General features: G+C 62.8%; 52 protein-coding genes, 1 pseudogene and 1 riboswitch (2 of these 54 only partly in view). Of the genes and pseudogenes, 34 read left to right on the top strand and 19 right to left on the bottom strand.

Features of this window, described 5'->3' with window-relative positions; translation table 11 throughout:
• Positions 1–694, bottom strand: the 5' portion of a protein-coding gene (locus tag RBB18_RS12985; RefSeq protein WP_306111252.1) for a quinoprotein relay system zinc metallohydrolase 2. Its footprint begins 338 nt before the window's first position; only the first 694 of its 1032 coding nucleotides appear in the window; it begins with the start codon at positions 692–694; the stop codon falls past the left edge of the window.
• Between the two features lie 107 nt (positions 695–801).
• On the opposite strand from RBB18_RS12985, the gene RBB18_RS12990 reads away from it, so the two are divergent.
• On the top strand, positions 802–1611 hold the full coding sequence (locus RBB18_RS12990) for a quinoprotein dehydrogenase-associated SoxYZ-like carrier (RefSeq protein ID WP_306111253.1): 810 nt from the start codon (positions 802–804) through the stop codon (positions 1609–1611).
• Positions 1612–1695: 84 nt separating this feature from the next.
• Here the strand turns inward: RBB18_RS12990 and RBB18_RS12995 are convergent, their stop codons facing one another.
• The 4 genes from RBB18_RS12995 to ectA are packed head-to-tail and all read right to left on the bottom strand — an operon-like array spanning position 1696 to position 5409.
• Positions 1696–3129, bottom strand: a complete 1434-nt coding sequence (locus tag RBB18_RS12995; RefSeq protein WP_103764941.1) for an aspartate kinase — start codon at positions 3127–3129, stop codon at positions 1696–1698.
• Positions 3130–3133: 4 nt separating this feature from the next.
• Positions 3134–3535, bottom strand: coding sequence for an ectoine synthase (locus RBB18_RS13000; RefSeq protein ID WP_103764942.1), 402 nt, complete (start codon positions 3533–3535; stop codon positions 3134–3136).
• A gap of 5 nt (positions 3536–3540) precedes the next feature.
• Positions 3541–4830 carry a diaminobutyrate--2-oxoglutarate transaminase gene (ectB, locus tag RBB18_RS13005; protein WP_103764943.1) on the bottom strand — a complete coding sequence of 430 codons (1290 nt, stop codon included), beginning with the start codon at positions 4828–4830 and terminating at the stop codon, positions 3541–3543.
• Between the two features lie 54 nt (positions 4831–4884).
• Positions 4885–5409 carry a diaminobutyrate acetyltransferase gene (gene ectA / locus RBB18_RS13010; RefSeq protein ID WP_103764944.1) on the bottom strand — a complete coding sequence of 175 codons (525 nt, stop codon included), beginning with the start codon at positions 5407–5409 and terminating at the stop codon, positions 4885–4887.
• Positions 5410–5654: 245 nt separating this feature from the next.
• On the opposite strand from ectA, the gene RBB18_RS13015 reads away from it, so the two are divergent.
• Positions 5655–6137, top strand: coding sequence for a MarR family winged helix-turn-helix transcriptional regulator (locus RBB18_RS13015; protein WP_103764945.1), 483 nt, complete (start codon positions 5655–5657; stop codon positions 6135–6137).
• Positions 6138–6177: 40 nt separating this feature from the next.
• On the opposite strand, the gene RBB18_RS13020 is transcribed toward RBB18_RS13015, so the two are convergent.
• The 10 genes from RBB18_RS13020 to RBB18_RS13065 all read right to left on the bottom strand — a co-directional run bounded on the left by RBB18_RS13020 (position 6178) and on the right by RBB18_RS13065 (position 15045).
• Positions 6178–6621 (bottom strand): response regulator, encoded by a 444-nt coding sequence (locus RBB18_RS13020; protein ID WP_306111254.1) that lies wholly within the window; start codon positions 6619–6621, stop codon positions 6178–6180.
• Positions 6622–6623: 2 nt separating this feature from the next.
• The gene (locus tag RBB18_RS13025; protein ID WP_306111255.1) at positions 6624–7790 is read right to left on the bottom strand and encodes a PAS domain-containing sensor histidine kinase; all 1167 of its coding nucleotides are present in this window, start codon (positions 7788–7790) and stop codon (positions 6624–6626) included.
• Positions 7791–7914: 124 nt separating this feature from the next.
• On the bottom strand, positions 7915–9981 hold the full coding sequence (locus tag RBB18_RS13030; protein WP_306111256.1) for an ATP-binding protein: 2067 nt from the start codon (positions 9979–9981) through the stop codon (positions 7915–7917).
• A gap of 66 nt (positions 9982–10047) precedes the next feature.
• Positions 10048–10419: an Hpt domain-containing protein gene (locus tag RBB18_RS13035; protein ID WP_306111257.1), complete on the bottom strand. Its 372-nt coding sequence runs from the start codon at positions 10417–10419 to the stop codon at positions 10048–10050.
• On the bottom strand, positions 10416–11372 hold the full coding sequence (locus RBB18_RS13040; RefSeq protein WP_103764949.1) for a response regulator transcription factor: 957 nt from the start codon (positions 11370–11372) through the stop codon (positions 10416–10418). The genes RBB18_RS13035 and RBB18_RS13040 overlap by 4 nt, the downstream gene beginning before the upstream one ends.
• A gap of 146 nt (positions 11373–11518) precedes the next feature.
• Positions 11519–12520, bottom strand: coding sequence for a HesA/MoeB/ThiF family protein (locus RBB18_RS13045; protein ID WP_306111258.1), 1002 nt, complete (start codon positions 12518–12520; stop codon positions 11519–11521).
• Positions 12499–13095 carry a thiamine phosphate synthase gene (locus RBB18_RS13050; RefSeq protein ID WP_306111259.1) on the bottom strand — a complete coding sequence of 199 codons (597 nt, stop codon included), beginning with the start codon at positions 13093–13095 and terminating at the stop codon, positions 12499–12501. The genes RBB18_RS13045 and RBB18_RS13050 overlap by 22 nt, the downstream gene beginning before the upstream one ends.
• Complete coding sequence (locus tag RBB18_RS13055; RefSeq protein ID WP_306111260.1) at positions 13092–13865, bottom strand: thiazole synthase; 774 nt, start codon at positions 13863–13865, stop codon at positions 13092–13094. Before RBB18_RS13055 ends, RBB18_RS13050 begins: the two co-directional genes overlap by 4 nt.
• A 3-nt stretch (positions 13866–13868) precedes the next feature.
• Entirely contained in the window at positions 13869–14066 is a 198-nt protein-coding gene (gene thiS / locus RBB18_RS13060) for a sulfur carrier protein ThiS (RefSeq protein ID WP_103764953.1), read from the bottom strand.
• Complete coding sequence (locus RBB18_RS13065) at positions 14050–15045, bottom strand: FAD-dependent oxidoreductase (RefSeq protein ID WP_306111261.1); 996 nt, start codon at positions 15043–15045, stop codon at positions 14050–14052. The genes thiS and RBB18_RS13065 overlap by 17 nt, the downstream gene beginning before the upstream one ends.
• A gap of 96 nt (positions 15046–15141) precedes the next feature.
• A riboswitch (TPP riboswitch) is annotated at positions 15142–15242 on the bottom strand.
• A 240-nt stretch (positions 15243–15482) separates the two neighbouring features.
• Here RBB18_RS13065 and RBB18_RS13070 point away from each other — a divergent pair.
• The 21 genes from RBB18_RS13070 (at position 15483) to RBB18_RS13170 (ending at position 38472) form a co-directional block, all read left to right on the top strand.
• Positions 15483–16535, top strand: coding sequence for a peptidoglycan-binding protein (locus tag RBB18_RS13070; RefSeq protein WP_306121251.1), 1053 nt, complete (start codon positions 15483–15485; stop codon positions 16533–16535).
• Between the two features lie 256 nt (positions 16536–16791).
• Positions 16792–17388 carry an exopolysaccharide biosynthesis protein gene (locus RBB18_RS13075; protein ID WP_306111263.1) on the top strand — a complete coding sequence of 199 codons (597 nt, stop codon included), beginning with the start codon at positions 16792–16794 and terminating at the stop codon, positions 17386–17388.
• A gap of 509 nt (positions 17389–17897) precedes the next feature.
• A complete protein-coding gene (locus RBB18_RS13080) occupies positions 17898–18524 on the top strand; it encodes a GntR family transcriptional regulator (protein WP_306111207.1) in 627 nt (208 codons plus the stop codon).
• Between the two features lie 75 nt (positions 18525–18599).
• On the top strand, positions 18600–18782 hold the full coding sequence (locus RBB18_RS13085; RefSeq protein WP_103765075.1) for a hypothetical protein: 183 nt from the start codon (positions 18600–18602) through the stop codon (positions 18780–18782).
• Between the two features lie 23 nt (positions 18783–18805).
• A complete protein-coding gene (locus RBB18_RS13090; RefSeq protein ID WP_170067277.1) occupies positions 18806–18943 on the top strand; it encodes a hypothetical protein in 138 nt (45 codons plus the stop codon).
• Between the two features lie 40 nt (positions 18944–18983).
• Positions 18984–20618 (top strand): malonate decarboxylase subunit alpha, encoded by a 1635-nt coding sequence (mdcA, locus tag RBB18_RS13095; protein ID WP_103765074.1) that lies wholly within the window; start codon positions 18984–18986, stop codon positions 20616–20618.
• A gap of 5 nt (positions 20619–20623) precedes the next feature.
• Positions 20624–20938 (top strand): malonate decarboxylase acyl carrier protein, encoded by a 315-nt coding sequence (gene mdcC, locus RBB18_RS13100; protein WP_306111264.1) that lies wholly within the window; start codon positions 20624–20626, stop codon positions 20936–20938.
• Complete coding sequence (locus tag RBB18_RS13105; RefSeq protein WP_103765072.1) at positions 20931–21839, top strand: biotin-independent malonate decarboxylase subunit beta; 909 nt, start codon at positions 20931–20933, stop codon at positions 21837–21839. Before mdcC ends, RBB18_RS13105 begins: the two co-directional genes overlap by 8 nt.
• Entirely contained in the window at positions 21836–22558 is a 723-nt protein-coding gene (locus RBB18_RS13110) for a biotin-independent malonate decarboxylase subunit gamma (protein ID WP_306111265.1), read from the top strand. Before RBB18_RS13105 ends, RBB18_RS13110 begins: the two co-directional genes overlap by 4 nt.
• On the top strand, positions 22555–23181 hold the full coding sequence (gene mdcG, locus RBB18_RS13115; protein WP_306111266.1) for a malonate decarboxylase holo-[acyl-carrier-protein] synthase: 627 nt from the start codon (positions 22555–22557) through the stop codon (positions 23179–23181). The genes RBB18_RS13110 and mdcG overlap by 4 nt, the downstream gene beginning before the upstream one ends.
• A gap of 17 nt (positions 23182–23198) precedes the next feature.
• Entirely contained in the window at positions 23199–24023 is an 825-nt protein-coding gene (gene mdcB, locus RBB18_RS13120) for a triphosphoribosyl-dephospho-CoA synthase MdcB (protein ID WP_306111267.1), read from the top strand.
• Between the two features lies 1 nt (position 24024).
• Positions 24025–24951 (top strand): acyltransferase domain-containing protein, encoded by a 927-nt coding sequence (locus RBB18_RS13125; RefSeq protein WP_306111268.1) that lies wholly within the window; start codon positions 24025–24027, stop codon positions 24949–24951.
• Positions 24952–25098: 147 nt separating this feature from the next.
• A complete protein-coding gene (locus RBB18_RS13130) occupies positions 25099–26055 on the top strand; it encodes a tripartite tricarboxylate transporter substrate binding protein (RefSeq protein ID WP_245890589.1) in 957 nt (318 codons plus the stop codon).
• Positions 26056–26150: 95 nt separating this feature from the next.
• Positions 26151–26666, top strand: coding sequence for a tripartite tricarboxylate transporter TctB family protein (locus RBB18_RS13135; protein ID WP_274592336.1), 516 nt, complete (start codon positions 26151–26153; stop codon positions 26664–26666).
• A 26-nt stretch (positions 26667–26692) separates the two neighbouring features.
• On the top strand, positions 26693–28174 hold the full coding sequence (locus tag RBB18_RS13140) for a tripartite tricarboxylate transporter permease (protein ID WP_103765066.1): 1482 nt from the start codon (positions 26693–26695) through the stop codon (positions 28172–28174).
• A 381-nt stretch (positions 28175–28555) separates the two neighbouring features.
• Positions 28556–31000, top strand: coding sequence for a hypothetical protein (locus tag RBB18_RS13145; protein WP_306111269.1), 2445 nt, complete (start codon positions 28556–28558; stop codon positions 30998–31000).
• A gap of 207 nt (positions 31001–31207) precedes the next feature.
• A complete protein-coding gene (locus tag RBB18_RS13150; protein WP_103765064.1) occupies positions 31208–32548 on the top strand; it encodes a TolC family protein in 1341 nt (446 codons plus the stop codon).
• A gap of 27 nt (positions 32549–32575) precedes the next feature.
• A complete protein-coding gene (locus RBB18_RS13155) occupies positions 32576–34711 on the top strand; it encodes a type I secretion system permease/ATPase (protein WP_274592332.1) in 2136 nt (711 codons plus the stop codon).
• On the top strand, positions 34708–35880 hold the full coding sequence (locus tag RBB18_RS13160; protein ID WP_103765062.1) for an HlyD family efflux transporter periplasmic adaptor subunit: 1173 nt from the start codon (positions 34708–34710) through the stop codon (positions 35878–35880). The genes RBB18_RS13155 and RBB18_RS13160 overlap by 4 nt, the downstream gene beginning before the upstream one ends.
• Positions 35881–36033: 153 nt before the next feature.
• Positions 36034–37287: a BamA/TamA family outer membrane protein gene (locus RBB18_RS13165; RefSeq protein WP_170067276.1), complete on the top strand. Its 1254-nt coding sequence runs from the start codon at positions 36034–36036 to the stop codon at positions 37285–37287.
• A gap of 717 nt (positions 37288–38004) precedes the next feature.
• Positions 38005–38472 carry a hypothetical protein gene (locus RBB18_RS13170; RefSeq protein ID WP_103765060.1) on the top strand — a complete coding sequence of 156 codons (468 nt, stop codon included), beginning with the start codon at positions 38005–38007 and terminating at the stop codon, positions 38470–38472.
• Here the strand turns inward: RBB18_RS13170 and RBB18_RS13175 are convergent.
• Together RBB18_RS13175 and RBB18_RS13180 are read right to left on the bottom strand one after the other, a co-directional pair.
• Entirely contained in the window at positions 38463–39119 is a 657-nt protein-coding gene (locus tag RBB18_RS13175; RefSeq protein ID WP_245890588.1) for a response regulator transcription factor, read from the bottom strand. The two genes, RBB18_RS13170 and RBB18_RS13175, sit on opposite strands and share 10 nt — an antisense overlap.
• Positions 39120–39291: 172 nt before the next feature.
• Complete coding sequence (locus RBB18_RS13180) at positions 39292–41229, bottom strand: hybrid sensor histidine kinase/response regulator (RefSeq protein ID WP_306111270.1); 1938 nt, start codon at positions 41227–41229, stop codon at positions 39292–39294.
• Positions 41230–41524: 295 nt separating this feature from the next.
• On the opposite strand from RBB18_RS13180, the gene RBB18_RS13185 reads away from it, so the two are divergent.
• The 6 genes and pseudogenes from RBB18_RS13185 (at position 41525) to murF (ending at position 49033) form a co-directional block, all read left to right on the top strand.
• Positions 41525–43096 (top strand): BapA prefix-like domain-containing protein, encoded by a 1572-nt coding sequence (locus RBB18_RS13185; protein WP_306121252.1) that lies wholly within the window; start codon positions 41525–41527, stop codon positions 43094–43096.
• A 249-nt stretch (positions 43097–43345) separates the two neighbouring features.
• Positions 43346–43525, top strand: a pseudogene (locus tag RBB18_RS23195) (hypothetical protein); the annotation flags it as partial.
• A 151-nt stretch (positions 43526–43676) separates the two neighbouring features.
• Positions 43677–44195, top strand: coding sequence for a hypothetical protein (locus RBB18_RS13190; RefSeq protein WP_306121253.1), 519 nt, complete (start codon positions 43677–43679; stop codon positions 44193–44195).
• Positions 44180–45217, top strand: a complete 1038-nt coding sequence (locus RBB18_RS13195) for a hypothetical protein (RefSeq protein ID WP_170067274.1) — start codon at positions 44180–44182, stop codon at positions 45215–45217. The genes RBB18_RS13190 and RBB18_RS13195 overlap by 16 nt, the downstream gene beginning before the upstream one ends.
• A gap of 647 nt (positions 45218–45864) precedes the next feature.
• Positions 45865–47484, top strand: a complete 1620-nt coding sequence (locus RBB18_RS13200) for a hypothetical protein (RefSeq protein WP_306112294.1) — start codon at positions 45865–45867, stop codon at positions 47482–47484.
• Positions 47485–47590: 106 nt separating this feature from the next.
• Positions 47591–49033 (top strand): UDP-N-acetylmuramoyl-tripeptide--D-alanyl-D-alanine ligase, encoded by a 1443-nt coding sequence (gene murF / locus RBB18_RS13205; RefSeq protein WP_306112293.1) that lies wholly within the window; start codon positions 47591–47593, stop codon positions 49031–49033.
• On the opposite strand, the gene RBB18_RS13210 is transcribed toward murF, so the two are convergent.
• On the bottom strand, positions 49018–52314 hold the full coding sequence (locus tag RBB18_RS13210; RefSeq protein ID WP_306112292.1) for a CapA family protein: 3297 nt from the start codon (positions 52312–52314) through the stop codon (positions 49018–49020). The genes murF and RBB18_RS13210 overlap by 16 nt on opposite strands.
• Positions 52315–52453: 139 nt before the next feature.
• Positions 52454–52744, bottom strand: coding sequence for a hypothetical protein (locus RBB18_RS13215; protein ID WP_103765054.1), 291 nt, complete (start codon positions 52742–52744; stop codon positions 52454–52456).
• A 186-nt stretch (positions 52745–52930) separates the two neighbouring features.
• On the opposite strand from RBB18_RS13215, the gene RBB18_RS13220 reads away from it, so the two are divergent.
• The 5 genes from RBB18_RS13220 to RBB18_RS13240 all read left to right on the top strand — a co-directional run.
• Positions 52931–53137 carry a hypothetical protein gene (locus RBB18_RS13220; protein WP_103765053.1) on the top strand — a complete coding sequence of 69 codons (207 nt, stop codon included), beginning with the start codon at positions 52931–52933 and terminating at the stop codon, positions 53135–53137.
• Between the two features lie 363 nt (positions 53138–53500).
• Entirely contained in the window at positions 53501–54418 is a 918-nt protein-coding gene (gene dapA, locus RBB18_RS13225) for a 4-hydroxy-tetrahydrodipicolinate synthase (RefSeq protein ID WP_306112291.1), read from the top strand.
• A gap of 31 nt (positions 54419–54449) precedes the next feature.
• Complete coding sequence (locus tag RBB18_RS13230) at positions 54450–55508, top strand: polyamine ABC transporter substrate-binding protein (RefSeq protein ID WP_103765050.1); 1059 nt, start codon at positions 54450–54452, stop codon at positions 55506–55508.
• Between the two features lie 96 nt (positions 55509–55604).
• Positions 55605–56423, top strand: coding sequence for an ABC transporter permease (locus RBB18_RS13235; protein WP_103765049.1), 819 nt, complete (start codon positions 55605–55607; stop codon positions 56421–56423).
• A gap of 9 nt (positions 56424–56432) precedes the next feature.
• Positions 56433–57125 carry the 5' portion of an ABC transporter permease gene (locus RBB18_RS13240; protein WP_103765048.1) on the top strand. 120 nt of this gene lie beyond the right edge of the window, so the window shows 693 of its 813 coding nt (coding positions 1–693); it begins with the start codon at positions 56433–56435; its stop codon lies off the right edge, out of view.

The raw sequence follows: 57125 nt of genomic DNA on the forward strand, positions 1-57125 counted from the left end.
GCGTGCCGGTCGCTTCGTCCAGCACCGTAAGGTCATTGCCGGTATGGGCCACCGGCCATGCGTGAAGGGTAAGGGTGCGCCCGCCTAGGTCGATCTGCATGGGCGTATCGGGCGGCACGGTGATGTCGGGCTTTGGCGCGGTCGAGCCTATGAAGGCGGGACCGATCAGGCGCGTCAGGCTTTCCGCGTAATTGGCCTGCCTGTCGGCGAGCGCGCGAGGCAGTGCGGCGTGGGAGGCAACCTGTGCCGCGGTGGTGCTGAAGGCATCTGTGCCCAGCACGTGATCGGGGTGCATGTGGGTCAGGATCACATGGCTGACGGGCTTGTCGGTCTGTTGGCGGATGGCGCGCCAGAGCGTCTCGCCGATCCAGCGGGCAGAGCCGGTGTCGATCACGGCGACGCTGTCTTGGCCGACGATAAAGCCGAGATTCGCGACGTCACCGCGATTGTCCGTGTCTGGTTCTTCGACCCGCCCCAAATGGGCGAAAACGCCCGGTGCGATCTCGGTCATCTCGAGCGCCGGGCCAACGGGGGCACAGCGTGGTTCTTCGTATGTCTTTGAAAGTTCGGGCAGTTGCGCCTCGCACTCGGCCTGTGTGGGAGCCTCGTAATTCGCCAGAAGCATGTCGCGGCAGGCCGGTTCGCCCCCCTCAGAGGCAAGCGCAATACAGGCTGTGACGACGACCTCGAACATGGCCGGATCTTGCCACACGCGATCGTGAGGTCCATGCCCCATTTCGTATAAGTGGATTTTGCCGCTGTTTCGTGGCATAAAGCGGACGCACTGCGGGAGGAGACCGTATGAGACATGCGATTGCATCCGCTCTGGCACTGGGGCTTGTGGCCTCTGCCGGGTGGGCCGAGGAGGCGGTCAAGAACCCCTTGACCGAAAGCCCGACCTGGCAGGATCTGCGCTATGACGTGCTGGGCGAGGCCACGCTGGAGGAGGCGCAGGGCCCGCTCAGCGTTGAGGCGCCGTACCGTGCCCATGACGCGGCGACCGTGCCGGTGCACCTGAAACAAACCGATCCGGAGGCGCAGATCGAGTCGGCCATAGTAGTGATTGACGAGAACCCCGCGCCGGTGGCAGGGGAGTTCACGTTCGGGCCCAGTATGGGGCAACTCGATTTCGAGATGCGCGTGCGGGTCAACCAATATTCCAACGTGCGGGTGATTGCCGAGACCGAGGATGGCCTCTACATGACCGGGCGGTTCGTCAAGGCATCGGGTGGCTGTTCTGCCCCGGCCTCGAAGGATCCCGAGCAGGCGCTGGCGGGCATGGGCCGGATGAAGCTGCGCAGCTTTGGTGAGACGGCGGCGGTATCGACGCCGCGGCGCGAGGCGCAGGTCATGATCCGGCATCCGAATTATTCGGGGCTTCAGCGGGATCAGATTACGCAACTGTTCATCCCGGCGCATTTCATCGACACGATCGAGGTGCGGCAGGGTGACGAAATGCTCTTCTCGATGACGGGCGGGATTTCGATCTCGGAAAACCCGTCATTCCGGTTTTTCTACAATGACAACGGATCGACCGACTTGACTGTGAAGGCCACGGATACCGAGGGTAACGTGTTCGAAAGCACCTTGCCGAAATCGCTGGACGGCTGACCAAGGCTTGACCTTCACGATGCAAAACGCGCGTGCCGGAATGCCGGCACGCGCGTTTTTTTGTCATCTACGGCGAGGGCGCTGTCAGGCAGCGATCGTCATGTCCGACTTTTTTCCATTCTTAGACGCCTTGCCGAAGAACGTGTCGTGGAGCGCCTTGATCGCCGGATCGCGGTCTTCGCGTTCGAGGATGAACTGCGTATCGACGTGTCGCGGGCCTTGGGTGGCTCCCAGCGAGGCCATGCCGTTGTCGTCCAGTGCCTGCAGGCCACGCTGCAGCGTGCTGAGCCCATCGAGATCGCGGCCGATAACGGAGACCAGTGCAAGCTTGCGATTGCGGATCTCGGACTGCGGATATTTCTCCGCCAGATCGTCGGCTACCTTTCGCATGGCTTTGACTGAAGCGTCGACATAGTGCGTGATGGTGTTGGCGTTGGACGCCTTCGACACGATGCGCACGTCATGACGCGTCAGGGCGTCCAGAATCGCGGCGTCGTAGCCTTTGACGCCGACCATGTCCTGTTCGAACACTTCCAGCGCGATGATGTCGAGGCCGGTGACCATCTCGACCGCCGGGGTTTCGGCGGGTTGATCGTCGATGACCGTGCCGGGCTCTTCGGGCTCGAATGCGTTGGTAACGCGCAAGGGCACGCCCGCCTGGCGCAGGGTCTTGGCGGCAGAGGGGTGGATCGCTTCCATCCCGAGGTTCGCCATCTGGTCGGCCACGTCATAGTTGGTGTGCCCCAGGGTGCGCACGTTCTCGGCGCCGACCAGCTTGGGATCGGCGGAAGAGAGGTGGAACTCCTTGTGGATAATCGCCTCGCGGGCGCCTGTGAGGGCCGCCATCTGCGAGAACGTGACCTCGGAATAGCCGCGGTCGAATTCCTTCATCAAGCCCTCGCGGCACTGGGCGTAGCCGGTGACGATGGGCATCTCGGTGGCCGGGTCGACGCTGGCCATTGCGTTGTTGATGCGCTCGTCCAGATTCACTTCGCCATCTTCGCGCCAGCCTGTCAGGTCCACGGCGCGGGCGTTGACACCGGCCCGTTTCAGCACCAGTGCGGCCACGTGCGCGCTGTGCGCTTCGCCAAGGCCCGAAAGCAACTCGCGAATATGCATCAGGTGCGCGTTCAGCCGGAAATGGCCGTAGGAGCACAGGCGCTGCAGGTCGATCAGACAGTTGCGCGCGCCTTCGATACGCTCATTGACGAAGGCGGTTGCCTGGGCGATGTCGCCCGGGTGCTCCAGCACGTCTTCATGCGCCTTGATCATGGCGCGGCAGGCCCGTGTCAGTGCATCGTGCCAGCCGTGATCGTCTTCGGCGTCCGCGAAAGCGGCATAGGCTCCATCCTCGCCCGATTTCTTGTGCTCCAGCAGCATGTCTGTGATGCCACCGAAGGCCGAAACGACGAAGATGCGTCCGTATTGCGGCTCTCCGTCCTTGATGAACAGCGTATCACGCAGTTCGTGCAGGCGGGACATGGACGTCCCGCCGATTTTTTCCACTGTGTGGGTCATTGGTTCACGCCTCGGCGGCTTCGGGCGCCGCGTAAGAGCCATCTTCGCGATGGACCTCGTTGCCGGTGACCGGCGGGTTGAAGCAGCAGGCCATGACCAGCTCTTCGGTGGCGCGCAGGATGTGGCGGTCATGCTTGTCCAAGGCATACATGACGCCGGGCTTGATCTCGTGGGTTTCGCCGGTGGCGATGTCGGTGATCGAGCCGGTGCCTTGCATGCAATAGACGCTCTCGAAGTGGTTCTTGTATTCGAACGTATGTTCGGAACCGGCCTCAAGGAAGGTGATGTGGAACGAAAAGCCCATGTTGTCATCGGCCAGCAGCATCCGCACGCTTGTCCAGTTGGCGTCCGAAACGACGCGGTCTTTTTCGTTCTCGGTGATCTTGTTGAAGTCTCTGACGATCATTTCGGTTACTCCGCAGCGATGTTGTGGCCTTCGACGCAGGTCGAGGCAGCTTTTTCCAGGATATCGAGGCCCTTTTCGAACAGCTCGACCGGAATGGTCAGCGGCGCGAGTACCTTGACGACTTCGTCGAAGCTGCCCGAGGTCTCGATGATGAGACCGTTGCGGAACGCTTCGCCGCATATCTGCTCGGCCAGCTCGCCCGAGCCGACATCCACGCCGCGCATCATGCCGCGGCCCTTGAGCCTGGCGCCCGGCACCATGTCCGCGATGCGTTGAAGGCGCGTCTCGAGGATCTTGGCCTTTTCGGCGATCTCGTTCTTGAAGGTGTCGTCCGACCAGAACTTCTCGAGCGCGACGCGGGCGGTGACGAAGGCATGCGTGTTGCCCCGGAACGTGCCGTTGTGTTCGGCCGGTTTCCAGATGTCGAGTTCGCGGCGGATCAACAGCGCGGCGAAAGGCAGGCCGAAGCCGGACAGCGATTTCGCCAGCGGGATCATGTCGGGCTGCACGTCCATGTCGTCGAAGCTGAAAAAGCTACCCGCGCGGCCGATGCCGGCCTGGATATCGTCGACGATCAAAAGAATTTCGTGCTTCTTGGCGAGACGGCCAAGACGTTCGACCCACTCCTTGGAGGCGGCGTTGAGACCGCCTTCGCCCTGAACCAGTTCAACCAGGAAAGCCGCGGGGGCGTCGATGCCTGACGACGGGTTGTCGAGCATCATTTCCATCTGTGCGATCGTGTCGACGTCGTCGCCGAACGCGCCTTCGTAGGGCATCCGGTTCACATCGGGAAGCGACACGCCCCCCGCGCCACCACGTTTCCCGGCATTGCCGGTAGCTGCCAATGCGCCCATGGTCATGCCGTGGAAGCCGTTGGTGAAGGCGATGATGTCGCGGCGGCCGGTGACCTTGCGCGCGAGTTTCAGCGCGGACTCGACGGCGTTTGTGCCGGTCGGACCTGTCATCATGATTTTGTGGTCCATGCCACGCGGCTCAAGGATCAATTTCTCGAAGGTCTCAAGGAACTGCGCCTTGGTATCGGACATCATGTCGAGCCCGTGGGCGATACCGTCATTCGAGATGTGCTCGAGCAGGGCCGCCTTCATGTCGGGGTCGTTGTGACCGTAGTTCAGTGAAGAACAGCCGGCCAGAAAGTCGATATAAGTGCGACCGTCCACATCGGTCATCTCGGCGCCGGATGCGGAGGTGAACACGGTGTCGAACCCGCGGCAGTAGCTGCGGGCCTCGGATTCACGACGTTCAAATACAGGTTTATGGGAGGTGTTCGTAGACATACGACCTCTCTTTCAGTGTCAGAATTTGAGGGGAGTTGGGGAGGTGGCCCCGTTTCAGGCCACCTTTGCCAGCTCTTCAGCCAGCGGAATCGTCACGAGGTTCTCCGTCTTGCTTTGGCCGTTGAAGTGCTCGTCTTTCTCATAATACGCCTCAGCATCGAGATCGGTTCCACACTCTTCGGCAAATTTCCGGAATAGTGCCCAGGACGCGTCGTTGTCCGACGTGATCGTCGTCTGGATCTTGTTGACGTCCGCGCACGCCTCGCGCTGCAATGCTTCTTTCAGCATCAGTGAGCCAAGGCCCATACCGCGCGCATCCTCAGATACCGCGACCTGCCAGATGAACAGCGTTTCGGGGTCGCTCGGAATCACGTGACCGGAGACCCAGCCAACGGGCTTGCCTTCGATTTCGGCCAGAACGCAAGTATCCGAAAAGTGATCGCACTGAATCAGGTTGCAGTACATCGAGTTCTCGTCGAGCGGCTTGCATTCGCGCACGAGCTCCCAGATTTCCGAGCCGTCCGTCGGTTCAGGCTCGCGAAGGGTCGGAACGATTTCTTTTGCAAGGTCGCGGGGCATGTTTGTATCTCCGATTTGCTTTGGCTTACTAAGTAGCATCGGTGTGGTGGTACTTCAAGTGACTAAGTATATTTTTTGTTAGGCTTACTAATTTTCCAAAAAAACCCTTATTTTTAGTGGTGAAATGCTTTGCTTATAGCAGTGATTTCAGTACTGTCTGGTTAAGAACCCTAATTAAAGGGGGCTTCACAAACCAATTTAGAGTGTATATGTTTAGCTATTCTAACGAAACGCTAAAGGTAGGAATGGACCGCATCGATACCTCTTTAGTCGCACTCAGACGCATTCTTCGCGCGACCGATCTGTTCGGTCGCGAGGTTAAGCAGTCCGCCGGGGTTACCCCCGCGCAGTTCCGGGTTTTGCAGATCATAGGCGAGACCGGACAGGCAACGGCGACCGCGATATCATCGCGAATGCGTGTCACACAGGCGACCGTGACCTCGCTGGTGGACAAGCTGGTGAACGAGGGCATGGTGCTGCGTGAAAAATCCCAACGGGATCGGCGTCAGACCAACATTCACCTGACCGCAAAGGGGCGTGATACGCTGGCCAAGGCGCCAGATCCCCTGCAACAGCGCTTCGTGCGCAAATTTTCGGTCATGGAAGATTGGGAGCAGGCGATGCTCGTGTCGAGCCTTGAACGTGTGGCGGCGATGCTGGACGCGGACGAACTTGATGCCGCGCCGGTGCTGGATTCAGGCGACTTCAAGCAACTTGGTGACGGCTGAGGCGCGACACGTCACTTGACCACTCTGGCCACATTGGGTGTCAGACGTGGTCTATGCTTTGCCAGATTTGCTCGATCTGGGTGCCGAGCATCATTGGGTCCACCGGCTTCGTTATCACGGCGACGGCACCTTTTTCACGCAATTGTTTTGAAAAGGAATCCTCGGCCTTCGCGGTCAGGAAAACGGTGGGTATGTCCGCCAGTCCCGGCGTGGCGGTAATCGCGTGCCAGACATCCTCGCCCGACATGTCGGGCATCATCACATCCAGCAAGAGCATCTGTGGATTGACCCCGGCCGCGGCCTCGACCGCGTCCTGGCCGGTTGCAAACTGGTGCACGTCAAAGGACCCGACAATTTCAAGCGCCATCTTTATGATCACGCGAATATCGTCGTCGTCATCGACATGAAGGATCGTTTGCAAAGGTTGCCGCATCACGCATGTCTCGCTTTTGGGGGCGTTGGGAAAGGTCACTACGTGAGCCATGTCTAACTCGCCGCCACAGTTGCAGTGTCACGCGAATCTGTACAGAGGACAAGGTGGGAGGGCACACGAAATTGGAACGTACTGCCTTGGCCCACCTCGGATTTGAAAGCGACTGTATAGTCGAGGCGCTGGGCAATGGCCGACACGATGGCGAGACCGAGGCCGGTGCCGGGCCGCTTGGTTCCGTCGCCGGCGCGCGCTTGCGAAAATGGCTTGAACAACATCCGGTTCTGGTCTTCCGAGATGCCGGGGCCCTGGTCGGTCACGGAAATGACGATGCCGTCCTCGGTCCCGGAAATGCCTATGCGCACGCTGGCGCCTTTCGGCGAATACTTGATCGCATTGGAAGCAAAATTGGTGACGATCTGGGCGATACGCTCGGGGTTGCCCATCACCACGGCGTTCTGCAAATCGCTTTCGATATCGAGCCGGACGTCGTTTTCAAGCGCCGCGCCGGCGATCAGTTCGACGGTATCGTTGACGCATTCGACGATGTCCATCTCGCTGCTCGAAAAGTCCATCTTGTTGCTGTTTATCTTCTCGAGATCGAGAATGTCGTTGACGATCGACAGAAGGCGGTCGGTGTTGCGGGCAGCAATGTCGATCACGCTTTGGGTGTTGGAATCCAGTTCGGACACCGCGCCGGCCTTCAGCAGGCGCAGCGCGCCGTGGATCGAAGTGAGCGGTGTCCGCAATTCGTGGCTGACCGTCGAGACTGTCTGCACCTTTTCCGCCTGCGAGCTTTTGCGGGTCGAGATGTCGCGCAGGACGGAGACGAAGAAATCGCCCTCGTCGGGGGTGCGCAAAAGGCGCGTGGAGACTTCGATTGGGCCGGTATGGTGAACGAGTTCGAGTGTGATCGCATCCTGCTCGCCGAGCAGAAGGGGGGCGGCAGCACGTGAAAAGGACTTGGTGTCGAATGTCGCGGAGGTGTCGCTGATGCATTTCGCGCGAGCCTCGTCCAGGGTCCAGCCGTGGCGGGCGCAGGCGGCGGCATTCATGTACCTTATGCGGAGCGTGTCAGTGGCATAGACGTAGACGCCGTCCTGGAGGGTCTCGAGTACCGTTTCGAGAAACGGCAGATCGGTCAGGCCGGTACTGTCGATCCCGGTCTCGGCGGGCCCTGATCCTTTGGCGTTACATTCTTGAGCGTGTGCATTTTGTTGCATTGATGCCCTTTCGTGCCGTGCTGAATGCCGACAGTAAAACAGTGAATGGAGGTCGTGGTCTTGTTTGGGCTGGAAAAAGGAAAACTTTAGGCAATTGGCAGGACAACTGGTCTGACCTGACGGGTCAGGCGGCCAGTTCCAGTTTCTGAGATTTGATGGGAAGGGTGATAATGAATGAGCTGCCGTGTCCCAACTCGCTTTCGACCGAGATGGACCCACCGTGAAGTTCCACGAGTTCGCGGGTGATGGCCAAACCCAACCCGGTGCCGGAGTTGCGCCGGGTGACAGAGGTGTCGACCTGCACGAACTGATCGAAGATCTGGTCCAGCTGGTCGGCGGGTATCCCACAGCCGGTGTCGCGCACTGTGATCCGTACATGGGTATCGTCACTGTCCGATGACAGGTGGACCCCGCCGGTTTCGGTGAACTTGATCGCGTTGCCGACGACGTTGATCAGGGACTGTCGCAGGCGCTTGGCGTCGGCGGCGATGGGAAGGGGGGCGACATCCGAGGTCAGCGAAATGCCCTTTTCGGCGGCCTTGATCCCGAAATTCGAAGTGACGGTCTTGACGATGTCCTTGAGATCGAGCGGTTCAATGCGAAGGTCGACGGTTTCGGCCTCGAGCTTGGCGCGGTCGAGCACGTCGTTGATCAGGCCAAGAAGGTGATCGCTGGAGCTGGTGATGCGGCCCGACATGCCGGCCACGTCGTTGCGCAACAAGTCGAGCGCGCGGTTGCATTCGGCCTCGCCCGCGCCTGTGCGCAGGGCCTGTTTGAGTGCCTTGAAGCCGGGCAGGATTTCGATGTTTTCCAAGAAGCGGGCATAGCCGATGACCGAGGTAAGCGGCGTGCGCAATTCGTGGCTTATGATGTTGAGGAAGTTGTTCTTGGCGCGGTTGGCCGCCTCGGCGCGTTCGCGCGACTGCTTGAGTTCGGTAATGTCCACACGGAACCCCACTGTGTTGCCATCCGGCGAACGGGCTTCGGCCACCTTGAGCCAGCGACCATCGCCCAGTTTCTGCTCGATCGGTTCGGTGGGGTTGAAATGCTTGGCAAGCCGTTCTTTCAGCCACGCATCCTCGCGACCGATGGCGTCCTTGTACTGGCCGTTCCTGAGCCCCTCGCGCAGAATGTTCTCAAAGGTGTTGCCCGGGAATATCGCGTTGCGCGAGAGGTCATAGTAAGACAGGTATTTTTCATTCGCGAAGACCAGGCGGTCTTGCTGGTCGAAAAGCGCGAAACCGTCGTCGATGGAGTTGATGGCCGAGCGCAGCTGGCCTTCGGCGATGCGTTTGGAGCGGTACATCGACCAGAGCGCCAAGAACATCGCTCCAAGGGCCGAGCTGCCCAGTAAGCTCAGCACCCAGACATAGTGTTCCATCCGATGCTGTTCGGGCCAGCCCAAAGACGGCACAAGACCGATTTGCCAGATGCTGCTGTCTGTCGGCACTTCGCGCAAGATTGGGTTGTCGTCAAAGATGCCTTTCGCGCCGTATTTCATTTTGCCTGGCGAAAGGTCCGAGGTCAGGCTGCGGATCGCGATGTCATGGGTCTCAATGCCGTGATCTTGATATATCTGGGTTATCAGTTGCTCGCGGTTGACAACGACCGAGATGATACCGGACGCGATGCGGGACATATCTTCGCGAGACTTTGGGTAGTACGGGGTGCGCTGGATGAATGCTGTGCCCCCTTGAACGAGATTGACCGGGCCTTCCAAAGATGCCTTGCCCGTGCGCAGAGCGTCGCGCACGGCCATGAACTGCGTGGGTACCAAGCGATAGTCGAGGCCAATCGCCTTTTCGTTTCCGGCCATGGGGTAAACTTGCTCGATGACGTAACCGCGGGATCGTCCGACGAGCAGGATCTCAGGGGTCGTCCCGATCAGAGGTGCGACCAGGTCCTGATACTCCTGCTGCGTGAGGTCGGGCTTTTGTTCGATCGCGTAGCGGATCGCACGGGCGATCACGTCGACCTTGGTCAACTCGCGTTGCAAGGCGCCTGCGATGGCGTCGGCGTTCTTGCCCACGTCGTCCTTGGCCGCCTGCCGGGCCAGCTCCAGAAAGCGGGTATTGGCCTGGGTGGCGACGAGCGCGGTCGAGACCAGCACCGCGATGATCGTAAGGCCCACCGCGATCGGAAATTCGCGGAGTTTGAAAACCTTCTTCAGTCTTGCGGCATGGCTTGGCACTTCAAACCCCTTTTGTGCGCTAATTCTTGACTATGGAGTCTGCGGCGCCGGGCGCCGCGGGGTGCATCAGGTTTCGGTCAGGTGATCTTCCAGCAGGTCGAGGAAATCCTCGATCCGGCGGTCAAGTTCGGCCCGGTCTTTCGGCGAGAGCGCCCGGCCCTCGGCCCACCCAGCGTGCTCTTCCAGAGTGCGGGCGCGGGTCGAGACCTCGTCCAGACCAAGGCTTCCGGCGACGCCGCAGATGCGGTGCGCTTCGAATTTCAGGGTGTCGAGCGCCGTATCGCTGGCCGAGGCAAACGCCAGTCGGGCCGTCTCGATCCGGCAGATACGCTCGTCGAGCCCGGCGCAGAAATCGCGGCGCATCACGGCAAGAGCCTGTTCCATCTTGGAGCGGGTCGCGTCATTTTCCGGCAAGGCGCGGCGGACGGGCGCGGTCATGCGATGGCCTGCAGGTTGTGCGCGGCACGGGTGCCTTCAGACCCCCGCGCGGCAGCGCGCGCGCGCGCGATCAGGGTGGTCGGGCAGTGAGTCCGAAACAGCCCGGTGCGCACGGGTGCGCCGGTTTCCAGCTGCGGCAGGGTCATGTCGATGGCCGAGAAGCGCAGGCGAAGAGCTTCGAGCTCGTGCGCGAGGTTCTCCTTGATCTGATCGATATCGACATGCGCCCGGTCGACCAGCAGGGCCACGATATCGCCGTTGCCGGGGCAGGTAAGCATGTGTGGAAAGGCCGACAGCGCCCGCGACACGGCCTGTGCCATGTCGCCGATCAGAACGGCGTAATAGGTGGGGTCCATCTTCTGGAAATAGCGGTCCGCCTGCTGCAGGCTGAAGCCGATCGCCGAGGACTGGCGAAGGCGGATATTGCCTTGCTTGAGAAGAAAGTTCTCCATCGACATCACGCTGACGGCGCCGGGCACGTCGTCGAGGATGATCTCGCCGCCGAATTCGGCGGAGGGGAAGAGGATGGCTTCCTGCTTGAGCACGTGTTCGTGGAGCAGGCGGGCCTGGGCGCGTTCGGCTTGAATGTTGCGGGCCATCTCGAGACGGATCTTCAATTCGACCATTTCGAGCGGCTTGGTGATGTAGTCGTTCGCGCCGGCCATGAAGGCGGCGTCGATCGACGCCTTGTCGGTCAGGGCCGAGAGCATCACGATGGGCGTTGCCTGATGATGCGGGATGGCGCGCAGTCTACGGACCAGTTCGATACCATCCATCGGCATCATGCGAATGTCGACGATGAAGCATTCGACCGGGTTGGTCCGGGCCGCCGCGATATCCAGCGCCTCGGGGCCGGTGAAAGCGGTTTCGACGTTTTGATATCCAAGCTGTTCAAGCCGTGCTCTGAGAAGATCGCAGAAAATCGGCTCGTCATCTATCGCAAGTATACGCATTGTCACTCATTCCTGATCAGTTTTCTGCTCGCGTTCTGATTGTTCATAACCAATTCGGGCAAAAGTTTGTCGCGTTCACGGAGAAAGATGATTTTTCTTAAACTTTTCGCGTTTAAGTGTCGCGGAGGCCGCACCTGTTCCCTGGCTCAGGTGCCGGGCGTATCGCCGGCGGCGACGAGGGCGATTTCGCCGGTCCAGTTGCGTCGCAGATGGGTCGCCGCTTGCCAGGCGCGCAGGCCGGAGCGGCAGGCAAAGACGGTCCGGGCGCCGTCGGGCGGGGTGAGGCCGGGGCCGTTTCTGAACGCCTCGAGGCCGATACGTCGCGCGTGGGGGCAGACCGGCGCGGGCGCTTCATCCGGGGGGCGCAACTCGACCACGAGATCGCTTGCTGTGATCTGGTCGGCGGCGATGAAACGCAGGTCGGCAACGGGCTCGGGCGCCGCATCGAAGCGAAAGCTGCTGCTCCGGTAGGTCTGCATGTCGACCGTCACGACTTGGCCCAGGGGCGAGGGCACTTGACCGGTCAGACAGGCCAGAGCCATCTGCGCTTGCGCCGCACCGATCATGCCGACGACCGGGCCCATGACGCCCGCCGTGGCACAGCTGGCAGCACGGTCGGGCAGGTCGGGGAAGATGGCGCGCAACGAGGGCGCAGTGCCGCAGAACCCGCCCGCATAGCCCGATACGCCCAAGACCGAGGCGCTGATGAGCGGCACGCCCGCGGCGAGGCAGGTGTCGGACAGGATATAGCTGACCGCGAAACTGTCGGCGCAATCCAGCACAAGTGTCGCCTGCGCCACAAGGTCGGACACGTTGACCGGATCGAGCGGGGCGAAGACGGTGTCGATGTTACAGTCGGTGTTGAGGCGGCGCAGGGTGCCGGCGGCTGCCTCGACCTTGGGACGGTCGATATCAGTCTCGCGAAAGAGCGTCTGGCGGTGCAGGTTCGTGAGCGAAACCGTATCGCCATCAACCAGCGTCAGCCTCCCCACGCCGGCACCGGCCAGGTATTGCAGGACAGGCGCGCCCAGCCCGCCAGCGCCGACCACCAGCACATGCGCCGCCTCCAATGCGGCCTGTCCGGCCTCACCCATCCCGGGCAGGCAGGTCTGGCGGGCGTAGCGGTTCATCTTGTCGCCGCCAGCCATTCGCGCACCCGCGTCTCGGGGCTGTCGTTGAGGGTGATATCGGTGACCGCCGCCACAACGTCGGCGCCGGCGGCAAAGGCGCCGGGCGCGCGGTCGACGGACATGCCGCCGATGGCGATCAGGGGCAGGTCGCCGATCAGGCCGCGCCATTGTGTCAGACGGTCGAGGCCCTGTTCGTGCCACCTCATCTTTTTCAGGATCGTGGGATAGATCGGGCCGAGCGCGATATAGTCGGGCTTTAATGCCAGGGCACGGTTGAGCTCGGTCTTGTCATGGGTGCTTATGCCAAGGCGCAGGCCGGCCTCGCGGATGGCGGAAATGTCAGCAGTATCAAGGTCTTCCTGCCCGAGGTGAATGTAGGCGCAGCCGGTTTCGATGGCTTCGCTCCAATGGTCGTTGACGATGAGCGTGCTGCCATGGGCGTCGCAGACCGCCTTGGACCGCAGGATATGGTCGCGCAGGGTATCGGGTGCGGCATCCTTTACGCGCAGTTGCACCAGCTTGATGCCAAGAGGCACGAGGCGTTCGATCCAGTCGGCGCTGTCGAATATGGGATAGAACGGGTCGAGCCTCATTCGAGGAAGGCCTTGCCGATCACGGGGGTCGAGGGGGCGGCCATGTCGCGCGGCTCCATCGGGTCGGCGGATTGGGCGAGTTTCCCGGCCTTGAGGGCAAGAGCGAAGGCTTCGGCCATCGCCGCCGGGTCGCCCGCCTTGGCCACGGCGGTGTTGAGGAGGATGGCGTCATAGCCCAGCTCCATCGCGGTCGTTGCCTGCGAGGGCAGACCCAGACCTGCGTCGATCACCAGCGGCACGTCGGGGAAATGCGCCCGCAGCGCGCGCAGGCCGAAGATGTTGTTCAGGCCCAGACCCGAGCCGATGGGCGAGCCCCAGGGCATCAGCACTTCGCAACCGGCGTCGAGCAGGCGGTCCGCCACGACGAGATCCTCGGTGGTGTAGGGAAAAACCTGGAAGCCGTCCTCGGTCAGGATGCGCGCGGCCTCGACCAGGCCGAACACATCGGGTTGCAGGGTGTCTTCCTCGCCGATGACCTCCAGCTTGATCCAGGGCGTGTCGAACACCTCGCGCGCCATGTGTGCGGTGGTCACGGCTTCCTTGACGCTGTGGCAGCCAGCGGTGTTGGGCAGGATATGCACGCCGAGATCGCGGATCAGGTTCCAGAAATCCTGGCCTGCGCGGTCCTGCCCGCTTTCGCGGCGCAGGGACACGGTGGCGACGCTGGCACCGCTGCGCCGGAACGCCTCGGCCAGGATGGCGGGTGAGGGGTATTGCGCGGTGCCCAGCATGAAGCCGTTGGCAAGCGTGGTGCCGTAAAAGTTGCGCATGGCTCAGCCGCCCTGCATGGGGGCCAGCACTTCGATGCTGTCGCCCTCGGCAAGCGCGTGGTCGGCGCGCAAAGGCGCGGGCACGAACGTGCCGTTGACGGCTGTCGCCACCTTGGCCTCGCCGTAGCCCCGGGCCGTAAGAAGGTCGGCCAAGGTGGCGACCTCGGCGTCCACGGATGTGCCGTTAAGCTGCAATCTCATCGGAAACCTCCGGTGTCTTGTCGTGAAGGATCAGGTCCGCGACCATGCGCGCGAGGGCGGGCGCCAGCAGGAAGCCGTGGCGGTAAAGCCCGTTGGCGCGGATCAGGTTGCCGTCGCGGCGGATGCGGGGCAGGTTGTCGGGAAAGGCCGGGCGGCTGTCGACGCCGATCTCGACCACTTCGGCCTCGCCGAAGGCCGGGTTTAGCGCGTAGGCCGTGCTGAGCAGTTCCAGCATGGCGCGGGCGGTGACGTGGCGCCCGGCGCGGCCCTCAACCATCGTGGCACCCAGCATGAACATCCCGTCGCCGCGCGGCACGATGTAGATCGGCACGCGGGGGTGCAGTACGCGGATCGGACGCGACAGGGTCACGTCGGGGCAGGAGAGGATCAGCATCTCGCCCTTCACGCCGCGCAGATCGGGCAGGGCGTCGCGCGCGGCAAAGCCGCGGCAGTCAACCGTCAGGCCCTGTGTCGCAAGGGCGTCGGGATCGGCTTCTTGTTGCCGGAAGGTGGCACCGTCGGCGATCAGACTGTCGCGAAGCGCGTCCAGTGCCGCGCGGGGGGCAAGATGCGCCTCATTCTCGAAATGAAGCCCGCGTGTGAAGCGGGTGCCGAGGTCGGGTTCCAGCTCGGTGATCTGGGGGCCGGTAAGGGGGCGGTGGCCGGTCGTCAGGCGGGCAAAGCGCGCAAGGTCGGCGCGGTCGCGCCCGGGCGAGACCACGAGAGAGCCGCGCCGCTGGACGCAATCTGTCTGCGCGGCCCACCAATCGGCGGCCTCGGCCCCAAGGCGCACGACCGGCTCCTCGGCGCTTTCGCCTTCACAGTTGGGGGCGAGCATGCCGCCGGCCCACCATGAGCAGGCATGCGAGCCGGGTGTGGCGTGGCGATCTATCAGCGTCACCTCGGCGCCGCGATCGAGAAGCGTGCGGGCCACGCAGAGACCGGCGACACCGGCCCCTATGACGGTCACCGCGGTCATGCGGACCCCGAAAGGCTGGGTGTTTTCGAAAGCCGATTCACTGGTGCGTCTCCATGTCTTGGGGCGTACCAACGTAAGAATGAGCCTGTGCCTTGGTTGCACCCTCTACCCGTTCCCTACGCCGGTATTGCCCGGATCAGGTTCGACGGGTCGGTGCGCGCACCTCTCAGCCCTGTTGGGCCCCCCGACGGATGAATTCATGGCCCCCGCATATGGTGCTGCTTGGGGCGTCGTGTTGGCCCATTGATAGATCAGCTGTGCGGCTGCTGCAACGGGTGATGCCGAAACTGGCGAGGTCCGGCAGGCGGTGGGCCTGATGCGTTGGCATTGGCAGGTGGCACTGTGCCGCCGCCGGGTTGGCTGATTTTCGCGCCCCGCCTTGACCTTTTGTCGGTCGCACGCCTTATTCTGCGAAAGGTTTCATGGAGGATGATGTCGTGAAAGGCGCACGCGGTACATTGAATTGTCGAGGCCGGGCCGTGATTTCGGTCTGCGCGGTGCTGCTGTTTTCGGCAGGCAGCGCGACGGGACAGACGCAAGGCACCGAGCCGCTGCCGGAGCCGCCAGCGACGACCACCACGCCGCTGGATGAGCCGGTGGTGGACGGGCAAGGGAGTGACGGGAGCGGCGTGACAGGCTCCGATGCGGATCGCGCCGACCCCGCCGCCGGTGCGGCGGATGGCGAGGACCGTGAACCAACGGCCCAAGTGCCGCCGAGAGATGTATTGCCAGAGCCGGTGACGCCCCAGGCAGACTCCGCCCAGACCGACGCCTCGCCGGGGAACGACATGCCCGAGGCGGCACCGCCGCTTCGGGAGCAGATCGCCGCCTGCTTCCAAGCCACTTCGGAGACCCAGAGCGACGAAGACGTTACCATAAGCTTCGTTCTGGACAGCGCGGGGCTGCTGGTGGGAATACCCCGGCATGTGGGCGACGAGGCGCAGTCGGCAGTCCAGCGGCGGCTGTTTCTGGATGCCGCCGTGGCTCTGGAAGAGTGCGCGCCCTATTCGGTAAGCGGGACCGAAACCACCTATGAGGCCACGTTTTCGACCACGACGGTGGGCGAGATCACCATCGTGGCGTCTGAACCGCTTGCGACGGAGCCGGAGGACCTTGGGACGGCGCGGGTGGCTCCCTCGGCACTCGCCACCGAAGAGAAAGAGGCCGCGCTGGAGCTGTCGCGCAGCGAACGGCAAGAAATCCAGAACCGGTTGCGTCTGGTCGCGCATGATCCGGGCGGGGCTGACGGCGTGTTCGGCCCGAACACCCGCACGGCTATCTCTGCGTGGCAGACGGAACAGGGCTTTCCGGCCAGCGGATATCTCGACGACCTGCAAATCACCGCCCTGCGCGAGCAAAGCGAGACCGAGTACCAGGCATATCTGCAAAGCCAGCCGAAGCCAGAGCCCGAGCGCAATGGCGAGCGCGTGCGGGTATGCAAGCGTGGCGTGTTCGGCGTGCTTTACGATTGCCGGTTTGTCTGGCGTTGAGCGTCTTGATCAATCGGAGACTCTGAGCGCTGGGCACAAGCCGTCACGCGGGCCGGGGTGCTGGGCAGAAAACGACGGATGGGCAGCCATTCGCGGGAACCTATCCAAGGCATCGACGTTGTATCTGCGATACAAGAAGGTCGAAGATGCATCACAGACAATACGCGAGACTTCCTGAACCGGGACCGTGCCCCGGACCCGGTGGTGCGGTCGGCAGATTCGTCAGCGGGCAAGACCCGTCGGGAATGCGCGCGACATGAGGCGCCCGGCCGAGTCACAGACATTCCATCCTTTGACCGACGTGATTTCCCGAATTCGCTCGGTGGCTGACCAGCCCGAGGTGTCGGTCGGCAGGATCTTGGAGGCCGCAGGTCAGGCCGGGGTGCTGCCCCTGATCTTCGTGCCGGCGCTTATCGCGGCGACGCCGCTTTCAGGGATACCGGGTGTGTCGATGGTGTGCGGCGTGCTGATCGCGCTTTTCTCTGCCGAGTTGATCCTGGGGATGAAGGAATTTTATCTGCCGGACCGGTTGAAGCGTAAGACCATAGACGGCAACAAGCTTGACCATGCGATGGCGCGGATCACACCGATGATGGAGTGGGTCGAGCGCCATACTGGCCAACGCCTGTCATTCCTGTTTCACCGCCCGCTGCTTTGGGTGCCGCAGGGGATCTGCCTGCTGAGCGGGATGGCAATGCCGTTTCTTGAGTTCATTCCGTTCTCGGGATCGATCGCGGCCACGGGCGTTTGCCTGCTGGTGATGGCGATGCTGACCCGCGACGGCGTGGTGTTCCTGTTTGCGATGCTGCCCTATGCGGTCGGCGCGTGGCTTTTGGTCCGGTTCCTGCTGTGAGGTGGCCGACCGTTCTGCTGGTTGTCAGCCTTCAGATATTTTAGGGTCAGGTGGTGTCGTGAGCTAAGAGATTGTCTGGCGCATGAACTGCAAGAGCAGTCCAACAAGCTATCGCCCTGTTCTGGACAGCCGACGTGCCGGTACTGGTTTAGCACGGCACCGCCAGTCCCGAGTGCCCGCCAGATGATGGCAACGCGCTCGCAGCTTGTATCGACGGCGCGCGCCTGAAGCTGTGGGAACGTGTGGGGCATGGGCCGATGGTCGAGTGTCCGGCTGTCTCTTCCGAAACTCTCAAGGCCTTCGCAGCCGCATGTATGGCAGAGAAAAAGCATGAGCGTCTTGCGAGGCGGGGATGTCTTGCGACAAGTCGGGAACCACCGTATCTATAAGGTATAGGTGATATACCATCCGCCGACCGTAATAGGACGGCCAGAAACGGGCAGTAAATGGTCAACGAAGCACAGACAGGTACCGCGCGCGCGGCGTCCCGAACTCGCAAGGCCGACGACATGACCCTGACCGACCGCGCCTACGAGATGATCGAGACACGGATTGTGGCGCTGGACCTGGAGCCGGGGCAGGTGCTGTCTGAATCGCAACTGGTCGAGGAACTGGGCATAGGCCGCACCCCTGTGCGCGAGGCGTTGCAGCGGCTGGCGGCCGAGGGTCTGGTGGTGGTGATGCCCCGACGCGGGGTCATGGTGTCCGAGATCAACATAGCCAAGCAATTGCAGTTGCTGGAGCTACGGCGCGAAGTGGAGCGGTTATGTGCCTGCAAGGCAGCGCAGCGGGCCACCGAGGCAGAACGAGAGCATTTCACGGAACTGGCCGCCAAGCTGGCCGCCTCGGCGGACGCAAGGGATTATGACGCGTTCATGCAGCTTGACCTAGAGTTCAACCGGGCTGTCCTGGTCGCTTGCCGCAACGAGTTCATCGAACGGTCGATGAGACGGATGCAGGGCCTGTCGCGACGGTTCTGGTTCCAGAATTACCGCGTGGCGCTCGACCTGGAACGCTGTGCAAACCTTCACGCCGATGTTGCACGCAAGATCGCCGAGGGCGACCCGGCGGCAGCGGGCGAGGCGTCGGACAAGCTGATCGACTATATCTCCGAGTTCACCCGCGCGACCCTTTGAGGCGCTGCGCGCCGAGCTGGCATGCGAACACGTCATCGACGGCGAACCCCGCGAATGCGCCCGCCTCATGATCAAATGGTTGGCCATTTCGAAGCGCGGCGCCTGGCCGAGTATTTTGGCCTCAATCAGCAGATCCACGAAGGCATCCTGATCGTTGCCCGCAACGAGATATTGATGGTGCAGTATCGCTCGCTGGCCACCCAGGTGCGGCGCGCATGGTTCGTCGCCGACATGACAGCTAGGCGTTGTAACAAATAGCCACCGAAGAGAATTAAGTGATCATGCCCTTCCTTGAAGCCCGCGAGGGCGACGGATTGGCCTCGACCCTGCACAAGCACCTTCAGCACAAGCTTGAAACGCTGCGTGCCAAAACCGTCCGCGCGCGCCTTGCACTTCATGTTCTGATAAAATATATCTAAGGTATATCAATTGTGGCGGGGGAGGCAGGCTTTGAATGATATGAGTTGGGGAACCCTGGCGGACGACAAGGCCGCGCGGCTCGATGAAGCCGCCCGAAACGGTCTCGGAAAGATCGTCGCCGCCGATCAGGCCGAGACATTGCTTGTGTCCGTGCTGCGTCCGAATGACCGTATCTGCATCGAGGGCAACAACCAGAAACACGCCGATTTCATTTCGGAAGTGCTCAGTGACGTTGACCCCGAGGTGATTCACGACCTGCATGTCGTGCAGTCGAACCTGGCATTGCCGCAGCACCTTGACCTTTTCGAGCACGGCGTCGCGAAGCGACTGGATTTCTGCTACGCGGGGCCGCAGGGCATTCGCATGGCGCAGCTGATCGAGGACGGCGTCATCGAAATCGGCGCCATTCACACCTATCTGGAGCTTTACGCGCGCTACTTCGTGGACCTGACGCCGCGCGTCAGCGTCGTCGCGGTCGAGGCCGCCGACCGCGAGGGCAACCTGTACACCGGCCCAAACACCGAGGACACGCCGCCCATCGTGGAGGCGACCGCCTTTAAGAGCGGCATCGTCATTGCCCAGGCGAACCGGATCGTCGATCGGGTGCCGCGTGTCGACGTGCCCGCGGACTGGACCGATTTCGTGGTCGAGGCGCCGCGGCCGCACTACATCGAGCCGATCTTTACCCGCGATCCCGCCGCTATCACGGAAATCCAGATCCTGATGGCGATGATGGTGATTCGAGGCATTTACGAACCCTATGGCATCCAGCGCCTGAACCACGGCATCGGGTTTGGCACGGCCGCGATAGAGTTGATCCTGCCGACCTATGCCCGTGACCTCGGTTTGCTGGGCAAGATCTGCAACTACATGTCGGTCAATCCGTGCCCCACGCTGATCCCGGCGCTGGAGAGCGGGTTCATCACCTCGATCCATTCCGCCGGGTCGGAGCTGGGTATGGAAGACTATGTTGCCGCACGCTCGGACGTTTTCTTCTGCGGGCCGGACGGGTCGCTGCGGTCGAACCGGGCGTTCTGCCAGCTTGCGGGCCATTTCTCGGATCTCTTCATCGGCTCGACCCTGCAGATCGACACCGCCGGCAATTCCTCGACCGCGACGAGCGACCGGATCACCGGCTTTGGCGGCGCACCCAATTTCGGCTGCGACAGCCGCGCACGGCGCCACGCATCGGACCCGTTCCTGCAGGCCGCCCGGGAGGAAACAGGGCAGGAATCGCCGCAGCGCGGCCGCAAGCTTGTCGTACAACTGGTCGAGACCTTCCGCGAGGGTGGCCAGCCCGTATTCACGGAGCGTCTGGACGCATGGGACATCCAGAAACGTTTCGGTATGGACCTGCCGCCGATCATGATTCACGGCGACGATGTCACCCATATCGTGACTGAGGAAGGCATCGCGAACCTTCTTCTCTGCCGCGGCCCGGACGAGCGAGAGCAAGCCATTCGCGCGGTGGCGGGCTATACCGAGGTAGGCCGCAGGCGTGATCCGAAACGCGTTGCCGATCTCCGCCGCCGGGGCGCTGTGCGCTATCCTTCCGATATCGGGATCGACACGCGGCTGGCCTCCCGCTCGTTGCTGGCGGCAAGGTCTGTGCGTGACCTCGTACGCTGGTCGGGCGGGCTTTACGATCCTCCGGCACGTTTCAGAAACTGGTGAGTGGCATGACGACATTACTTGAATTCGAGTTTGACAACGTGAAGCGCTGCAACACGCGGCGCGCGGCACAGATCGTCGGCGTGGTCGGCTCGGGGCAGTTGGAAGTGCTGATCGAACCGGCCGAGCTGGACGGGAAATGCGAAATCGTGGTCGAAACCTCGGCCCAGGGCTTTGACGAGATCTGGCGCTCCGTGCTGGACGATTTCGCCGCGCAATACCCGGTGGCCGATCTGCGCATCTCGATCAATGACGGCGGCGCGACGCCCGCAGTGGTGAACCTGCGCCTGCAACAGGCAATTGCGGAGGTGCTCGATGTCTGATGTGCTGCCCATCCCCCAGGAAAGCTATCTGGAACTCAGCGCCCGCCAGCGCATCGCACGCATCTGCGACAAGGGAACCTTTACGGAGATCTGCGGCCCGGAGGCGCGGCGCAAGAGCCCGCACCTGGCCACCTTCGGGATGCCCAGCGCCTTTGATGACGGGCTGATCGTGGGCGAGGCGCGGCTTGACGGGCGGAACATCATGGTCGCGGCACAGGAAGGCGCGTTCATGGGCGGCGCCGTGGGCGAGGTGCATGGCGCCAAGCTGACCGGGCTGTTGCTGCGCGCCGCCGACAGGGCCCCCGACGCGGTCGTGATCCTCGCCGATTCCGGCGGCGTCCGCCTGCACGAGGCGAATGCCGGGCTGGTTGCTGTGGGCGAGATACAGCGTGCAATCTTCACAGCGCGCGATGCGGGCGTGCCGGTGATCGCAGTGATTGGGTCGGCGAACGGCTGTTATGGCGGTATGTCCATCGCCGCGCGGTCCTGCGACTGGGTTGTGATGAGCGGGGAAGGCCGGCTTTCGGTATCCGGTCCCGAGGTTATTGAAAGCGCACAGGGCGCGGGTGAATTCGACGCCCGCGACCGGGCGCTGGTCTGGCGCACGATGGGCGGGCGGCACCGCTATCTGATGGGTGACGCGGACCGTCTGGTAGCGGACGACCCGGGCGCCTTCCGATCGGAAATCGTATCCCTCCTGGGCCAATCCCGCGCGATCACGCTCGAGACGCTGCGCGCCCGGAATACCGAGTTGAAACAGCGGATCGATACGTTCGGCGCGGCCCGCGACGGCACCGAGATATGGCAGGCGATGGGCCATTCGGATCCCTGGCGGCTGCCCGAACTTGAACCCGACCCGTTCCAAGCCGCGGTCGACGGTAAACGGAGAAAACGGGCATGAAGGCAACCGAAACCTTGCTGCAGCAATTGTTCGGATCGGACTGGACACTGGAGCACGAGGGCAACGTGGTCTTTGGCCGTGGGCGCCTGAACGACCGGGACCTGCGGATCATCGGCACGGTGAACCAGTGCGAGATTGGGATCGACGAGGCGACCAGGCTCGCCGGCGCCGTGCTGGACGTGCTGGCAGAGGCGGAGCCTGGCAGCAAACCCGCCGATATTCTCTTTCTGGTCGACAATTCGGGCCAACGGCTCAGCCTGCGCGACGAGCTTCTGGGAAATGTCGCTGCGCTCGCCCATTTGGCCGAAGTCCTTCACTTGGCACGCCGTGAAGGTGCGCGGGTGCTGGGCCTCGTGCACAGGCTGGCGCTATCGGGCGGGTTCATGGCGACCGGAATGGCCGCGACGCGCTGTGACGCGCTGGCCGAGGCCGAGGTTCGGGTGATGCGCCTCGACGCGATGTCGCGGATCATGAAGGTGCCGAAGGACCGCTTGATCGAACTGGTCGAGGGAACTGCGATCCTCGGCCCCGGCGTGCGCAATTACCATGCGATCGGCGCGCTGACCGAGCTGTGGGAAAGTCCGACATCCGACAGGCTAGAGGCGGCGTTCGACGCCATGTCCCAAGCGAACTCCGATGACACGCGAGGCGACATGGGCCGCGCCCGGGGCGGGCGGACCCTGGCCGCCTGCGTGGCAGAGCTGGTGCGTCAAGCATGACATCGCGCTCGCCTCAGCGACACGACCTTGTCTTCGTCGATCCCAAGTTTTTCGGCGGCACCCCGATGGACAGGGAACTGGCGGCATGGGCCGGGGCAGGCTTTCCCTTTGTTCAGCGGATGCAGCCGGGGCAGGCCGTCGCGTGCCAGTTGGGCTGGCCCCGTCCCTTGGGTGCACCGCGGCGCCGTTTCGGCTTTTCCGTACCATTCGATGCGGTGGTCTGGCGCAGCCGCCCGCCGCACCTGCGCGATGTGGCCGCCGCCGCGCCTGATGGGTGGACGCAGGCGCTGAGGCGTGCCTTCACCCTCGAACAGGCTTTCAATCTCCGGATCCGTGTCTACGGATCGCTGGCATGGCAGGGCCTTACCGGTTTGCGCTACGTTCATGCGAACTCCGACCTCGACCTGCTCGTCGAAGGCCTGGACGGACTTGCACCCGGCGATCGGCGGGCCGCCATCTCGCGGCTGATCGCCGGCGCGACGCCGCGGGTCGACGGCGAAGCGGTGCTTGCCGACCGGGCCGCGATTTCTTTGCGCGAATTCCTGAAAGAGAGCTCGCAGGTTTTGGTTCGCCACCTCCAGGGCCCGCGCCTGGAACCGCATCCCTTGGGCGGGATCGCCTGATGTTGCAAGTGGTACCCATGCCTGCCCCACATTGCGTGGCGGCGGTCCGGATCGGAAGGCTTGCTTCCCTGGCGCTCTTTCTGGAGCTTGCCTGCTATCCAAAGCCGGGCCTTGTCAGTTTTGTCGACAACGGGGCCCATCGCGACATGGACGCGCAGACCCTTCTGGCTTCGATCGACGCGCTCTCGGGCTATTTTCCCGAGATCGCCGAGGCCGGCGCGGATCATGCCCCGCTGGCGGAGTTGCGGGATCTGGGGCGCGCCGCGGAAATACGGATGCTGACGGCCACACAAGGTGTCAACACGCATCGGGGTGCGATTTTTGCCATCGGGCTCTTATGTGCCGCTGCCGGGCGGAGAATGGCCATCGGCACAGCGCCGGATCCCGTCGACATTGCGTGCGATGTCGGGCAGCTCTGGGGAGCGACGCTCGGTACAGACCGCTCTGCCGCGCCCATCACGAACGGACAAAAGGTGCGCCACCGCTACGGCGCCAATGGCGCGCGCGGAGAGGCCGCGGCGGGGTTTCCCACCATCCGACGCGCGGTGCTGCCGCGCCTCGAGGCGTTTCGAAGACACCCGCGCGCGGCCGCATCGGACGCGCTTTTCGCCAGCCTGGCTGTTCTGGAGGATACCAACCTGCTGCACCGGGGCGGGGCCGAAGGGCTTGGCTTCGTCCGTCAGGAGGCGCGGCAGGTGCTGCGGCTGGGCGGCGTGCGGACCGGACCGGGCCATCGCCGCGCAGTCGCACTGCACAAGGAATGCATCCGCCGCAATCTCAGTCCGGGCGGTACGGCCGACATGCTGTCCGCCGGGCTTTTCCTGAAGTTGCTGGCGACCTGAGATGGGCATCGGGATCATGTTCTCGGGGCAGGGAACGCAGCATCCGGAAATGTTCGCTGGTCTGCCTGACGATGACACCGTGGCGTCGCTGGTCCGCGAAGCCTGCGACGCCGCAGGCCTTTCTCTGCAGGACCGGCACTTGCCGGACGATGCCTGCATCTTTGACAATCGCTGCGCGCAGCCACTGATCGTGGGACATGCGCTTGCCTGCTGGGCGGTACTCAGGGAGTCGCTGCCGTCCCCGTCTGCCTTTGTGGGTTACAGCGTCGGTGAGGTGTCGGCGATATCCGCAGCCGGCGCCTTGCCTGCCGAGGCCGCGATCCGGCTCGCGGCAGTCCGGGCGGAGCTGATGGAGGAGGCCGTGGACGTTCCGCAATCCATGTTCGCGGTGCGTGGCCGGGTCTCCGATCTTGACGCGCTATGCCGCGATCACGGCGCTTGGGTCTCCATCGACAACGGCCCCGAACACCAGGTCATCTCTGGGCCGGTTACCAATCTGGCCTCGCTCAAGTACGCCTTGCAGGATGGACCGGCCTCGGTACGCGACATCGACGTGACCGTCGCTTCGCATTGTCCGCTGATGGAAGCCGCTCTGCCGCCCTTTCGCGTCGCACTGGACGCTGCGCTGGAAAAGCCCGCGCGCCGCTTTGTCTCTGCCTGGAGCGGCAAGGCTCCCCGAGACATCCCCGCCTTGGCCGAGGCGCTGACCGCGCAGATCAGTGCGCCGCTGCGATGGGCCTACACGTTGCAGGCCGTGCGGGAGCGTGGCGTCACCGTTTGGCTGGAGGTCGGGTGCGGCAATGCGCTGGCGCGGATTGCGACCGAGCTGTCGCCCGATGTGCCGGCGCGGTCGATTGCCGATTTCCGGTCGCTGGACGAGGCCATCGCCTGGGCGCAACGCCATGACCAGGCGTCGCGCGTTTCTTAAGTGCCCGGCGGAAGACGTTTAAGTACCAGATAAACATGGAATTCCATCACTCGGGTCATGCTACGAGTTTTAAACCTTGATTGGTATATAAAGCACATGCTATTGATATATCAATTGTTAGGGAGGAGAGAACAATTGCGACAGACCATGCTTAAACGCACCCTGATGGCCCTGGGCCTCGCCGCCGGTACGGCCCTTGCGCCGATCTCGGCAACCGCTGAGGATTATCCCTCGGGTTCCATGGAAGTGGTGCATCAGTTCGGGCCCGGCGGCGGCACCGATCGCTTTATTCGTGCCATCGGTGAACCGTTCAAGAGTATCTCCGGCGCGTCGCTCGTGCCGATCTCGGTTTCGGGCGGGGCAGGCATCCCGGCCTCGGTCAATTTCGAACAGCGCCCGGGCGATGGTAGCAGCCTGATGGCGATCGGCCCGGAGCAGGTCATCAATCACGCGCTCGGTCGGATCGACCTGTCGAAATACCAGCCCGTCGCACGCATCCAGTACGACCAAGGGTTGTTCTATGTGGCCCCGGATAGCGAATATCAGAACATCGAGGACCTGATTGCGCATCTCAAGGACAATCCGGGCGACCTGAAACTGGGCGTCACCGGCGCTGCCGGCTTTGACGCGATGCTGGCCGGCCTGTGGAACACGACCACCGGCGCTGAACTGACTCTGATCCCGTTCGAGAAGTCATCCGAAGCGATGGCGGCGGTGCTGGGCGGTCATATCGACGTGCTTTACGAGGAATACGGCCCTGTCCGCGGCGCGCTTGAGTCGAATGAACTTGTCCCGCTGGTCGTCTTTTCCGAGGAGCGTCTGCCAGTGTTGCCGGACGTGCCCACGGCTGAGGAACTGGGTTATGACGTGACCCTGGGTCGCTGGCGCGGTGTCGCCATTGCATCCGAGGCGGCACCGGAAAAGGCCGAGAAACTCTACAGCATCTTCGAGGAGGCTGTCGATGCCGACAGCTACAAGAAGATCGAAGAGCAGAGCGGCCTTCAATATCGCTCGGAGTTGATTGGTCCCGAGGCGTTCCAGGAGTTCCTGGAAAACGAGGTCCAGGTATATACCGAAGTGCTGAAGTCGCTGGGCCAGATCTGACCCGGCTTGCGCCGGACGCAGAGGAAAAACATGGCAGCGGCAGTCAATGATTGCCGCTGCCTGACCGGCAGGTGTCTTTCCGACAGTGAGGAACCATGAAAGAGACGTTTACGGAGCTCGCCGTAACTGTAGGGATGCTCGTTGGCACGCTCTACCTTCTGAGCGCTACGCAAGCCATCCGCCTCATCGGCGTGCCGCGCCCGGTCGATGCGCGCACCTGGCCGCAATGGGTGCTGGGCGGCATCGCGTTGCTCTGCCTGCTGCAGATCGCGCAACTGGGGCTTCGCCTGTGGCGCGCCCGCACCGCGGAGGGCGCCGAGGCCATCAGCGCGGCCGACAGCCGCGCCCCGGCGCAGGTGCTTCTGACCGCCCTGATGGCCGCACTCATACTCGCGTATTTCTGGGCGTTGCAGATCGTGGGCTTTGCCATCGCAACGCTTGCCTTCCTCTATTGTGCGCTGCCGCTGCTGCCCTATCGCAACCGGGTGGTGAAGCTGATCTTTCCGCCTGTCTTCACGGCCGTGCTCATCGGCTTTTTTTCCTACGGACTGTCGCTGCCGCTGCCGCGCGGAACCGGGTTTTTCTATAGCCTCAGCAGTTATCTGTTCTGAGCGCCGGGTAACTGAAAGGACGTACCATGCTTGAAGGTTTCTCGGACGCTCTGCTGTACATGCTGGGCTCGCCAATTTCTTTCGTCATGATCATCTTCGCGGTGATCTGGGGAATTGCCTTCGGATCGATCCCCGGCCTGACCGGGATCGTCGGTGTCGCGCTGCTGATCCCGTTCACGTTTGTCTTCGAGCCGATCGAGGGACTTTTGCTTCTGGGCGGCGTCTATGTTGGATCGACCTTCGGGGGCTCCATTTCGGCGATTCTGTTCAACACGCCGGGCAGCCCGGAGGCTGCTTGCACTGCGCTAGATGGCTACCCGATGGCGCGTAAGGGGCAGGCGGGTCGGGCCCTGGGCCTGGCTCTCGCCGCCTCGGCAATCGGCGGGCTTCTGGGCACGACGGTGCTGATGTTCGCCGCACCGCCACTTGCCCGCGCAGCGCTCAGCTTTGGCCCGCCGGAATATTTCGCGCTGGCCATCCTGGGGGTGACGGCCATCTCCTCGATCGGTTCGGGTTCGACGACAAAGGCGCTGATCGCCGGTCTGGCCGGTCTGGCGCTCGCCACGGTCGGGCTGGACCCCATCACCGGGACAGAGCGCTTCACCTTCGGCAGCGCCACGCTGCTTTCGGGTATCAGCTTTGTTCCAGCAATCATCGGTATCTTCGCCATGGCCGAGGTGCTGCAGCGCTATTCCGAGGGCAATACCGAGGGGCAGGTGATCAAGAATGTTTCGACCGAGTTGCCCAGCTTGTCCGAGTTCATGCGGATGAAGTTTACGCTTCTGCGGTCGTCGGCCATCGGCACGGCCGTGGGTGCGCTGCCGGGCGTGGGAGCGACCACCGCCGCTTTCATCAGCTATTCCGAGGCTGTTCGCTGGTCGAAGAACCCCCGCGCCTTCGGCACCGGCGAACCTGAGGGAATCGCGGCCCCCGAAAGCGCCAACAACTCGGCTGTCGGCGGTTCGATGATCCCTCTGCTGGCGCTTGGCATCCCGGGCAGTGCCACGACCGCGGTGATGCTTGGCGGGCTGACAATCCACGGGATCATCCCCGGACCGCTTATGATGACCGAGAACCGGGATCTCGTCTATTCGGTATTCATCGGCATGTTCTTCGCCAATATCCTGATGCTGGTTTTCGGCTTGCGCGCGGCCCGGTATTTTGCACGCATTCTCGATCTTCCCTACACGCTTGTCGGTCCGGCGATCGTGGTGTTGTGCATGACCGGCGTCTTCGCGTTGGAAAACAACGTTGGGAATGTCGCGATCATGCTGGTCTTCGGGGCGGTGGGCTTTGGCCTGCGGCGCTTCGGCTATCCCATTGCGCCGCTGATAATCGGTCTGGTCATGGGCCCCATCGCCGAGAAGAGCCTGCGACAGGGGCTGTTGCTTACCGATTACAATGTGATCGATATGATCAGTCGTCCGATCACAGCGGTTTTGCTGACCTTCAGCCTGTTGTCCCTGATCTATGGCTTCTACGGGCAGTTCAGAAAACCGAAGAGCTGATCGTGCAGGTAGGGGTCACCAAGCGAGCCCGACCACGGACCTAAGTGTAATTTATATGCTAAAGTATGTATATCGCAGTTGGTGGCGATGGATGCGCGTCAAAAATTCAAAATTAAAACAATAACTTAGAGTCGAATAGGTTAAGTGCTCGAGCATTTCCCTTGGCCGGCAATGTGGTGGTTCAGAGCTTGTCGGGGGCCGAATTTACCTAATGGATGTATCCAACATACTAAATTATGCTTTTCTCCACTGCATTTCGCTGTATACTGCCAAGTGGTGTAGTGTGTAGTAGTTCTATCTGCTTTTGTATAATGTTCCTTGTGACGCCTGCAGGTAAGTGCCTGCAGGCGGTGCGGGATCACTCGGAGGCCTGAGGGCGTGGTGGCGAAAAAGGGTAAGCACGAATCGGTTGAGCGCGTCGGAGAGAACGGTACGCCGTCTTTCTCGGTGAGTGTGCCCGAGTCCTATCGGCAGGGGCCTCTGTCCAGCCTGAACGGGGCCGCGGCCAGCGCCATTGGCATGGGTCTGGTCCTGCAGAGCGGCCGGGCCGAGGCGCGTACCACCGAAAGTGGCGAGGCCGTGGTGCCGGACGAGGCGGTCCGCACCGAGGAACGTCAGAACATCATGGTCGAGGATGTCGAGACCGTACCCGAAGCGCCCGATTTGCAAGTGATGGCGCAGGCGTCTTCAGGAGAGATCGTGGAGGAGCCGGAGTCGGAACCGCCGGTCGAGGTTGCCGAGCTTCCGCCGTCCGGACCTGTCGCCGCTTCGGGCCGCACGTCAGAGATCGAGGATGCCGGCGAGGCCGCCGAGTCCGCCGCTGCCATGCTGGCGGAAGGCGACGAAGAAGAGTCCGGTATCCCGCGCGCTCAGGCCCCCACCGAGCCGCCGGACGTTTATGTCGAGATCGAACCAACGGACGAGGAGGACGGCCTGTTGGGGTCGGTCCTCGATCCGGTGCTTGACCCGGTTCTAGGCGAGGACGGAGTCGTTGACAGCTTGTTGGGCGCGATTGCCGGTGAAGGCGGTATCCTGGACAGCCTGCTTGGCGAAGGAAGTGTCATTGACGATGTGATCGGTACCGTTGTCGGCGAGGGTGGCCTGCTGGACCTCGACGTGCTGGAAGACCTGCTGGGCGAGGACGGCTACCTTGGAGGCGCCATCGATATCGTGCTCGGCGACGAGGGACTGGTCGCGGATATCCTTGGCGAAGACGGGGTCGTGGACGACCTGCTGGACCCGCTGGTCGGGGATGAGGGCGTGCTGGACAGTATCCTGAGCCCGGTGCTCGGCGATGGCGCGGTCGATGACCTGCTGGGCGAGGACGGGGTCGTTCCGGGCCTCGTCGAGGACCTGATCGGTGACGACGGCCTTGTGGATGAGATCGTCGGAGATATTCCTGTGGTGGGCGACCTGCTTGGGTCAGACGGGTTGCTCGGGTCGGTGCTTGGAGAGGACGGCGCGCTGGGCGGACTGCTTGGGCTGGGCGGTGGTGGCGACGATGGGTCGTCCGGCGACGGCTCTGGCTCCGACGGCTTGCTGGGTGGCGTGCTTGGCGATGATGGCCTGCTGGGCGGTGTGCTGGGATCCGGCGGTGGCGATGACGGGTCCGGCGACGGCTCCGGCTCCGACGGCTTGCTGGATGGCGTGCTTGGCAACGAAGGTCTGGTTGGTGGCCTGCTGGGTGCGGGCGGCGATGATGGCGCAGACGAGTCTGGTGGCGGGTCGGCGTCTGGGTCTGGCGGTGCGGGTGCGGATGGCAGTGACGACGCAGATTCAACTGGTGACGGTTCCGGTGGTCTGCTGGGCAGCGTACTGGGCGAAGACGGCCTGGTGGGCGGCTTGTTGGTAGCGGGCGGCGATGATGGCGCAGATACGTCCGATGCCCAGTTGGCCGACGGCTCGGATACGGATGGCGACGACGACGGACAAGACGATTCCGATGGTGATGCTGTGTCCGCAGGTGGCGGCGACGATGATGCCGCGCCTTCGGATGATAACGAGTCCGGTACGGGTGCCAGTGGTCTTCTGGGGTCGCTGACCGGGAGCGCAGGGCTGCTTGGCAGCTTGTCCGGCTTGGTTGCTGACAGTGGAGCCGATGGCGATAACGCCGATATCGGCGATGATGGTGTCATCGATGAAGGTGCGGATGATGTTGCCGCGTCTGGCGCCGGGGAAGGCGACAGCGCGGATGACGCCTCGGCGGAGGCTGGTGCATCTGACGTGCTGGACGCGAGCGCGGGTGCTACTGATCCCCAGCCCGGACCGGACACGGTTTCTGACGCTGACACGGACGTACCGCAGGACATTGCGGAAGAGTCGGGAGATGATGGCTTTCTCGACAGCCTTGTCGGAGCGGGTGACGATGTTATCGCGGATCTGCCCGATAACCTGACGCAGATTGGCGGGAACATTTCGCTCGACGGGATGGATGATGTCCTGGCCGGGCTCCTTGGGGACGACGACACGTTCGGTGTCGAGGTCCCCGACAGCGAGATCGATGGCTTTGACGACCTTTTTGCCGGCCTTGTCGGTGACAGCAGCCTGACCGGCACGCTGGTTGGGACGGGCGGTGACTTGTTGGCTGATGGCGAGGTCGACGACCTTCTGAGCGAGATACTCGGGCCTGCGAGCGCGGATGTCACCGGCGGGGACGGCGACGTGATCGGGGCCCTGCTGGGCGATGCGGATGCCGATGGCGGGGTTTCGCAGGTTGGCGGTCTGCTGGCCGATATGGGCGGCCTGTTCGCCGACGCTGCCGGTGGCATGAATGCGGACAGTACGCTTCTGGATGACCTGTTCTCGGGCCAAGACGACAGCGTCTGATAGAACACAACCAACGGGCTCTGTTCTATTGAGACTTAAAAGTATGGTGCACTACATCCAATTTGGTGCTAATTGTTATTTGTAGTTCTTTCGGCTGTAGGAGATCTTTCTTTTGCGGTTGAATCGTGTAACGTGGCTGAGTGTGGGGGTTGAATTTCAGGGAGGTGCCGTCCTTTTTGCAGGGGTCGGCGCTAGTGGTGTTTTGGTATGAGCAAGCAGCGCGAGCTGTTATTTCGTAGAGTGGGTGCTTTTGAAAGCAATGACCGGGGCTTTTCCGCGGTGGCGGTCTTCGATGCATTGAACTGGCCAGTTGCGGCCATTGCCCTGTCTTTCCTTTTCATTCTTGCCATTGCCAGCCCGGCGCGGGCGCAGATGTCGTTGCAGGAGGCGGTTCTGCTGGCTGCGCAGACGGATCCGGGCGTCGAGGCGCTGCGGCAGGAGGTTGCGATAAAGAGCGTGGATATCGATGCCGCGCGCGACGCGTATTTTCCTGCGATCAGTCTGTCCGGTGAAACCAGCACGACCGCCAGCGACGGGCCCGGCCTGGTGCTGAGCGTCACGCAGCTGCTTTTCGACTGGGGAAAGACGAAGGCGGAGATCGAGCAGGCCTCGCAGGTGCGGGTGCAGGCGATGGCGGACCTGAAGATGGCGGTCGAGGACCTGTCCTTCGAGATCGCGGGCTATTTCCTTGATGTCGAGGTGCTGGATCGCAAGATTGCCTATACTCGCGAATACATGAGCTTTTCCCGTCGCCTGGCGGGGCAGGCGCAGGACCGTGCCAGGGGCGGTGTCGGCGATAACAGCGAGGTCGCGCGCGCCCGGTTGGAGATCGCGCGGGCGGAAGAGCAGATGTCGCAGCTCATGGCGAACCGGCAGATTGCGCTGGCGCAGCTGGAATATCTGGTGGGCCGGCCGCTGGGCGATGTGCGCACGCCGCCATCGATCGGGTTTGCGCAGCACTACGGGACGGTCGAGAAGATCCGGGCCGCCATCCGGATCGCGCCGGAATACACTGCGGCCCGGGCCGAGGTGGCCGAGGCCGAGGCGGGAATCGATACCGCGAAGGCGCAGCGCTTTCCCACTATCAACCTGCAGGCGCAGGGGCGCGCGGACCTGAATGGCGGAGATACGCAGACCGCGCTTGGAATCTCGGCCGGGGTCGATCTGAATTCGCGCGGCTTCGGTCAGCGACAAATCCAGAGCGCGCGGCTGGAGCTGGAAGGTGCAAAGGCTTCGATGCGCGGGGTGGAGCGCGAGTTGCTGAACACTACGACGACCGCGCTGGAGCGGCTGCAGCTGCTGCGGACGAGCGAACGCTCGAAGGCGGCGCAGCTGGTGGAATCGGAAAAGGTTCTGGCCTCGTACGAAGAGCAGTTCATCGCGGGACAGCGGGAGATCCTGGATCTGCTGACCACGGGGCGTGACCTTTACGACGCGCAGATCGACGAGATCGATACCTATGACGAGAGAAAGAGGACCGAGTACGAGTCCGCAAAGGAGCTTGGTGTCCTTGGCACGATGCTGTCGGCGGGCACGGTTGCAAGATGACGGGCAGAACAATCAGGGAAGAACGCAATGACTGACGTGGAAATGCACGATCCGCTTGTACTGGGGCTGCTGCAGCTGTGCCGGATCCAGGGCGTTACCACCTCTTCGGCACAGCTGACGGAGGGGCTTCCGCGGGAGGCAGGCAGCCAGCTGTCCGCGGACCTTGCCCCGCTGGCTCTGAGGCGGGCAAACATGAGCTGCCGGACGACCCGCGAGCCGCTGCAGTCACTGCCGGAGCACAGCTTTCCGGTCCTGGTTTTCCTGAAGAACGGCCGCACGGTCATCGTGGAGGCCTACAACGAGGGTCGGGCCAAGGTCATTCTTCCGGAATCCGGTGGTGGCAGGGCCGTCTGGACCGCCGAGGAACTGGACCGGTTGCGCGACGACAGGGTCCTGATCTCGAAACCCATCGACATCGTGTCGGGCCGCCTGGATGGCAAGAAAGAAGGGCGCGGGCACTGGTTGCTGGGCCCGGTCTGGGAAAACTGGTGGATCTATCGCGACGTGATGATCGCCTCGATGGCGGCAAATATCCTTGCGGTGGCCACGGCGCTGTTCTCGATGCAGGTTTATGACCGCGTGGTGCCGAACAACGCGATGGATACGCTTTGGATCCTGGCCAGCGGTGTCGGGATCGCCATCGTTCTGGAGCTGGTTCTGCGCCTGATGCGGTCATCGCTGGTGGACGTGTCAGGACGGGACCTGGACCTGCGTTTGTCGGCACAGCTATTTGACAAGGTCGCGAACATGCGGCTGATCAACCAGCCTGCCTCGACCGGGGTGTTTGCCAACCAGGTGCGGGATTTCGGCACGGTGCGGGAGTTCTTTACCTCGAACACCGTCACGGCGATCTGCGACCTGCCCTTCGTGATCATCTTTCTTGGCGTGATCTGGTTCATCGGCGGACCCATCGCACTGGTTGTGTTGGCGGGCGTGATCCTGACCGTGCTGCCGGGGCTGCTGATGCAGAAGAAACTGGCAAACGCCTCGCGCGAGAACACCAGGGAGGCGGCGGCGCTGAACGGCCTGCTGCTGGAGACGATCTCGAATCTGGAGACGGTCAAGGCGGCCCGGGCCGAGGGCCGGCTGCAGCGGTCGCACGCGCAGCTGACGGCGACCATGGCGACCACGGCGGTCAAGACCCGCAACCTGACCGCGCTGATGACGCAGCTGGTCAGCACGGTGCAGCGGTTGGCCTATGCCGGTGTGGTGATTGTCGGCGTCTACCTTATCAGCGCCGGCGAACTGACCGTGGGCAGCCTGATCGCCTGCACGCTGTTGTCCACCCGCGCGATGTCCCCGATGGGGCAGGTCGCAGGCCTGCTGGCGAAATGGCAGCAGGTGCGCGCGGCGATGGAAGGTCTGAACGAGATCATGGCGTTGCCGGTCGAACGGCCAACGGACCGTCATTTCGTACGCGCCACGGACATGAGGGGCGATTACCACATCCAGGATGTGGTGTTCCGCCACGATCCGCAGGCGCCGCCCGTGCTGGCCATTCCCGAACTGAAGATCGACGCGGGCGAGCGCATTGCAATGCTGGGCGGAAACGGGGCGGGGAAATCCACGCTGCTGAGACTGCTGGCCGGTCTGACAGATCCGCAGGCAGGGAGCGTCCTGGTCGACAACCTTGCGCTGAGCCAGGTCGACCCGATCGATCGCCGGCGCCAGATCGGTTACCTGCCGCAGAGCGTCGCGCTGTTCCAGGGGACGTTGCGGGAGAACCTGCTGCTCGACCACGGGCTGCATTCGGACGAGGAACTGCTCGAGGCGCTGGACGCGGTGGGGCTTGGCACCTTTGTCCGGCAACATGTGCGGGGTCTCGACCTGCAGATCCAGAGCAACGCGAATGTCTCGGGCGGCCAGCGGCAGTCCATCGGGCTGGCCCGCGTGCTGCTGCAGGATCCCAAGCTGGTCTTGCTGGACGAGCCGACCTCTGCCTTCGACCACGTGACCGAGGCGAAAGTGATCAGCTATCTGAAGGAGTGGTTGAAGGGGCGCACGACGATCATCGCCACGCACAAGCGCGAGCTTCTGGGGCTTACGGAACGGGCGCTGGTTCTCAAGGACGGAAGGGTCGCGCGTGACGGTGACCTGTTGGAGATCTTGAACGCGGCACGCGCCAACACGGCACAGAAGAAACCGGTGCAGGCAGTGACATGAGCCACGCGGACCTGGAAACCACGAGCCACCTGGACGGCACCTATCGTCGCCAGACGCTACGGCGGGCGCGCTGGGTGATCCGCACGGTCGTTCTTTCGCTGATCATCGCCGTGGCTTGGGCGGCGATGGCCGAAATCAACGAGATTACGCGCGGCGATGGACGCGTGGTTCCCTTGCGGCGCTTGCAGTCGATCCAGAGTCTGGAGGGCGGTATCCTGTCGGAGCTGCATGTCAGCGAAGGCGACATGGTGGAGGAGGGGCAGCTGATCGCGCGGCTTGATCCGACGCGGTCGGAGACGGCCTTCAATTCGACCCAGGCCGAGATCACCGCGCTGACGGCAGAGGTCAAGCGGTTGGAATCGGAGGTTCTGGAAGTGCCAGAACTGGATTTCGGACCGAACCCGAGTGAGACCGAAGCCACCGAATTGCGCCTGTTTGAAGCGCGGCGCAAAAAGCTGGATGCCTCGCTGGCGTCGCTGGAGCAGGAGCGCGAGACGGTCCAGAGTCAGATCGACATCACCAGCCCGCTGGCGGCTGGCGGCTCGGTCAGCCAGATCGACCTGTTGCAGTTGCGCCAGCAGAAGGCCGAGCTGGACGGGAAGATCAACGAGGTGCGCAATGCCTATGTGCAGGAAGCCTACAAGGACCTTGCCACGCGGCGCGCCAAGCTGACGACCTTGCGGCAGGACCTGATCCAGAAGCGCGACGAGTTCCAGCGGACGGAAATCAAGTCGCCGGTGTCGGGGCGGGTGAACAACATCAAGATCACCACGCTGGGCGGCGTCGTACAGCCGGGCGAGCCGATCATGGAAATCACCCCGACCGACGATCAACTGCTGATCGAGACCAAGGTCAAGCCGCAGGACGTGGCCTTTGTCGCGCCAGGGATGCCGGCGAGCGTCAAGATCACGGCGTATGATTTCGCGACGTATGGCGACCTGCTTGGTGTTGTCGAACAGATTTCCGAGGATACGGTCGAGGAGGAAACCGCGCAGGGGATGCAGGATTTCTACCGGGTGATGGTGCGGACCGAGAGCAGCTTCCTGGAGAGCTTCGGCGAGGAGTACGCCATCCGTCCGGGGATGGTCGCGCAGGTCGATATCGAAAGCGGGAAGCGTTCCATCCTGAGTTACCTGACGCGGCCGCTGACCCGTGCTAGGCTGAGATAGACGCCCGGAGGGGGCAGGCCGAAGCGTGCGGCAGGGGAGCCGCCGCGTGATGGCTTACTGAAAAGAAAGACGAATATGCTGCCGCCAGAAACCAGTTCTTCCCGGCGATGTCCGGGGGCACGCCTATGTTTTGCCGTTTTCTTCGCTTTTTTGATGTCGCTGACACCGGCGGCCTTTGCGCAATCGGTCCGGACGTTTGACACGGTCGAGGTGCGCGGTGCGGAATTCATCCCGGAACAGGACATAAAGGATACCTGCGGCGCAGTTCCGAACGTGCCTTACCTGGAGCTTGAGTTGCGGGCGATCGAGGAATGCCTGATGTCGACGGGCGTGTTCGAGAGTGTCGCGCTGATCCCCGAGGGGGACACGCTGGTGATCCAAGTCGAGGAATTGAACACGCGTCCCGGACGGATCGAGGGATCAATCGCATATGCATCCGATGACGGTCTGATCGCCGGCCTGTTCTTTGAGCGGTACAATCTCTTTCCCGACACTTACGGCTCGGCCCGCCTGGAAGTGAACGAGGATGTCAGGCGCGTGCTGGGACGGCTTTATCGTGCGGACGTCTTCGGTGATTCCATCGACCTGGGTTTCAAGGCGGGCTGGGAAGACACGTCCTATGACGACAACGCGTTTTCGCAGGAAACCTATCAGGCGGAAGCCTATTTGGCCTGGACGCCGAACGACACGACGCGGCTCGAGGCCGGGCTGGGGTACCGGGATCACCGGCTTTACGACGTGGCGCCGGCGACCAGCGCGCTGTTGCTGAAAGAACGGACGTCGGGCATCGAGGCGCCGTACCTGCGGCTGGGACTGGAGCACAGTTCGCTGACCGCGGAAGAGACCGGCTGGTCTTCCATGGAGTACAGCGTGGGAGTGGATCACTACTTCTGGAACATCGGCACCAGCGACCGTCTGTCGGATTTCAGGCTTGAAACGCGGTCCTACGTGCCGTTGACATCGAAGATGCGTCTTGTCTTCGGCCTGGACGCGGGGAAGGTTTCGAGCCTGGGCAGCAATCCGACCCGGGCGATCGACCGGTTCGCCTCCGGCGCCAACGGGTTCCGCGGTTTTGCGCCCCGGGGGATCGGCCCGCGCGACCAGGGGGCTGCACTGGGCGGGCAGAATTACCTTTTATCGACCATTGAATTGCAGCGAAACCTGGAGGACGTGTTCGAGGCGCCGCTGGTCGGGGGAGTGTTCTGGCAGACCGGTGGGGTCTGGGATCTTGACGACACGCTTGGCGGCTCGATCGATGACAGTTTTCATCAACGCAGTTCCGTGGGGATGTCGGTCTCTTTCGAAGTGGGTGAGACGCCGGTGTCGGTGTTCGTCGCCGTACCGGTCGAGAAGGAGCCGGGCGACAAGGAACAATTGTTTGGTCTGAGCCTGACCACGAGGTTCTGATTACGGGACAGCGGCGGCGGTGAGATACAAGGACGGAAACTGTCTGTCCGGGGCAAGGCATGCAGCCGTAGCCTGGCGTGCGAATCATCCTGAGTTTCAAGACGTTGTCAGCGTGTCCGCATGCAGGAACGCGCCGGGCCGTTCCGTTTGCCGGGGCGCTCAGCGCGTTGGACGGCACACGAGGTGCCTGGATTTACGGCAGTATCCGAACCCTTTTATACAAGGGGATTGCACGCTGGAATGCGACCGACATCTCAAGTGGTGTATACTAAAGAGTGTATTGGAAATAAATTAACTAGGCAAAAGTACGCCCATGGTATAAAAAGTATGTAGTCCGTGGTGTTTGAAAAGCTGCCGTTTTTACAAGACGCCGGGAATAATTTTTATCTGGTTTCGGTTCGATCCGAAGCCTCAGGGATGTTGATATTAGGATGAAATGGCTTCGATCCGCTCGGGCGAAATATGGGCCCTCTTCGGCACCCAGTCTTGCTGACCGCATTTTTCACCGCACCGAAGTCGAGATGGAGAGCGCGTGCTGCCTGCGCGCGGATGTCATCGGGCTGCTGCGTGTGAACCCGGATGCTGCCATTTCTGCGTGTACTGATCGAAAGAACAGGCCGACATCAACATCCGTCGACTGGATTTCCCGGGTTGGTTCCGGAGCGGTCAAAGACCTCGCGTGGGGTTCGTGACAGAGAATTTCGGAGGGGATGTTTCATGCTGCTGCACAATTTTGAAATGGAAACCGCGATACCCGTCGCCGGAAAGCCCCAGCAGGAGGAGCGGCGGGTCCTGGCCTTTCTCGACTGGGACCATCTGCCCTACGAGCTGAGCCGGCCCGGGCAGGGGTTTCGGATGTGGCTTTTGCGCGGGGAGGATTCGGACCGCGCGATGGGCCTTTTGAGAAAGTGCCAGGCGCCGCTGGACGTGTTGATCGTAGACGAAGATTTCTTCGGCTTTCCCGATGATGCCGCCGACATTTGCCTGCAGATCCGCCGCATCTATCCGGATATCCGCATCGTCGCGGTCGAAAGCGAGATGTCCGAGGGCGACTCGGTGCTGGTGTCGCTTGGGCTGTGCGACCGGACGTTGCCGGCGGCCCCGGATGCCGGGGCAATCGCCGGCGCGTTGCAGACGCCGGACACAAGCCGCCCGCGCGCGGCCGCCGACGGACGTCAGATGTAATTCATGTCGCGCGCCACGATGACCGCCTGCGTCCGGTTGCTGGCGCCCAGCTTGGTGCAGATTGATTTGACGTGCATCTTGACCGTCGCCTCGGCCAGCGACAGCGCCTCGGCGATCTCGCGGTTCGGGCGACCTTCGGTCAGAAGGCCGAGAACGTCCATCTCGCGATCCGACAGCGGGGCCTTGGTGGTGCCGCGCGACTTGAGCCGCTGCTGGTCGATCAGTTCGACCGGAACATATCGGCCCCCCGCGGCCATGAAGCGGATCTCGTTGGCCAAGTCCTTGAGCGAGGCGGTCTTAAGAATCACGCCGGAGCTGCCCATCTGAAGAATTTCCGAGATTACCTGTGCCGCCGGGTCACTGGTGAGAAGGCCGGTCGGGCGACCGCCATTCGCTTCCATCGCCCGGGCAAGACCCTCGGTGCCGTCCATCCCGGGCATGTTGAGGTCCACGAGGACCAGATCAAACGGATCTTCACTATCGATGATCGAAAGGGCCGTATCGAGATCGGGGGCCGTGGTGACCTCGAAACCGGGCAAGTTGGAAAAGAAATGCTCGAACATTTCGAGCACCAATGCATGGTCATCGGCTATTAACACACGAATGATCGACGTCTGGAAACTTCCAGATGATGCAGCTGTCGTCACGTGCTTTTTCCTCTACGCTGTTACTCGCCTTTCGGCATCACTGATGCGCCACCGGGCGCGATGGCGGCGACGTTTACATGCAATGAACTAAGGCTTCATAAAGAAAATCATGTCACAAATACGATACGCGCGGAAGTGTGCGCTTTTTGAGACTCTGGAATGCAGAAGACTCTCAATCAAGTCTTTCAAGAGCGGCTTTCGTCTCCACTATCGCGGATTCTAGCTGACCGATGCCCGGTTCAGTTGATTGCTGATTCTCCAGCGCTAGCTCCAAGGCCCGCAGTGCGGCCTCGACCATCGAAAGTCCGGTCAGCGTACACGCTCCGGTGGCCGCGTGTAACATGCGGCCCGTATCCGGGCCGATGCCGTCGTCGCGCAGGCGGGACAGAACATCGGAAGCCTCGTTGAGGGCGCGTTGCATGAAGGAGATGGCTCCGGACTTCCCGAATTGCTCTAGCAGGTCGTTGACGATGTAGCTGTTGAGCGGGATTGGCTGCTCCTGCGGTGCGCTGGCGGACGTAAGGGCCGCGGGTGCCGCGTCGGCGCCATCCGCGCGGTTGGAGTCGATCACATTCAGGATGACTTCGCGCAGGATCGCGGGGCGTACGGGCTTCTCGAGGACCTTCTCGATGCCGCCGGCGTGACAGGCATCGACGATCTTCTGGCCGACATGCGCGGTCAGGGCGATGATCGGGCCGGTCCAGGGCACGCTGATCTCTTTACGGGCGCGATGTGCGAATTCGACACCGGTCATATAGGGCAAGGTCATGTCGGTGATGATGAGGTTCAGTTTGTCCCGAACGTCCGGACAGTCCAGCAGCGACAGCGCCTCGGCCCCGTTCCCGGCCGCCCAGACCCGGGCGCCCGCGATTCTGAGGACCTGTCCGATCCAGTCACGGCTCGAGGGGCTGTCCTCGACGAGGATGATGCCGATGCCGGACAGTTCCCTGTCTTCGGTCCCTGCTTGGTGTGCTGATGCTTCGGGGGGAATCTCCCTTTTGCCCCTCAGCATGGGAAACGTGACCTCGATCATGGTGCCGGTCACCGCGCCGTCCGGGTCGTCCCGGACGTGGCGGTCTTCGAGGTCAAGCTTTCCGCCGAGCTGACGTAGGGCATGGGCCAGCACGTTCAGGCCGGCCGAAGGTCGATCGGGCGGGTTGGCGGCGCTACCGCCCAGGGACCTGGTCTGACCCACGGCCTTGAACAGACGCGCCTTCTGGTCTTCGGGAAGGCCGCCGCCAAGGTCCTTGACGGTCAGGGATATCCTGAGGCTGTCGTCCGTGGCGTCGGTCGAGGGCAGGGCACGGCAGGTCAGGCTGATCTCGACCTCGGTGCCGCCGTGCTTGGCCGCGTTGTCGATCACGTTCTGGAACAGGGCGCGCACGAACTGCACCGGCCCGTGGACCCAGATATCCTCGTGCGGGTCGAGTCGCAGTTTCAGTTCAAGGCCGCGTTGCCGGGCGATCGGGCCGATCACCACGAGCATCGACCTGAGTTCCTCGGTGATGTTGAAGGTCTCGTCAGGGCGGATTCCCGCCAGGCTCTGGTCTCCGCGAATGACGCCGAGAACGTTGCTGATGTGGTCGAGAGCGACCTCTGAAGAGTGCCTCAACTGATCGCGGTCCTGCTTCCTTTCCGCTTCGGTTGCGTGCTCGGTCTCGATCATCTTTTCAGCGGTTGCCACGAGCGACTGAATTGGCGTGCGCAGGTCGTGCGCGACGCGCAGCAGGGTGGCCGAGCGGGAGCGATTGCGCAGCCAAGACGCCTCGTGGTCGTTCTCGGCCAGGCGCAGAAGGTAGCCGTCGCGCGCGCCGAGGGAAATATGCACCACCTCTCCTTCGAGCTCCATCGTGCCGAGCGAAAGGGAGGCTGCAGTGCTGCCGGCGCGGTAGGCCTGCGTGCACAGAGTAGGCCAATCGAACTTCTCCCGCAGGGCCGCCTGGTTGAGGCCGAGCCGTTGCGCGGGCGGGTTGGCGAGGAGGACCTTGCCGCTGTCGCTGGCCAGCAGAGACGCGCGGCGGTCCGTGGCGATCATGCGCGCGATTGTCTGGATCACCGGTCGCATGCCGAACACCGGCTTGCTGGATGACCTGGGCGTGTCGGACGTCATGCGCGTGCTTTCATCCCGGTAAGATAGTTGAAATGGCGGATCGAAGGCACTGCGACCTTATGCGGAGCCGCCGGATCTGTCGCGTGCAATCTTGCCGAAAGGCCAGCGCCGAGAAACATGTGCGCCTACTTTTTGGTGAGGTTCTTCGGAAACTGGCAAAGGTGCAACGCTGAAGGATATAAAAACTAGACAAAAGGTTTTATCTGATACATACCTTTGATAGTTAAATTGCCGTGGGGGCAATCCTAAGTTTGTGATTCTGGCCTCAGGGGGCCTTTTTAAAAGGATGTAAGATATGGCGACGAGTGGACAGATGGCGGGTGACGCCGTGAACGTTCAAATTTCGGTCAACAAAGACAGCGTAAGCCGATTCACGCGGTCCGGCGACGACCTGATGGTCGAACTGACGAATGGAGACACCATCCGCGTCAGTGAGTTCTACGGCGGCGCCGCGAACGGAGAGGCGCATCGCCTTATTTACGCGGACGGCAGCTATAGTGGCGTTGAAGGCGTGATGGGCGAGGAAGCCGTTGCAGGCCTAGGCGAGGGTTTCGGGATGAACGGTCTCGGGGCAGGGCTGGCGGCCGGGGCGGGAATCGGGGGTGTTGCCCTGGCGTCGCACCTGGACGACAGCGACGGCGGCGTGGCGCTCGATCCCGATCCAGACCCTGATCCGGACCCTGACCCCGATCCGGACCCTGATCCCGATCCCGACCCGGATCCAGATCCCGAGCCGGAGCAAACGACCGGTGTGCTCGATTCAGTTATTGCTGACGATGGTATTCTTGGCGCAATCACTGGCAACGAGGGCGGGCTAGGCGCGATCACCGGCTCGGAAGGTTTGCTGGGCACGCTTGTCGGCGACGACGGCCTGCTGAGTGCGGTCACCGGCAGTGACGGTCTTGTTGGTTCCCTGCTGGGCGCGGGACTGATCGGTGACGGTTCGATGTCGGACGACCCGCTGGACAGCGTGACGGACGGATTGCTGGGGGACGAATCCCTTCTGGGCGGGCTGCTCGGGACGACGGGACTGACCTCTGGCCTTGTCGAACCGGACGGTCTTGTGGGTAGCCTGCTGACGGAGGACGGACTGGTCGGCGGCTTGCTGACGGAAGACGGCCTTGTCGGTGGCCTGTTGGCCGAAGACGGCCTTGCAGGCGGATTGCTGGGGGGCGACGGCCCCGTGGGCGGTCTTCTGGGCACTGACGGCTTGGCAGGCGGCCTGCTGGGCGAGGACGGTCTTGTCGGTGGGCTGCTTGGCGACGATGGGTTGCTGGGTGCCGTGACCGGAGACGAGGGTCTGCTGGGCGGCGTGACTGGCGACGAGGGGCTGCTGGGTGGACTGCTTGGCGGCGACGATGGCCTGCTGGGCGGCGTGACTGGCGACGAGGGTCTGCTGGGTGGCCTGCTTGGCGGCGACGATGGCCTGCTGGGCGGTGTGACCGGCGAGGAGGGTCTGCTGGGTGGCCTGCTTGGCGGCGACGAGGGCCTGTTAGGCGGCGTGACCGGGGGCGACGGCCTGTTGAGTGGCGTCACAGGTGATGATGGTCTGCTCGGCGGCCTGACCGGGGGATTGCTCGGTGGCGAGGGCGACGGATTGCTCGATCCGGCACTTGCCGATGGCGGCCTGTTGGGCGACGTGACCGGGAACAGTGGCGTGCTGGGTGATGTGACTGGAAACGACGGTGTTCTCGGTGAAGTGATCGGCGACGAAGGGGTCGTGGCGGAAGCGACCGATCTCGTTCTGCTGACGGACGGAGATCCATCGGGCTCCGGCGGCCTGCTCGGGGGATTGACCGATGGCCTGCTGGGAGGAGATGACGGCTTGCTCGGCGGTCTTCTCGGAGGAGAAGACTCCCTCATCTGATCCGCCTTGCCGGATCGGCACCTTGACGCCCCGCCTTTTGGTGGGGCGTTCCTTATTCCGGGGGACTGAAACCGACCCGGCCTGTCCGGGGCTTCGGCAGCGGGCGCTGGAAAATTACCTTTGATGGCGCGGTCATGGCTTGACTTTTAGTGCTTAAGGTCGTCTGATACATACTTAAGACTTTCGCACATACTTAAGGCTGTATATTTCAGGGGCCTGTGCGAGGGGGGTTAAATAGGAGTGGAGAATATGGCGAATAGAACAATTCAAGCGTCCCCGACCGAGGTGCGCGTCTTTCTGGATGTCGATCAGACTGGGCAGGAAGTCTATACGCGGTCCGGCAACGATCTTGTCATCGACTTGGGCACCGGAGACACGGTGACGGTCAAGGATTATTATGTCGAGACCCAGAGCGGATCGCTGCATAGTATCGTGTATAACAATGGCCCGGTCGTCGATGGCGACCCGACCGAAGGCGGAGGCCTTGGTGCTGGCTTTTCGGAAGAAGGTATTGCCGCGGCCGTGCTCGGTGGCCTGGGCCTTGCGGCGGTGGCCTCAAGCGGCGGCAGCAGCGCGCCTGTTGATGATACAGACGCGGATGCGGACGCCGATGCAGATGCAGATGCAGATGCGGACGCCGATGCGGATGCTGACGCAGACGCCGATGCAGATGCTGACGCAGACGCTGATGCGGATGCTGACGCAGACGCCGATGCAGATGCTGACGCAGACGCAGACGCAGATGCAGATGCGGACGCTGATGCCGATGCTGACGCGGACGCCGATGCTGACGCAGATGCAGATGCGGACGCTGATGCCGATGCTGACGCGGACGCCGATGCTGACGCAGATGCCGATGCTGACGCAGATGCGGATGCTGATGCCGATGCTGACGCAGACGCCGATGCTGACGCAGACGCCGATGCTGACGCAGATGCGGATGCTGACGCAGATGCGGATGCTGACGCAGATGCTGATGCTGACGCAGATGCGGATGCTGACGCAGATGCCGACGCGGACGCAGACGCCGATGCTGACGCAGACGCCGATGCAGACGCCGATGCAGACGCGGATGTTCAAGGGTTGCTCGATCCGCTGATCGGTGCTGGCGGATTGCTGGCCGGCGTGACCGACGATGATGGTCTCCTCGGCGACGTCACCGGCTCGCAAGGGTTGCTTGGTGACCTGGTTGGTGCAGACGGCGCGCTTGGCGACCTTGGCAACGACCTGTTCGGTCAGCCGATCCTGGGGGATGGTGTTCAGGGCGACGATACCGGCCTTCTGGATGGCGTGGTCTCGGATGGCGGCCTGCTGGGCGACGTGACCGGCGACAACGGCATTCTGGGCGATGTCACCGGATCCGACGGCCTGCTGGGTGACCTCCTGCTGAACGACGGGGCCCTGGGCGACGTGACCGGCTCGGACGGGCTGGTCGGCGACCTGATCGGCACCGGTTCGCTGGGCGAGGACGGTATGCCGGATGACGGCATGGGAGGCGACGACGGCCTGCTGGGTGGTCTTCTTGGCGACAACGGCGGCTTGCTGGACGGGCTGACCGGCGACGAGGGCCTGCTGGGTGGTCTGCTCGGCGGCGAGGGAAGTCCCCTCGATGGTCTTCTTGGCGGCGAAGGCAGCCCGCTTGACGGCCTGCTGGGCGGCGACGGTGGATTGCTGGATGGTCTGACCGGTGAAGCCGGCCTGCTGGGTGGTCTGACGGATGGTCTGCTGGGCGGCGAAGGCAGTCCGCTGGATGGCTTGCTGGGCGGCGAAGGCAGCCCGCTGGATGGCTTGCTTGGAGGAGAAAGCAGCCCGCTGGATGGAGTGCTGTCGGGGCTAACTGGTCCGGATACCGGGCTGCTGGATGACGTGGTGTCGGACGGCGGTCTGCTGGGCGACGTCACCGGCAACAGCGGTGTCCTCGGCGACGTGACCGGCAATGACGGCGTGCTGGGCGATGTGATCGGCGACGAAGGGCTGGTGGCCGAGGCCACGGACGTGGTGCTGATCACCGACGGCGATCCGTCGGGCGGCGGTGACGTGCTGGGCGGCCTGACTGACGGCCTGCTGGATGGCGGCCTGCTGGACGGGCTGACCGGCGGCGGCGACGATACACCGGTCTAGGACCGGAAGGTCAAGCTTCCGGGCGGATCTGCCGCCCGGAAGCAATCCGAAAGGGGCGTGGATACGCGCAGACGAGAACCCGGAATCGCTGACCTGGCTGACAGGAAGGCGTAGGAGGAGGCCCCCTGAAAGCCTTCTTCGAGCGCTGGGACGCCCCGTACTGGAGGCGCCCCAGCAGAGAGGCGGATTGTGCCACCCCCCACCACCACTCACCTAGCATGGTCCGCCTCTCTCCATCGAAAGAAGGGAATTACCAAGTGAGTGATACGTGGCAGTGTTGTGCGAATGATCGCTCAAGTCCAGAGAAATAGGGCGGAAATTCATTCCGATGGAGAGATGCGGTGGGGCCTTCGGGGGCGTTGTCGGTCTACGTGGTTCGGCCTGCAGTCCTGAGCGGAACGGCAAAAGCATTACATACCAAAGGCTTGCGGGATCTGACAACATGGAGGTTCAGGCGCAAACGGATGGCTGGGACTGTGACGAGACTGCGACAGAAGCATTCGGTGATTAATATTTAACCATACGAAAGGTTATTAAATACATACTAAAATATTGACAACATGCTTATAGCGTTGAAATACATCCATAAGCTCTGGGTGAGGGTGAGGCCCATATTGGGCCGCTGATAAATGGGAGTGTGAGAGAAGATGGCTAACAAGACAATTCAAGCGTCTCCGGACGAGCCCCGTGTTTTCCTGAATGTGGATCAGACCGGCCAGGAGAAATATGTACGGATGGGCGATGACCTGGTCATCGACTTCGGCAATGGCGACATGGTGACGGTCAAGGACTACTACGTTCCGACCGAAAACGGGTCGCTGCACAGCATCGTTTACGGCAACGGTCCGGTTGTCGATGGCGACCCGACGGAAGAGGGCGGGCTTGGCGCCGGCTTTTCTGAAGAGGGGGTCGCGGCGGCCGTGCTTGGTGGCCTGGGTCTTGCCGCGGTGGCCGCGAGCGGCGGCGGCAGTTCGCCGGTGGATGATACAGATGCGGACGCTGACGCAGACGCGGACGCCGATGCTGACGCTGACGCAGACGCGGACGCCGATGCTGACGCCGATGCGGATGCTGACGCCGATGCGGATGCCGACGCCGATGCGGATGCCGATGCGGATGCTGATGCAGACGCCGATGCAGATGCAGATGCCGATGCAGATGCTGACGCCGATGCGGACGCCGACGCCGACGCTGATGCCGATGCGGATGCCGACGCGGATGCAGACGCAGACGCAGACGCGGACGCTGATGCCGATGTTCAAGGGTTGCTCGATCCGCTGATCGGCGCTGGCGGGTTGCTGGCCGGCGTGACCGACGATGATGGTCTCCTCGGCGACGTCACCGGCTCGCAAGGGCTGCTTGGTGACCTGGTTGGTCCAGACGGCGCGCTTGGCGACCTTGGCAACGAACTTCTGGGGCAGCCGATCCTGGGGGATGGTGTTCAGGGCGACGATACCGGCCTTCTGGACGGCGTGGTGTCCGATGGCGGCCTGCTGGGAGACCTGACGGGCAACAACGGCGTTCTGGGCGATGTCACCGGATCCGACGGCCTGCTGGGTGACCTCCTGCTGAACGACGGGGCCCTGGGCGACGTGACCGGCTCGGGCGGTCTGGTCGGTGACCTGACCGGCACCGGCGCGCTGGGCGAAAGCGGCACGCCGGACGACGGTGCCGGTGGTGGCGGCCTTCTGGATGGCCTGCTGGGCGGTGAGGGCGGTCTGCTGGAGGGCCTGACCGGCGACGAAGGTCTGCTGGGCGGTCTTCTCGGCGGCGAAGGCAGCCCGCTTGACGGCCTGCTTGGCGGCGACGGTGGATTGCTGGATGGGCTGACCGGTGAAGCCGGCCTGCTGGGTGGTCTGACGGATGGTCTGCTGGGCGGCGAAGGCAGTCCTCTGGACGGTCTCCTCGGCGGCGACGGCAGCCCTCTGGATGGTTTGCTGGGCGGCGAAACCAGCCCGCTTGATGGTCTGCTGTCGGGGCTGACGGGCTCGGATGCCGGACTGCTGGATGACGTGGTGTCGGACGGCGGTTTGCTTGGCGATGTCACCGGCAACAGCGGTGTCCTTGGCGACGTGACTGGCAATGACGGGGTGCTGGGCGATGTGATCGGCGACCAGGGCTTGGTAGCGGATGCGACAGACCTTGTGCTGATCACCGACGGCGACCCGTCGAGCGGCGGTGGTGTTCTTGGCGGTCTGACTGACGGCCTGCTGGATGGCGGGCTGCTGGACGGGCTGACCGGCGGAATCGACGACACGGCGATGTAATCCGACCCGATCCCGGCCCCGGAGCAGATGTTGCCCGGGGCCGGAGGGCCTTCGGCCCATGCGCGCGCAACTGTCATGCTGCTTTCCGGGGAAGGGAGACGCCTGCATGCCTGACTGGACATTGAGCAAGGTCGCCTCGATCCTGCCCGACTCGGCCTGGGTGCACGTCGAGAACGAACAACGCGTCGTTTCGGGTATTTCAACCTATTTCCCGACCTACCGACCTGGCGATATCGTTTTCCTCAGAACTGGCGAGATGGCATTCGGCATTACGCAGGAGACGCTGGCACGCGAAGATGTGCGCCCGCGGCTGGTGGTCGTTTCAGGTGAGGTGCCGGCGGCGTTTGAGGCGGAGGCGATCCTGAAAGTGCCCGACCCGATGACGGCGCTGATGCGGATGGCGAAAGATGCGCGTGGCCGGATCACGGCGCCGGTCGTGGCGATCACGGGCAGTTCGGGCAAGACATCAACCACGGATCTGACCGCCCATGCGCTGCGGGCGTTCGGTCCGGTCTACGCCACGCGTGAGAGCGGGAACCGACCGCGAGGCGTGGCCTGGAACCTGGGCTGTGCGTCGGAGCGCGACCGGTTCGTGGTGCTGGAGCTTGCAATCGGTGGCATGGCGGACAATTCCAAACTGACACGGCCTGACGTCGCGGTGTTTACCAATATCCAGCTGGCACACGTCCTCTATCATCAGAACCTGCGCACGATTGCCGAACGCAAGGCGCGGATCTTTGACGGGATGCGCCGCGGTGCCCCGGTGATTCTGAACAGCGGAATGCACGAGGGTGCGTATCTGCAGAAGGTTGCCCGCAAGAAGGGGCTGGAGGTGATCCACTACGGACGACGGGCACAGGACCACGTCGTGTTGCTGGGGTTCGATGCGCGGCGTGGCGTGGCGACGATCGGCGTGGACGACAGACGCCTGCAACTGGCGCAATGTCTGCGGCACGGGCCGCACATGCTGGAGAATTTCATGGCGACTTGCGCGGTGTATCACGCCCTGGGCCTGCCGCTGGACCAACTGGCAGAGCGTTTCGCGAGTTTTCGTGTCACCAGCGGACGAGGCGAGGTGCATCGACTGCCGGTGCAGTCCGGGGCTTGCGTGCTGCTGAACCATTCCTACAACGCCAATCCGGCGTCGATGCGGGCGGCATTGATCCACCTGCGCAATACGCCCACACAGGGCCGGAGGATTGCGGTGCTGGGGGCGATGGCGGAGCTGGGCGATGTCAGCGCGCAGGAGCACGCCAAGCTGGTGGCCTATCTGGGCCAGCTAAAGCTGGACCGTATCTATACGCTGGGCCCGGAGTTCGAAGGCATCGATAACCTGTCCGGCCACCAGGCGCTGGATGGACCAGAGGACCTTCTGAATATTCTTGAGGCAGAGGTGCGGGCGGATGACGTCGTCATGGTCAAGGGCTCGAACGCAACTGGACTCAATCGTGTGGTGACCACCCTGCTGAACGAATACACGTGCGAGACGTCTGCGGATGTGCCGTCAGGCGCCGATGCGACGTACGCCCGTGTTCAGGCCGGTAACTGAACCGGGATGGGCCGCGGAAAGAGATACCACTCTGTGTTGGGTCTGCGGCCGAGGACTCTCAGTTCGAGCTGTAGCGCTCCGGGCGCGATATGTTCCAGAGCGGGCGGGCGCAGGCCGCAATGGTCATAGTAGATCGCTCCCGGCTGCCAGCGGGTGGTGGGCTGCATCCAGTCGCAGGGATCGTGGTCGGTCCCTTTGCCCCATTCGGCCGCGTGCCGTGATCCAAGCGGGATGGCGAGAACGCCGAGCCGAAGATCTTCGGGGACAGGTTTCGGGCTTGACCACCAGGTTTCTATCCAGAGCATCTGGCGGCCGGTGATTACTGGGGGTTTTACCCTCATTCCCAGAAGCTGAAGCCCGTTCAGCGTCACCGGTGCGATGCGGGCATCGCCGGGAACGAAGCCTGCCTGTCCCAAGGCGGAATCGGGCGTGTAACGGGCCAGAAGGTCGTGACGGTAGCGGTCGGAGGGCCTGATGGCTGGTGCAGCGGTGCTGACGGAACGCGGTGCCGAGGGGGCGAGCTGGACGAAGGCCTGTTCCGCGGTGCGGGTGAGCGTTGTACCCAGCGCCTGACAGGCGCCATCGAAGCTGTCGATTGCCCGAGTTGCCGCTTCGCCGTCGAGACGCTGGCTGAAGCCGTCGCCGATACCAACGGGCACGTATTCGACCCAAGTGATCCCGGTCTTGCACAGGCCCAGGCGGAATAGCCCGCCGGGTCGGAACCACGCGCGCGGGGTGTCCGACAGCAGGGAGCCGGTGCCGTGGATGATCGGTTTCCCGTGATAGAGTTCGATCCCGTGGAGATGCGGGCCGGTCGTGCCGAGCACACCGTCGGCGCCGACATCGACAAGGGCGTGGGACAGTGTGCGAATGTCGCTGTCCCGGGTAGGAGTGCTTCGCGCGGCCCAATGCACCGCAACGAGGACGATATCGGCCTCGTTGCGGGCTGCCGCGATCCGTTCCGCCATCACGCGGCGCCATGCCCGGGGATCCGTGGGTGACAGGTAGGCGGTGCCGAAGCCATCATCGCCGGCGGCGAAGCGATGCTGGGTCGTGTCCACGCTGAGAAGGGCCACGCGCATGTCGCCCGCGCGGCAGACGACGGGGTTGAAAGCGTCTTGTCGGTCTGCGCCGCTGCCTGTGCTGGCGATTCCGAGCGCGTCGAGAATTTCGTGCTGCTGTTGCAGGGCGGTCGGCCCGTAATCGCCGCTATGGGCGTTGGCCACGGTGACGGCATCGACACCGGCGGCGGTCAGGACACGCAGCAACTCGGGGCGGGCGCGACAGTAGAAAGGACCGTCCTCGCCCTTGTCGGTGCCTTGCTTGCCAAGGGTGCTGACGACGCAGTCCAGGTTCACGACCGCAAGGTCGGCGGCCCGTAATTCGGGGATGTCGAGGACATTTTGTGCCCCGAGCTGGGCCGTACGCATGTGCTGGCGCCGGCTGAGGTTGACCGCACCGCCGCAGGCCAGCACCGCGTCGGCAGGCCGCGGCAGATCCCGCGCCGGGGCCGGGGCGGGCGACGGGAGCGTCGGTGCCACTTCGCGGTGCAGGTAGTGGCGGAGATAGGCCACGAAGCCGGAGAGGTAATGTTCCACGTCGTCGATGCGGACCCGGAACGCGTGATGGCGGATGAAGAAGCTCCCCAGAATGCGTTGCGGATTGCGGAAATACATCGCCGTTTCAGGCCAGAAGAACCCGTTCAGCATGTAGCGCGCCCGGGTCTCCAGCGCGCGGTAGAACTTGTCACGGTCGAGATGCTTGAGAAGGTGTCGGTGCGCCTCGCTCTGCTCCAGCCGGAGGATCATCTTGTGTGCCGCCATCATCAGTTCCAGCAGCGTCGGGAAGGTCGTGATCCTGTCGATGACGAAGTCGAGATGGGTGGCGACGTTTTGCAGACCGAAGCGGAAATAACGCTCTTCCGGGCGGTAGAGCGTTAGTTCGTTGACGCAGTAGCCGAGCCAGTGATCGTTGGTGCGCCAGTGTTCCTGCGCGATGAAGTAGTCGAAGGCCTTTTCCACGAGAGCCAGCCAGCGCGGGTCCTTCGTCAGGCCGTAAAGGCGCATCAGGCCGAAGGCGGCTTCACCGTCGTAATAGATGATGCGGAAGCGTTCCTTGACGGACAGGTCTTCGGCATGGAGCACATGCGACAGCTGCCCGGAGTCCGGGTCCTGCATGAGCGCGATGCCCTGCGCCAGTTGTTCCAGAAGCGGCAGGTGGCGTTCGTCGCCGGTGAGTTCGGTATAGGTGACGAGGGCGAGAAGGCAGACCGCGCTGCCGCCCAGTTTCACCTCGTTGTTAACGTCGAGGAGATAGGCCACGCGTTCGCCACCCGGGACGGTGTATTGCCGGATGAGCCCCTCGGTCAGCAGGCGCAGGGCGCGGTCGATCGCGGCCTTGAGCCCGGCGTCGCGGGTGACCTGCCACGCTTCGAGCATGGCATAGACTGTGCTGGCGTGGCGCAGGGTGTTGTAGGACTTTATCTCACGGTCGAAGCAGGGGTGGACGCCGTAGACGAACTGGCCTTCCGGATCCACCTGGGCCGCGAGGAATCGGCTGGACTGGTCCACCATGTTCTCGACCGTGGCCGCGTCAAGCGGATCGACCTGGCGGCGCCCGGTGTCGCGGCCCTCGGTGCCGCCGCTGAACCCGTGCAAGGGCACCGGGGGCCGGTCCGGCTGAAGAAGAAAGGCATCGGTGGCGAAGAGGCGCACCGGATCGGTCGGTGCCTCGGGCAGGTGAAAGCCCCGGCCGAAGCGACGCTGACCGTAGATCTGCGTGTTTTTCGCATTCAGTCCGCCCTCGTGCCGGTCGTTGCCGAGGTAGAGCATGGCGTTGGCGTTCAGTTCCTGTTCGAGGAATGCCTGGCGAAAGTCGGGGTCGAGAGCGATGCCGTAGCGAAAATAATTGCGCTTGCTGCTCCGGATGGCGAGCTGGCACTGCTCCCATGTCAGGTTCCAGGTGCGGGTCACCCAATCGATACGCAGCCAGCGGACTTGCGGATCCGGTTCGGGCCAGGCGCTGCGCCACTCGTCGAACCGGCACCAGATCGTTTCGGAATCCGGACCGTCGACATGCACGACTCGGGCGCGGGTTTTGCCGTCGCAGATCGAAAAGAATACGCGCAGGGGCGCATCCTGTTCGGCCGAGGCTAGCGCGTAGGTCAGCGCTGACCGTGCCTGTGGCAGAAGGGATGACAGGGGGGCCTCGGGATGGGCTGCGATGGGCGGAACGAGATCCTTGATGCCGAGGCTCTCGAAGGGCGCGTGTGCGTTTTTCATGATGATCCAAAATACCGCATGGCCGTTGATCAGGGCAAGCTTGCGCTATGGAACCGTGGCAGCCTTACCGCGCAGCAGGCTGCGCCCTGCGACCGGATGCCGCTCGGACCCATCCGCGCATGTGATGCGATGCTGGATATCAATATCCTTCGGGCCGGCGCAGGACCAAGCCGGAAGCATCTTTGCGCTTTGCGGAGGAACGTATCATTTGGACCGCCGGCACGAGCAGCCCTGAAGCTGAGCCAACCAGCGAATAGAGGAGCAGCATGGTCCACAGACTAGCGCCGAAAAGGAACGCGGTGATCGCGGCCGTCGTTCCGCAGATCATGCTTATGAGGATGATGCCTATGATGTTCCCACTCTCGCGCTCTGCGCCGCCAGGACCCGATCTATGGTGTTCGATGCTGTCGTGCCGTTCAAGTGCCGCCATAGCTTCCCACGTTTATTATCAATGGTATGTAGCGTATAATATTAAGTATATGCGTAACATACAAATGTTTTCCCTTCAAGGGCCAGCCGCAAGCGAAGACAGGTATACTTCTCGAACCGAGCCTAATCCGCGGGGCTGCGCCGCTTTTTGTGAAATCAAAAGAAGAGACCCGAGTGCCTGTCGCAGATGTTTGAAGAAGAGCGCGACGAGCTGCTGAAGCATATCGAAGCTGAGGATGACGCCGAAGTGCGCGTTTGCATGGAAGAAGACTTGCAACAGGTCGCCCGGGTGCTCGAGATCGTCGAGAAGCTGGTCGAGAGGATTGGGTACTGGAAGGATCGGGATTCGCGCTTCGGAAGTCTTTCTTCGATTGCGGATTCCAGCTGGTACTAAGGGCGGAAACCCGGACCACCCGATGGGGGCAGATCAACCTGGATGGAAGAGAGAGGCCTGATCCGAGAAGTGACGCAACAAGGACGCTTCAGGATGTGGCGGATCGCCTGCCCCTGATCGCCCCCCCTTGATTGGCGAAGTGAGTCGCCTCACGCCTCAAATGTTCCGGGCAATCCGCCTCATTCAGCTTCTTTTGGGCCCGTTTTGGCCCAAATAACCGACCCCTATTCCGCCAACACTTCACCTTTACGCCTCTGAAATATATTCATAAAAAATTTTTGTGCACCTTGGGTATTGACCTGAAATACGTTTGAGTGTGCAGTACGTATACTGAAAATGCATTCAATACCCGGATCCTGCGACTTGACCAGTACCGTCAACAAAATCGAAGGCATCGTTAGTGCCACACCCACGCCGATCGACGCAGAGGGTGGCATTGACCGCACCGCTGTCAGCGATCTGATCGAGAACCTGATTGCCGCAAATACCGCAGGCATCGCGCCCATCGGCGGTACGGGTGAGGCAACGGCCCTCAGCCGGCGGCAAAAGCGTGGGATGCTGGATGCAACGCTAGAGGCGGTCGCGGGTCGGGTGCCTGTCATCCCGGGGCTTCTGTCGCCGGGGCTTGGCGACACGCTGGAAGAGGCCGCAGAATACGCCGCCGCCGGCGCCGACATGCTGATGCTGGTGACGCCATATTACGCACGCCCGACCGAGCAGGGCTTCGTCGACTATTTCAAGCGCGTCTCCGACAGTGTCGACCTGCCTCTGATGCTCTATGAAATCCCCTATCGCACCGGCATCCAGCTGTCGCTGGAGACCGTGGTGCGCCTGGCCGACGAGACTCGCGTAACCGCGATGAAGGCCTGCAGCCTCGACACGCGCTACCAGATGCAGACGGTGGAGCTGGTGGGGGACCGGGTCAGCATCCTGACCGGGCAGGAAGATGTCTTCCCGCTGCATATGGCGATGGGCGCGAGGGGCGGCATGCTGGCCGGCTCCTGCATCATCCCGAACCTTTGGAACAAGGTCTACAAGCTCTGCGCCGACGGCAAGAACGCCGAAGCGCTGGCCCTCCACCAGGAGATCATGCCCTTCATCTCGATGCTGTACCGGGAACATAACCCGGGGCCGATCAAGGCCGCGCTAGAGCTAATGGGCCTTTCGCATGGCGGCTGTCTGCCCCCCCTCCGCTCCGCCAGCCCAGAGGTTGTCGAAGCCCTGAAACTCGCCCTGCCTGCGATCCTGGAAAAGGAAAAATCGGCAGCAAACCAGAACTAACCTTCACTTGCCAACTGGGAGCTAACCAAAGATGAAGAAACACGTCACTCTGTCGCGCCGCAAGGTGCTTGCGGGCCTGACCGGCGCGGTTGCCGCGCCGATGATCATTCGCCCGGGCTCTGCGCTGGCGCAGTCCAACTCGATGACCTTCGTGACCTGGGGCGGCGCATATCGCGACTCCGTCGTGAAAGGCGTGATCGAGCCCTTCACCGCCGAAACCGGCATCGAAGTGAACATCGTCGATACGCCGGACCTTGCCAAGGTCAAGGCGCAGGTCATGACCGGCAACGTGGAATGGGACGTGTTCGACGCACCGGGCGCCATGGGCGCCTCCGGCGAGAAGGAAGGCTATTGGGAGCCGCTCGACGAGTCGATGCTTGACGTGGACGACATGACCCTCGCGCCGACCGAGACGCTGATGCCCTTCTACACTTGGGCCGGCGGCATCGCATGGGATGCGGACCGCTTCGGCGAGGGCGAGCACCCGACTACCTTTGCCGAGTATTTCGACCTTGAGAAATTCCCCGGCCTGCGCACCTTCCGCGACCGTCCGAGCGAAACGCTGGAAGCGGCGCTGCTGGCCGATGGCGTGGCCCCGGCCGATGTCTACCCGCTGGACGTGGAGCGCGCCTTTGCCAAGCTGGACGAGATCAAATCGCAGGTCGCCTCCTGGGTCAGCGCCACGCCGCAGACCATCGCGCTGCTGCGCACCGGCGAGGTCGATTTCAGCTACACCTATGCCAGCCGCGTGCGCACCACCGGCGCGCAAAGCGAAAGCGGCAACATCCAGTTCTCCTTTGACCAGACCCTGAACGGTCTTGAATATCTTGCCGTCGTGAAAGGCGCGCCGAACAAGGAAAACGCGATGCGGTTCCTCGAATTCGCCATGCGCCCCGAAATTCAGGCGGCGACGATGGAACTTCTCGGCAATGCGCCGGTCTCCAAGTCTGCTGTTCCCATGCTTACGGAAGACAGCCAGTCCTGGCTGCCCGATCTCAGCGACCCGGACCACCTTGTCCTGAACGACGCTTGGTGGGCCGATAATTTCGAAGAAGTTTCCCGGCGCTTCAAGGAGTGGGTCCTTATCTGACCCGCTCGCGGTCGGCGGCCTCGCCCGCCGACCGTTCCCGTGGCCTCGAATTTTTCGATCTGTCCGTAACCTCTTGAAGCAGGGGAATGATCCGTCATGCGCGACTTCCGCCAAGCGTCGATCTTCGTAACGCCGGCAGCGATCATTGCGATCTGCATCTCGGCGTTGCCGTTGCTCTACATCTTCTACACCTCGGTCGAGGGGCCGGACTTTTCGCTGGGGTCCTATATCTCGATCATTAAGAGCACGCTGTTCCACCGCACGCTGTCGACCACGATGGTCATCGCAGTCTCCTCCAGCGCGCTGAGCCTGCTGATCGGCTACGTGATCGCGCTACACCTTGCGCGCCAGCCCGCGAAGCGCCGGGCCTTCCTGCTCATTCTGGTGTTGCTGCCGTTCTGGACCAGCGTTCTTGTCAAGTGCTACGCCTTCACGATCATCCTTGGCCGCACAGGCATCATCAATTCGGCGCTGGACGCGATCAGCGGCGGGCAGCTGTCCATGTCGCTGCTGCTGAACCGCACCGGCGTGCTGATCGGCATGACCAACTACCTCACGCCCTTCGTCGTATTCCCGGTTCTGGCCAGCCTGCTGGCGATCGACCCTGCGGTCTATCGTTCCGCCTCGATCATGGGGGCGCGCCCGGCGCGGATCTTCTGGACCGTGACCCTGCCGATGAGCGTGCCCGGCATCATCGCCGCGTTGGCCAGCGTCTTCGTGATGGCGCTGTCCTTCTTCATCATTCCCGCCCTGCTTGGTGGCCCGCGTGACGCGATGCTGTCGAACCTGGTGGATTTCTACACCCGCGAAGCCCTGGACTGGAACACGGCTGCAGCCATCGGGATGATCCTGCTCGGGATGACCCTGATCGTCGTCGGGACCGTCTATGCCCGCAACCGCCGCGCCGCCCTGTGAGGACCGATCATGTCTGAGAAAATCAAGGATCCAATCCAAGCGCGCCTGAGCAGGTTCGGCACGTTGCTGGCCACCCTCGGCTATCTCTTCCTGCTCGCGCCGATTTTCGTCGTGGTGCCCATCGCTTTCGGCCCTCCGGGCGATCTGAATTTCCCGCCAGAGGAATTCTCGGTGGAACTGTTCCGGATCTTCTTCTCCTCCTCCGACTGGACAGACCCGGTGCTGATGAGCGCCAAGGTCTCGGTCATCACCACCATCGTGGTGCTGCTGACGGCCGTGCCCGCCGCCTACGGGGTCGCGCGCTACAACTTCCCGGGCAAAAGCCTGATCTCCGGCCTGATGATGAGCTCGCTTGTCGTGCCGACCATCGTGACGGCGCTGGGACTGTATCTCTACTTTTCCTATCTGCGGATCACCGGCAGCACTTTCGCACTGGTGCTGGGCCACGTGATCTACACCACACCTTACGTGATGGTCATGATCATCGCCGGCATCCAGAAGCTGGACCGCAACCTGGAATTCGGCGCCCAGCTGATGGGGGCCAGCGCCATGCGGATGTTCTTTACCGTGGTGCTCCCGCAACTCGTTCCGTCGCTGATCGCGGCCGGTCTCTTCGCCTTCCTGATTTCCTTCGACGAGGTGGTGATCGCATGGTTCCTGTCCGGCTCGGACACGGTGACCCTGCCGGTGAAGATGTTCAGC

The sequence above is a fragment of the Roseovarius sp. MMSF_3298 genome, assembly GCF_030733705.1.
In the GTDB taxonomy this organism is placed as follows: domain Bacteria; phylum Pseudomonadota; class Alphaproteobacteria; order Rhodobacterales; family Rhodobacteraceae; genus Roseovarius; species Roseovarius confluentis.

What these genes read in the sequence shown, in the direction of transcription:
- RBB18_RS12990 (WP_306111253.1), top strand. Translation starts at nt 802, where the DNA reads ATGAGACATGCGATTGCATCCGCTCTGGCACTGGGGCTTGTGGCCTCT.
- RBB18_RS12995 (WP_103764941.1), bottom strand. Translation starts at nt 3,129, where the DNA reads ATGACCCACACAGTGGAAAAAATCGGCGGGACGTCCATGTCCCGCCTG.
- RBB18_RS13000 (WP_103764942.1), bottom strand. Translation starts at nt 3,535, where the DNA reads ATGATCGTCAGAGACTTCAACAAGATCACCGAGAACGAAAAAGACCGC.
- ectB (WP_103764943.1), bottom strand. Translation starts at nt 4,830, where the DNA reads ATGTCTACGAACACCTCCCATAAACCTGTATTTGAACGTCGTGAATCC.
- ectA (WP_103764944.1), bottom strand. Translation starts at nt 5,409, where the DNA reads ATGCCCCGCGACCTTGCAAAAGAAATCGTTCCGACCCTTCGCGAGCCT.
- RBB18_RS13015 (WP_103764945.1), top strand. Translation starts at nt 5,655, where the DNA reads ATGGACCGCATCGATACCTCTTTAGTCGCACTCAGACGCATTCTTCGC.
- RBB18_RS13020 (WP_306111254.1), bottom strand. Translation starts at nt 6,621, where the DNA reads ATGGCTCACGTAGTGACCTTTCCCAACGCCCCCAAAAGCGAGACATGC.
- RBB18_RS13025 (WP_306111255.1), bottom strand. Translation starts at nt 7,790, where the DNA reads ATGCAACAAAATGCACACGCTCAAGAATGTAACGCCAAAGGATCAGGG.
- RBB18_RS13035 (WP_306111257.1), bottom strand. Translation starts at nt 10,419, where the DNA reads ATGACCGCGCCCGTCCGCCGCGCCTTGCCGGAAAATGACGCGACCCGC.
- RBB18_RS13040 (WP_103764949.1), bottom strand. Translation starts at nt 11,372, where the DNA reads ATGCGTATACTTGCGATAGATGACGAGCCGATTTTCTGCGATCTTCTC.
- RBB18_RS13045 (WP_306111258.1), bottom strand. Translation starts at nt 12,520, where the DNA reads ATGGCTGGCGGCGACAAGATGAACCGCTACGCCCGCCAGACCTGCCTG.
- RBB18_RS13050 (WP_306111259.1), bottom strand. Translation starts at nt 13,095, where the DNA reads ATGAGGCTCGACCCGTTCTATCCCATATTCGACAGCGCCGACTGGATC.
- RBB18_RS13055 (WP_306111260.1), bottom strand. Translation starts at nt 13,865, where the DNA reads ATGCGCAACTTTTACGGCACCACGCTTGCCAACGGCTTCATGCTGGGC.
- thiS (WP_103764953.1), bottom strand. Translation starts at nt 14,066, where the DNA reads ATGAGATTGCAGCTTAACGGCACATCCGTGGACGCCGAGGTCGCCACC.
- RBB18_RS13065 (WP_306111261.1), bottom strand. Translation starts at nt 15,045, where the DNA reads ATGACCGCGGTGACCGTCATAGGGGCCGGTGTCGCCGGTCTCTGCGTG.
- RBB18_RS13075 (WP_306111263.1), top strand. Translation starts at nt 16,792, where the DNA reads ATGAGGCGCCCGGCCGAGTCACAGACATTCCATCCTTTGACCGACGTG.
- RBB18_RS13080 (WP_306111207.1), top strand. Translation starts at nt 17,898, where the DNA reads ATGACCCTGACCGACCGCGCCTACGAGATGATCGAGACACGGATTGTG.
- RBB18_RS13085 (WP_103765075.1), top strand. Translation starts at nt 18,600, where the DNA reads ATGGTTGGCCATTTCGAAGCGCGGCGCCTGGCCGAGTATTTTGGCCTC.
- RBB18_RS13090 (WP_170067277.1), top strand. Translation starts at nt 18,806, where the DNA reads ATGCCCTTCCTTGAAGCCCGCGAGGGCGACGGATTGGCCTCGACCCTG.
- mdcA (WP_103765074.1), top strand. Translation starts at nt 18,984, where the DNA reads ATGAGTTGGGGAACCCTGGCGGACGACAAGGCCGCGCGGCTCGATGAA.
- mdcC (WP_306111264.1), top strand. Translation starts at nt 20,624, where the DNA reads ATGACGACATTACTTGAATTCGAGTTTGACAACGTGAAGCGCTGCAAC.
- RBB18_RS13105 (WP_103765072.1), top strand. Translation starts at nt 20,931, where the DNA reads ATGTCTGATGTGCTGCCCATCCCCCAGGAAAGCTATCTGGAACTCAGC.
- RBB18_RS13110 (WP_306111265.1), top strand. Translation starts at nt 21,836, where the DNA reads ATGAAGGCAACCGAAACCTTGCTGCAGCAATTGTTCGGATCGGACTGG.
- mdcG (WP_306111266.1), top strand. Translation starts at nt 22,555, where the DNA reads ATGACATCGCGCTCGCCTCAGCGACACGACCTTGTCTTCGTCGATCCC.
- mdcB (WP_306111267.1), top strand. Translation starts at nt 23,199, where the DNA reads ATGCCTGCCCCACATTGCGTGGCGGCGGTCCGGATCGGAAGGCTTGCT.
- RBB18_RS13125 (WP_306111268.1), top strand. Translation starts at nt 24,025, where the DNA reads ATGGGCATCGGGATCATGTTCTCGGGGCAGGGAACGCAGCATCCGGAA.
- RBB18_RS13130 (WP_245890589.1), top strand. Translation starts at nt 25,099, where the DNA reads ATGCTTAAACGCACCCTGATGGCCCTGGGCCTCGCCGCCGGTACGGCC.
- RBB18_RS13135 (WP_274592336.1), top strand. Translation starts at nt 26,151, where the DNA reads ATGAAAGAGACGTTTACGGAGCTCGCCGTAACTGTAGGGATGCTCGTT.
- RBB18_RS13140 (WP_103765066.1), top strand. Translation starts at nt 26,693, where the DNA reads ATGCTTGAAGGTTTCTCGGACGCTCTGCTGTACATGCTGGGCTCGCCA.
- RBB18_RS13150 (WP_103765064.1), top strand. Translation starts at nt 31,208, where the DNA reads ATGAGCAAGCAGCGCGAGCTGTTATTTCGTAGAGTGGGTGCTTTTGAA.
- RBB18_RS13155 (WP_274592332.1), top strand. Translation starts at nt 32,576, where the DNA reads ATGACTGACGTGGAAATGCACGATCCGCTTGTACTGGGGCTGCTGCAG.
- RBB18_RS13160 (WP_103765062.1), top strand. Translation starts at nt 34,708, where the DNA reads ATGAGCCACGCGGACCTGGAAACCACGAGCCACCTGGACGGCACCTAT.
- RBB18_RS13165 (WP_170067276.1), top strand. Translation starts at nt 36,034, where the DNA reads ATGTCGCTGACACCGGCGGCCTTTGCGCAATCGGTCCGGACGTTTGAC.
- RBB18_RS13170 (WP_103765060.1), top strand. Translation starts at nt 38,005, where the DNA reads ATGCTGCTGCACAATTTTGAAATGGAAACCGCGATACCCGTCGCCGGA.
- RBB18_RS13180 (WP_306111270.1), bottom strand. Translation starts at nt 41,229, where the DNA reads ATGACGTCCGACACGCCCAGGTCATCCAGCAAGCCGGTGTTCGGCATG.
- RBB18_RS13185 (WP_306121252.1), top strand. Translation starts at nt 41,525, where the DNA reads ATGGCGACGAGTGGACAGATGGCGGGTGACGCCGTGAACGTTCAAATT.
- RBB18_RS13200 (WP_306112294.1), top strand. Translation starts at nt 45,865, where the DNA reads ATGGCTAACAAGACAATTCAAGCGTCTCCGGACGAGCCCCGTGTTTTC.
- murF (WP_306112293.1), top strand. Translation starts at nt 47,591, where the DNA reads ATGCCTGACTGGACATTGAGCAAGGTCGCCTCGATCCTGCCCGACTCG.
- RBB18_RS13210 (WP_306112292.1), bottom strand. Translation starts at nt 52,314, where the DNA reads ATGAAAAACGCACACGCGCCCTTCGAGAGCCTCGGCATCAAGGATCTC.
- RBB18_RS13215 (WP_103765054.1), bottom strand. Translation starts at nt 52,744, where the DNA reads ATGGCGGCACTTGAACGGCACGACAGCATCGAACACCATAGATCGGGT.
- RBB18_RS13220 (WP_103765053.1), top strand. Translation starts at nt 52,931, where the DNA reads ATGTTTGAAGAAGAGCGCGACGAGCTGCTGAAGCATATCGAAGCTGAG.
- RBB18_RS13230 (WP_103765050.1), top strand. Translation starts at nt 54,450, where the DNA reads ATGAAGAAACACGTCACTCTGTCGCGCCGCAAGGTGCTTGCGGGCCTG.
- RBB18_RS13235 (WP_103765049.1), top strand. Translation starts at nt 55,605, where the DNA reads ATGCGCGACTTCCGCCAAGCGTCGATCTTCGTAACGCCGGCAGCGATC.